General features: G+C 61.4%; 49 protein-coding genes, 4 tRNA genes and 1 rRNA gene (1 of these 54 running past the window's edge). 45 read left to right on the forward strand and 9 right to left on the reverse strand.

Annotated elements, in window-relative coordinates; genetic code table 11:
• Positions 1–16 precede the first annotated feature (16 nt).
• From rrf to PAQ31011_RS24495, 17 genes are all read left to right on the forward strand, one after another.
• A 5S ribosomal RNA gene (rrf, locus tag PAQ31011_RS24415) occupies positions 17–129 on the forward strand.
• A 1365-nt stretch (positions 130–1494) separates the two neighbouring features.
• A complete protein-coding gene (locus PAQ31011_RS24420) occupies positions 1495–2259 on the forward strand; it encodes a glycosyltransferase family 25 protein (RefSeq protein ID WP_150578263.1) in 765 nt (254 codons plus the stop codon).
• A gap of 162 nt (positions 2260–2421) precedes the next feature.
• Positions 2422–2507 (forward strand) — tRNA-Tyr (locus PAQ31011_RS24425).
• Between the two features lie 75 nt (positions 2508–2582).
• Positions 2583–2656 (forward strand) — tRNA-Gly (locus PAQ31011_RS24430).
• 31 nt (positions 2657–2687) lie between these two features.
• Positions 2688–2762 (forward strand) — tRNA-Thr (locus PAQ31011_RS24435).
• Positions 2763–2834: 72 nt separating this feature from the next.
• Positions 2835–4043 (forward strand): elongation factor Tu, encoded by a 1209-nt coding sequence (gene tuf, locus PAQ31011_RS24440; protein WP_150578264.1) that lies wholly within the window; start codon positions 2835–2837, stop codon positions 4041–4043.
• Positions 4044–4108: 65 nt separating this feature from the next.
• Positions 4109–4184 (forward strand) — tRNA-Trp (locus tag PAQ31011_RS24445).
• Positions 4185–4206: 22 nt separating this feature from the next.
• Positions 4207–4587, forward strand: a complete 381-nt coding sequence (gene secE, locus PAQ31011_RS24450) for a preprotein translocase subunit SecE (protein WP_039393786.1) — start codon at positions 4207–4209, stop codon at positions 4585–4587.
• 1 nt (position 4588) lies between these two features.
• Positions 4589–5146 carry a transcription termination/antitermination protein NusG gene (gene nusG / locus PAQ31011_RS24455; protein ID WP_150578265.1) on the forward strand — a complete coding sequence of 186 codons (558 nt, stop codon included), beginning with the start codon at positions 4589–4591 and terminating at the stop codon, positions 5144–5146.
• A 143-nt stretch (positions 5147–5289) separates the two neighbouring features.
• The gene (rplK, locus tag PAQ31011_RS24460; protein ID WP_039393782.1) at positions 5290–5721 is read left to right on the forward strand and encodes a 50S ribosomal protein L11; all 432 of its coding nucleotides are present in this window, start codon (positions 5290–5292) and stop codon (positions 5719–5721) included.
• Positions 5721–6416: a 50S ribosomal protein L1 gene (gene rplA / locus PAQ31011_RS24465; RefSeq protein ID WP_046290063.1), complete on the forward strand. Its 696-nt coding sequence runs from the start codon at positions 5721–5723 to the stop codon at positions 6414–6416. Before rplK ends, rplA begins: the two co-directional genes overlap by 1 nt.
• A gap of 322 nt (positions 6417–6738) precedes the next feature.
• Positions 6739–7236 carry a 50S ribosomal protein L10 gene (gene rplJ, locus PAQ31011_RS24470; RefSeq protein ID WP_039393778.1) on the forward strand — a complete coding sequence of 166 codons (498 nt, stop codon included), beginning with the start codon at positions 6739–6741 and terminating at the stop codon, positions 7234–7236.
• A gap of 60 nt (positions 7237–7296) precedes the next feature.
• Complete coding sequence (gene rplL, locus PAQ31011_RS24475; RefSeq protein ID WP_046290061.1) at positions 7297–7674, forward strand: 50S ribosomal protein L7/L12; 378 nt, start codon at positions 7297–7299, stop codon at positions 7672–7674.
• Between the two features lie 528 nt (positions 7675–8202).
• Positions 8203–12309: a DNA-directed RNA polymerase subunit beta gene (gene rpoB / locus PAQ31011_RS24480; protein ID WP_150578266.1), complete on the forward strand. Its 4107-nt coding sequence runs from the start codon at positions 8203–8205 to the stop codon at positions 12307–12309.
• Positions 12310–12335: 26 nt separating this feature from the next.
• The gene (rpoC, locus tag PAQ31011_RS24485) at positions 12336–16547 is read left to right on the forward strand and encodes a DNA-directed RNA polymerase subunit beta' (protein ID WP_150578267.1); all 4212 of its coding nucleotides are present in this window, start codon (positions 12336–12338) and stop codon (positions 16545–16547) included.
• A gap of 247 nt (positions 16548–16794) precedes the next feature.
• A complete protein-coding gene (locus tag PAQ31011_RS24490) occupies positions 16795–18219 on the forward strand; it encodes a mannose-1-phosphate guanylyltransferase/mannose-6-phosphate isomerase (protein ID WP_150578268.1) in 1425 nt (474 codons plus the stop codon).
• 150 nt (positions 18220–18369) lie between these two features.
• On the forward strand, positions 18370–21462 hold the full coding sequence (locus PAQ31011_RS24495) for a hypothetical protein (protein ID WP_150578269.1): 3093 nt from the start codon (positions 18370–18372) through the stop codon (positions 21460–21462).
• Between the two features lie 57 nt (positions 21463–21519).
• Here the strand turns inward: PAQ31011_RS24495 and PAQ31011_RS24500 are convergent, their stop codons facing one another.
• A complete protein-coding gene (locus PAQ31011_RS24500; RefSeq protein ID WP_150578270.1) occupies positions 21520–23679 on the reverse strand; it encodes a TonB-dependent receptor family protein in 2160 nt (719 codons plus the stop codon).
• Positions 23680–24194: 515 nt separating this feature from the next.
• On the opposite strand from PAQ31011_RS24500, the gene hpaH reads away from it, so the two are divergent.
• From hpaH to PAQ31011_RS24530, 6 genes are read left to right on the forward strand one after another with little or no spacing between them, the layout of a single operon-like run.
• Positions 24195–25004: a 2-oxo-hept-4-ene-1,7-dioate hydratase gene (gene hpaH, locus PAQ31011_RS24505; protein WP_150578271.1), complete on the forward strand. Its 810-nt coding sequence runs from the start codon at positions 24195–24197 to the stop codon at positions 25002–25004.
• Positions 25005–25054: 50 nt separating this feature from the next.
• Entirely contained in the window at positions 25055–25828 is a 774-nt protein-coding gene (gene hpaI / locus PAQ31011_RS24510) for a 4-hydroxy-2-oxoheptanedioate aldolase (protein WP_150578272.1), read from the forward strand.
• Complete coding sequence (locus PAQ31011_RS24515) at positions 25825–27300, forward strand: aldehyde dehydrogenase family protein (protein WP_150578273.1); 1476 nt, start codon at positions 25825–25827, stop codon at positions 27298–27300. The genes hpaI and PAQ31011_RS24515 overlap by 4 nt, the downstream gene beginning before the upstream one ends.
• 59 nt (positions 27301–27359) lie before the next feature.
• Entirely contained in the window at positions 27360–28223 is an 864-nt protein-coding gene (locus PAQ31011_RS24520) for a DODA-type extradiol aromatic ring-opening family dioxygenase (RefSeq protein WP_150578274.1), read from the forward strand.
• Between the two features lie 12 nt (positions 28224–28235).
• On the forward strand, positions 28236–29189 hold the full coding sequence (locus PAQ31011_RS24525; RefSeq protein WP_150578275.1) for a fumarylacetoacetate hydrolase family protein: 954 nt from the start codon (positions 28236–28238) through the stop codon (positions 29187–29189).
• A 4-nt stretch (positions 29190–29193) separates the two neighbouring features.
• Complete coding sequence (locus tag PAQ31011_RS24530) at positions 29194–30201, forward strand: 2-dehydropantoate 2-reductase (RefSeq protein ID WP_150578276.1); 1008 nt, start codon at positions 29194–29196, stop codon at positions 30199–30201.
• A gap of 81 nt (positions 30202–30282) precedes the next feature.
• Here PAQ31011_RS24530 and PAQ31011_RS24535 read toward each other — a convergent pair whose 3' ends face one another.
• Together PAQ31011_RS24535 and PAQ31011_RS24540 are read right to left on the reverse strand one after the other, a co-directional pair.
• A complete protein-coding gene (locus tag PAQ31011_RS24535; protein WP_150578277.1) occupies positions 30283–31569 on the reverse strand; it encodes an MFS transporter in 1287 nt (428 codons plus the stop codon).
• Positions 31570–31651: 82 nt separating this feature from the next.
• Entirely contained in the window at positions 31652–32851 is a 1200-nt protein-coding gene (locus PAQ31011_RS24540; RefSeq protein ID WP_150578278.1) for an amino acid aminotransferase, read from the reverse strand.
• A 128-nt stretch (positions 32852–32979) separates the two neighbouring features.
• Between PAQ31011_RS24540 and PAQ31011_RS24545 the strand changes: the two genes are divergently transcribed.
• Both PAQ31011_RS24545 and PAQ31011_RS24550 read left to right on the forward strand, forming a co-directional pair.
• Positions 32980–33912, forward strand: coding sequence for a LysR family transcriptional regulator (locus tag PAQ31011_RS24545; protein WP_150578279.1), 933 nt, complete (start codon positions 32980–32982; stop codon positions 33910–33912).
• Between the two features lie 272 nt (positions 33913–34184).
• Positions 34185–37646 carry an autotransporter family protein gene (locus tag PAQ31011_RS24550; protein WP_150578280.1) on the forward strand — a complete coding sequence of 1154 codons (3462 nt, stop codon included), beginning with the start codon at positions 34185–34187 and terminating at the stop codon, positions 37644–37646.
• A gap of 56 nt (positions 37647–37702) precedes the next feature.
• Here the strand turns inward: PAQ31011_RS24550 and PAQ31011_RS24555 are convergent, their stop codons facing one another.
• On the reverse strand, positions 37703–38188 hold the full coding sequence (locus PAQ31011_RS24555; RefSeq protein WP_150578281.1) for a hypothetical protein: 486 nt from the start codon (positions 38186–38188) through the stop codon (positions 37703–37705).
• Positions 38189–38473: 285 nt separating this feature from the next.
• Here PAQ31011_RS24555 and PAQ31011_RS24560 point away from each other — a divergent pair, with 285 nt between their 5' ends.
• Together PAQ31011_RS24560 and PAQ31011_RS24565 are read left to right on the forward strand one after the other, a co-directional pair.
• Positions 38474–38926, forward strand: coding sequence for a DUF302 domain-containing protein (locus tag PAQ31011_RS24560; protein ID WP_150578282.1), 453 nt, complete (start codon positions 38474–38476; stop codon positions 38924–38926).
• Between the two features lie 237 nt (positions 38927–39163).
• A complete protein-coding gene (locus tag PAQ31011_RS24565) occupies positions 39164–39919 on the forward strand; it encodes a dienelactone hydrolase family protein (RefSeq protein WP_150578283.1) in 756 nt (251 codons plus the stop codon).
• Positions 39920–40257: 338 nt separating this feature from the next.
• Here the strand turns inward: PAQ31011_RS24565 and PAQ31011_RS24570 are convergent, their stop codons facing one another.
• A complete protein-coding gene (locus PAQ31011_RS24570; RefSeq protein ID WP_150578284.1) occupies positions 40258–40566 on the reverse strand; it encodes a DUF4148 domain-containing protein in 309 nt (102 codons plus the stop codon).
• 151 nt (positions 40567–40717) lie between these two features.
• Between PAQ31011_RS24570 and PAQ31011_RS24575 the strand changes: the two genes are divergently transcribed.
• Positions 40718–41116 (forward strand): CopD family protein, encoded by a 399-nt coding sequence (locus PAQ31011_RS24575; protein ID WP_150578285.1) that lies wholly within the window; start codon positions 40718–40720, stop codon positions 41114–41116.
• A 153-nt stretch (positions 41117–41269) separates the two neighbouring features.
• Positions 41270–42061: an AraC family transcriptional regulator gene (locus PAQ31011_RS24580; protein WP_150578286.1), complete on the forward strand. Its 792-nt coding sequence runs from the start codon at positions 41270–41272 to the stop codon at positions 42059–42061.
• On the opposite strand, the gene PAQ31011_RS24585 is transcribed toward PAQ31011_RS24580, so the two are convergent.
• The 4 genes from PAQ31011_RS24585 to PAQ31011_RS24600 all read right to left on the reverse strand — a co-directional run bounded on the left by PAQ31011_RS24585 (position 42009) and on the right by PAQ31011_RS24600 (position 47049).
• A complete protein-coding gene (locus PAQ31011_RS24585) occupies positions 42009–42731 on the reverse strand; it encodes an HAD family hydrolase (RefSeq protein ID WP_150578287.1) in 723 nt (240 codons plus the stop codon). The genes PAQ31011_RS24580 and PAQ31011_RS24585 overlap by 53 nt on opposite strands.
• A gap of 158 nt (positions 42732–42889) precedes the next feature.
• Entirely contained in the window at positions 42890–44227 is a 1338-nt protein-coding gene (locus PAQ31011_RS24590) for a hypothetical protein (protein ID WP_150578288.1), read from the reverse strand.
• A gap of 109 nt (positions 44228–44336) precedes the next feature.
• Positions 44337–45476, reverse strand: a complete 1140-nt coding sequence (locus tag PAQ31011_RS24595; protein WP_150578289.1) for a hypothetical protein — start codon at positions 45474–45476, stop codon at positions 44337–44339.
• A 178-nt stretch (positions 45477–45654) separates the two neighbouring features.
• Positions 45655–47049: an aminotransferase-like domain-containing protein gene (locus PAQ31011_RS24600; protein ID WP_150578290.1), complete on the reverse strand. Its 1395-nt coding sequence runs from the start codon at positions 47047–47049 to the stop codon at positions 45655–45657.
• A 419-nt stretch (positions 47050–47468) separates the two neighbouring features.
• Between PAQ31011_RS24600 and rpsL the strand changes: the two genes are divergently transcribed.
• From rpsL to rplN, 16 genes are all read left to right on the forward strand, one after another.
• Positions 47469–47843 carry a 30S ribosomal protein S12 gene (gene rpsL, locus PAQ31011_RS24605; protein ID WP_010804142.1) on the forward strand — a complete coding sequence of 125 codons (375 nt, stop codon included), beginning with the start codon at positions 47469–47471 and terminating at the stop codon, positions 47841–47843.
• Between the two features lie 126 nt (positions 47844–47969).
• A complete protein-coding gene (gene rpsG / locus PAQ31011_RS24610) occupies positions 47970–48440 on the forward strand; it encodes a 30S ribosomal protein S7 (protein WP_023593821.1) in 471 nt (156 codons plus the stop codon).
• A 117-nt stretch (positions 48441–48557) separates the two neighbouring features.
• Complete coding sequence (fusA, locus tag PAQ31011_RS24615) at positions 48558–50660, forward strand: elongation factor G (protein ID WP_150578291.1); 2103 nt, start codon at positions 48558–48560, stop codon at positions 50658–50660.
• Positions 50661–50742: 82 nt separating this feature from the next.
• The gene (gene tuf / locus PAQ31011_RS24620; protein WP_150578292.1) at positions 50743–51951 is read left to right on the forward strand and encodes an elongation factor Tu; all 1209 of its coding nucleotides are present in this window, start codon (positions 50743–50745) and stop codon (positions 51949–51951) included.
• Positions 51952–52064: 113 nt separating this feature from the next.
• On the forward strand, positions 52065–52376 hold the full coding sequence (gene rpsJ, locus PAQ31011_RS24625) for a 30S ribosomal protein S10 (RefSeq protein WP_010804138.1): 312 nt from the start codon (positions 52065–52067) through the stop codon (positions 52374–52376).
• 206 nt (positions 52377–52582) lie between these two features.
• A complete protein-coding gene (gene rplC / locus PAQ31011_RS24630) occupies positions 52583–53239 on the forward strand; it encodes a 50S ribosomal protein L3 (protein ID WP_039401616.1) in 657 nt (218 codons plus the stop codon).
• 2 nt (positions 53240–53241) lie between these two features.
• Positions 53242–53862, forward strand: a complete 621-nt coding sequence (gene rplD / locus PAQ31011_RS24635) for a 50S ribosomal protein L4 (RefSeq protein WP_010804136.1) — start codon at positions 53242–53244, stop codon at positions 53860–53862.
• Entirely contained in the window at positions 53859–54173 is a 315-nt protein-coding gene (gene rplW / locus PAQ31011_RS24640; RefSeq protein ID WP_010804135.1) for a 50S ribosomal protein L23, read from the forward strand. Before rplD ends, rplW begins: the two co-directional genes overlap by 4 nt.
• A 2-nt stretch (positions 54174–54175) precedes the next feature.
• Positions 54176–55003: a 50S ribosomal protein L2 gene (rplB, locus tag PAQ31011_RS24645; protein WP_150578293.1), complete on the forward strand. Its 828-nt coding sequence runs from the start codon at positions 54176–54178 to the stop codon at positions 55001–55003.
• A gap of 13 nt (positions 55004–55016) precedes the next feature.
• Positions 55017–55292 (forward strand): 30S ribosomal protein S19, encoded by a 276-nt coding sequence (gene rpsS, locus PAQ31011_RS24650; protein WP_010804133.1) that lies wholly within the window; start codon positions 55017–55019, stop codon positions 55290–55292.
• 10 nt (positions 55293–55302) lie between these two features.
• The gene (gene rplV / locus PAQ31011_RS24655; RefSeq protein WP_039393726.1) at positions 55303–55632 is read left to right on the forward strand and encodes a 50S ribosomal protein L22; all 330 of its coding nucleotides are present in this window, start codon (positions 55303–55305) and stop codon (positions 55630–55632) included.
• Between the two features lie 9 nt (positions 55633–55641).
• The gene (gene rpsC / locus PAQ31011_RS24660; RefSeq protein WP_039393724.1) at positions 55642–56445 is read left to right on the forward strand and encodes a 30S ribosomal protein S3; all 804 of its coding nucleotides are present in this window, start codon (positions 55642–55644) and stop codon (positions 56443–56445) included.
• A gap of 2 nt (positions 56446–56447) precedes the next feature.
• A complete protein-coding gene (gene rplP, locus PAQ31011_RS24665) occupies positions 56448–56864 on the forward strand; it encodes a 50S ribosomal protein L16 (protein ID WP_010804130.1) in 417 nt (138 codons plus the stop codon).
• 14 nt (positions 56865–56878) lie between these two features.
• Positions 56879–57073 carry a 50S ribosomal protein L29 gene (rpmC, locus tag PAQ31011_RS24670; protein ID WP_010804129.1) on the forward strand — a complete coding sequence of 65 codons (195 nt, stop codon included), beginning with the start codon at positions 56879–56881 and terminating at the stop codon, positions 57071–57073.
• Positions 57070–57342, forward strand: a complete 273-nt coding sequence (gene rpsQ, locus PAQ31011_RS24675) for a 30S ribosomal protein S17 (RefSeq protein ID WP_039393722.1) — start codon at positions 57070–57072, stop codon at positions 57340–57342. Before rpmC ends, rpsQ begins: the two co-directional genes overlap by 4 nt.
• A gap of 265 nt (positions 57343–57607) precedes the next feature.
• Positions 57608–57671 carry the 5' end (the start) of a 50S ribosomal protein L14 gene (gene rplN / locus PAQ31011_RS24680; protein WP_010804127.1) on the forward strand. 305 nt of this gene lie beyond the right edge of the window, so only the first 64 of its 369 coding nucleotides appear in the window; the start codon lies at positions 57608–57610; its stop codon lies beyond the right edge, outside the window.

The raw sequence follows: 57671 nt of genomic DNA on the forward strand, positions 1-57671 counted from the left end.
GAACATACAAGTTAAGCCTGATGACCATAGCGAGTTGGAACCACCCCTTCCCATCCCGAACAGGACCGTGAAACGACCCCACGCCGATGATAGTGCGGATACCCGTGTGAAAGTAGGTAATCGTCAGGCTCCCCTTAAAAACCCCTTGCTACAGCGTAGCAAGGGGTTTTTGCTTTGCGTCACACACTTTGATGCCGGCCTCGAAGCTCGATCGATCGTTCGCCTACTGCTTCGTTCGACTTCCTCAGTGCATTTATCCCAGAAGTAATACTTACACCGTGCTATGCCGAGACATGTGCCTAGCAAAGTGACATCGCATTGTCTGCCTGCCAGCTACGCTTTTCATCGGCTCCGTAGAATCCAACGGTATTGCACCGCCGCGTTGTTGTAACGTCCGCATGAAGTGAAATTCCGGGACCTGGCAAAGTGACGTCGCTGTCTGCCTGCTAGCTGCGCTTTTCATCGACTCCGCAGAATCCAACTCGTCGTCCGCATAGACCACGTTTGGATCGTCGCGTACGAGGACGGCTGCTCATTCCTCATGAGATCGGCTAACCACTGCTCTTGGATGTCGCGTACGAGAACAGGGCCGGCTGCCCATTCTCGATAAGATCCGCTAACCGCCTCGGTGGTCTCAATGGACGGTGCGGGTTCGCTAACCCCTTTTGTATGCCGTCTCGCAACGGATGCAGGGCGGACATAGGCGCCGTTTCTCGATCCATCTTCCCCTTATAGCTTCGACGAGGCCGTGCCTCGGCTTGTGCCGCCCCATATCGGCTAGCTCTCCTTTGCGGGTCGCTCAGTCAGTGCGCGCAGTCGCGCCTGGGACCCGATGCGCTTCGATAGTCTTCGAATTCGACATGTGGACACCGATGGGTGCGATTCAATCGGGCAACTTGCTTTCAGCCCACCGCGGCTGCAAACCTGGATCGCAACGAGCGAAAGTTTGTAGCTGAACGTCGGCTGACGAACGATGCTTGCAGACGATTCGGCGTGTGAGCGTGGGCTGGCACCCTTCCATCGATCAATATCCCCCCCGATCAATCGACCGCTCGAGCGCATCGTCGCGAAGTAGCCGACAAGGTCGACGGTGTCTGATGTGCTCTGGATGGGGGCAGTCGGTCAAATGGCTCTGCGAGCGTCAGTTCGACATCGTGCTCCGATGGAGCATGCGGGGTTCAATGAGGTCATTCAAGCAACTCATCCAGTGCTTGATCAAAGCAAGTCTTACGCTCATTTCCATTGAGCTGCGGCCGGCGGGACCTCGCTGGCAGCCTTGCCCGATCGCCTTGCCGTGCCTTTCTCGCGGCAAGTGATTGTTTGCGAAGAACGCTTGAAGGACGGAAAGGAAAACGCTCAGTTCGTATAAGACGACTCTGAAAGCGCATGGCCAAGTGAGCGATTCGACATATTGGCGGTTTATCCTGTCCGTCGTTTCGAACAGCAATATGCGCGCATCGTATGCTCGACGAGGTGCTCACGTAGACCATAAAAATGAACCAGATGTGCTTCCCGGGGTTGCGTCTTCCTCCTGTTATCGTCGTGTCGCTAATCGACAGTCATGAGCGTCGCGCTCATATCACTGCGCAGCTGACCAAGGCAGGCGTCCCATTCAGATTCTTCGATGCGCAGCGTATTAACCAATATCCGTTGGCTTACGATCAGGCGACTCGCCTCAAAATGTATTCCAACCACCTGACGCTCGGAGAGGTGGGTTGCTATGACAGCCACTATCGCATCTGGGAAGGGCTGGCCCGGTCGAACGATGATATCTGGTGTGTCCTGGAAGACGACGTCCAACTGACGCCCGATTTCCCCACGCGTCTTGCTGCAGCGCTGGACGTCTCGATTCATTGGGGCATCATGCGGTTGAAGAGTGGGGGGGATTCCGGGCGTTGGAAGGTTGGTGAGCTCCCGGATGGTGGCGTCCTCCATGACCACCGCAAGCAGCCGGGCGGTACGCAGGGTTACCTTATCCGTCGCGACGCCGCCTTAGCCCTGTTGGACTACGGCAAACGGATGATCCATCCGGTCGACGACATGCTCAACCGTAATTGGGAGCACGGCATCCGTATGATCTCGATGTGGCCAGACATCCTGGTGGACGTGGGCGACGATCTCGGTACCACGATCACCGGTCGCCAAAAGGCGAAACGGAGTCTCGCTCAAAAGCTGCGCCGAGAATTCCACATGGGAAGAGACTGCCTGAACAGCCACATGGACGTTTGGCGTAGGCGATTGTTAGCTGGCGCTCGCTGACTGCCTCCTGTCGATTTTCCGAAATTCAAGATAATCCAATAAATCAAAGAGTTGCCGCGTTCTCTCGATTCTTTCCGAGGCGCAGGCATAAAAACTGCATATTTAATGCGTGGAAGGTGTTGACAAGGCAGGGGGACATCTCCATAATTGCAAATTCTCTGCGGAGGGGTGCCCGAGTGGCTAAAGGGGGCAGACTGTAAATCTGTTGGCTTACGCCTACGTTGGTTCGAATCCAACCTCCTCCACCAGAATGCGGAAGTGATAAGCGCCGGAAACATGAGTTCTCCGGCGCTTGTTACCAAGTGGCGAGAGTCGGAATCCAAGCGGGTGTAGCTCAATGGTAGAGCAGAAGCCTTCCAAGCTTATGACGAGGGTTCGATTCCCTTCACCCGCTCCAGGTGACGCGCAGAAGCAGTAGTACAGGATTCGCCCATGTGGCTCAGTGGTAGAGCACTCCCTTGGTAAGGGAGAGGTCGGCAGTTCGATCCTGCCCATGGGCACCAAAAGATAGTGTGAAGCGCGGCAATCAACATGCCGAGCAACCTCGGCAATAGATAACCCGTTAGGAGTCGGAAATGGCAAAGGAAAAATTCGAGCGGACTAAGCCGCACGTGAACGTCGGTACCATTGGCCACGTTGACCATGGCAAGACCACCCTGACGGCTGCTATCGCAACGGTTCTGTCGGCCAAGTTCGGCGGCGAAGCCAAGAAGTACGACGAAATCGACGCGGCGCCGGAAGAAAAGGCACGTGGTATTACCATCAACACGGCACACATCGAGTACGAAACGGCTACGCGCCACTACGCACACGTTGACTGCCCGGGCCACGCCGACTACGTCAAGAACATGATTACCGGTGCTGCCCAGATGGACGGCGCTATCCTGGTTTGCTCGGCTGCTGACGGCCCGATGCCGCAAACGCGTGAGCACATCCTGCTCGCCCGTCAGGTCGGTGTGCCGTACATCATCGTGTTCCTGAACAAGTGCGACATGGTCGACGACGCCGAGCTGCTCGAGCTGGTCGAAATGGAAGTGCGTGAGCTTCTCTCGAAGTACGACTTCCCGGGCGACGACACCCCGATCATCAAGGGTTCGGCCAAGTTGGCGCTGGAAGGCGACAAGGGCGAACTGGGCGAAGTCGCGATCATGAATCTGGCCGACGCGCTGGATTCGTACATCCCGACGCCGGAGCGCGCTATCGACAAGCCGTTCCTGATGCCGGTTGAAGACGTGTTCTCGATCTCGGGTCGTGGCACGGTGGTGACGGGTCGTATCGAGTCGGGCGTGGTCAAGGTCGGCGAAGAAATCGAAATCGTCGGTATCAAGATGGACGGCGACAAGCCGCACATCGACAAGACGACCTGCACGGGCGTTGAAATGTTCCGCAAGCTGCTCGACCAAGGTCAAGCAGGCGACAACGTTGGTCTGCTGCTGCGCGGCACGAAGCGTGAAGACGTTCAGCGTGGTCAAGTTCTGGCCAAGCCGGGCTCGATCAAGCCGCACATGGCTTTCACGGCCGAAGTGTACGTGCTGTCGAAGGACGAAGGCGGCCGTCACACGCCGTTCTTCAACAACTACCGTCCGCAGTTCTACTTCCGTACGACGGACGTGACCGGTTCGATCAGCCTGCCGGAAGGTAAGGAAATGGTTATGCCGGGCGACAACGTGTCGATCAGCGTCAAGCTGATTGCTCCGATCGCCATGACCGAAGGCCTGCGCTTCGCAATCCGCGAAGGTGGCCGTACGGTGGGTTCGGGCGTCGTTGCAAAGATCGTAGCTTAAGCCGGTACCTTAACGGTCCGCGCTTACAGAGGTCAGCTTTTGGCAGCTGACCTCTCTGCTGTTTTAGGGGTATAGCTCAACTGGCAGAGCGTCGGTCTCCAAAACCGAAGGTTGGGGGTTCGATTCCCTCTGCCCCTGCCAAACAACTGTCTGCAAGCTGGAAATGGCGAATTCTCCCGTAGAAACTGTACGTACGACTGGCGACAAGCTGCTGCTGGCTCTGGCCGGGCTGCTGGTCATTGCTGGCGTCGTGGCGTTCTACGCTTTGGAGCAACAAGCACTGTATGTGCGCGTTGCTGCCATCGTCGTCGTTCTGGCCATCGCAGCAGGTGTTGCATTGGCATCGCAAACTGGCAAAGGCTTCCTGGCTTTTGCCAAGGATGCGTATCGGGAAGTGGGTAAGGTCGTTTGGCCGACCCGTAAAGAGGCCGCCCAAACGACCGCGATTGTCTTCGCGTTCGTCATCATCATGGCGCTGTATCTGTGGATCAGCGACAAGACGATCGAGTGGGCAGTGTTCTCTTTGATTCTTGGCTGGAAGTGATATGTCTGATACCGGGTCCGCACCGAGCAAGAAGCGCTGGTACGTCATTCATGCCTACTCCGGCATGGAAAAAAGCGTAGCCAAGCAACTGCAAGAGCGCATTACGCGTGATGGCATGCAAGACTACTTTGGTCAGATTCTTGTTCCGACCGAAGAAGTTGTTGAAACTACGGCTGGCCATAAGAAGGTCACCGAACGTCGTTTCTTCCCCGGCTATGTGCTGTGCGAGATGGAAATGACGGATGAATCGTGGCACTTGGTGAAGAACACTCCCAAGGTCACGGGCTTTATCGGCGGTACGGGCACGCGTCCGATTCCGATCCGACAAGCTGAAGTCGACAAGATCATGTCGCAAATCAAGGATGGGGTTGAAAAGCCGCGTCCCAAGACGTTGTTCGAAGTGGGCGAGCTGGTTCGAGTCAAGGATGGTCCTTTCACGGACTTCAACGGCTCGGTGGAAGAAGTGAACTACGAAAAGTCCCGCCTCCGTGTCTCCGTCACCATTTTTGGACGGGCAACTCCGGTAGAACTGGAGTTCGGACAAGTCGAAAAGATCTAAGAATAAAATGCGCCGGCGCGACGTCCGGCGCGTTTTTGCGTTGGTGACACCCGTCGCCGAGGAGCGTCAGTAGCCCGTTTTTGGTGAACGCGCGCTATGACTCAACCCCGAATATGCGCCACATATTCGTTCCGGAGTAAACCATGGCAAAGAAAATCATCGGCTTTATCAAGCTGCAGATTCCTGCAGGTAAAGCCAACCCGTCGCCCCCCGTGGGCCCGGCCCTGGGTCAGCGTGGCCTGAACATCATGGAGTTCTGCAAGGCGTTTAACGCGCAAACGCAGAGCCTCGAACCGGGTCTTCCGATTCCGGTGGTGATCACCGCCTTCGCGGACAAGAGCTTCACGTTCGTCCTGAAGACCCCGCCGGCAACGGTGCTGATCAAGAAGGCTGCCAACCTGCAAAAGGGTTCGGCCAAGCCGCACACCGACAAGGTGGGCAAGATCACCCGCGCACAAGCGGAAGAAATCGCGAAGACCAAGATGCCTGACCTTACCGCCTCCGATCTGGACGCCGCGGTTCGCACCATCGCTGGCAGCGCACGTTCGATGGGCATCACGGTGGAGGGTCTGTAATGGCTAAGATCTCGAAGCGTCAACAAGCACTGGCCGCAAAGGTCGACCGCAACAAGCTGTACCCGGTCGGCGACGCTCTGGCCCTGGTCAAGGAATGTGCAAGCGCCAAGTTCGACGAGTCGATCGACGTCGCCGTTCAACTGGGCGTCGATGCGAAGAAGTCGGACCAAGTGGTTCGTGGTTCGGTCGTTCTGCCGGCTGGTACCGGTAAGTCGGTTCGCGTTGCCGTTTTCGCCCAAGGCGAAAAGGCTGAGCAAGCCAAGGCTGCCGGCGCTGAAATCGTCGGTATGGAAGACCTGGCCGAGCAGATCAAGGCCGGCAACATGGACTTCGACATCGTGATCGCTTCGCCGGACACGATGCGTATCGTCGGTACGCTGGGTCAGATCCTCGGCCCGCGCGGCCTGATGCCGAACCCGAAGGTTGGCACGGTCACGCCGGACGTCGCTACGGCAGTGAAGAACGCCAAGGCAGGTCAGGTGCAATACCGCGTCGACAAGGCCGGTATCATCCACGCCACGATCGGTCGCGCTTCGTTCGAAGCCGCTGCTCTGCAGCAGAACCTTTCGGCCCTGCTGGAAGCCCTGACGAAGTCGAAGCCGGCTTCGAGCAAGGGTGTCTACCTGCGCAAGATCGCCCTGTCGAGCACGATGGGCGTTGGCGTGCGTGTGGACCAGGCCAGCCTGTCGGCCTAAGCGATAAGTATCGCAATCGCAGGGTGATGGCGTCCCCTGCGATGGCTGAGATCCTTGAGATCGACAGCCTGTAGCAAAAGACTTTGGGCGGAAGCGGATTCTTCGGAAGTCGCTTCCGGTTATCAAAGACCGTTGGCGGGAATGGGCATTCACTGACGCTCCCTTAATACGCCAGCCAACGCAGATGGCGAACCCGAACAAGTTATGCAGTCACACCGTCGCACGCGGGCAACCGGGCGCGGGGGTTGAAACTCCAGACATGTCGGTAAGCCGTTAGTGGAACGGCATCACCATGAGGTGATGTCAATTTTGGAGGTTAACCGTGGCACTTAATCTTGATGATAAGAAAGCCGTCGTGGCAGAAGTATCGGCGCAAGTCGCCGCCGCTTCGACCATCGTTGTGGCTGAATATCGCGGAATCACGGTTGGCGATCTGACGAAGCTTCGCGCTAATGCGCGTCAGCAAGGCGTCTACCTGCGCGTTCTGAAGAACACGCTGGCACGTCGTGCAGTGGAAAACACTGCGTTTGCTGACCTGGCTGAGCAGATGACCGGTCCTCTGATCTACGGTATCTCGACGGATCCCGTAGCCGCTGCGAAAGTCTTGAACGACTTTTCGAAGGGCAACGACAAGTTGATCTTGAAGGCCGGCTCGTACGACGGCAAGGTGATGGACAAGGCAGGCGTGCAAGCGCTGGCCTCGATCCCGAGCCGCGACGAACTGCTCGCGAAGTTGCTGGGTGTCATGCAAGCGCCGGTTTCCGGCTTTGCTCGCGTCCTGGCTGCCGTGGCAGAGAAGAAGCAAGCGGAAGCTGCTTAATTCTCTCCCCGGTTACACGATCGCTGACTTCGGTCCGAACACAATCTAGGAGTTTTACAAATGGCAATCACGAAAGACGAAATCATCGAAGCCGTAGGCGCGATGTCGGTTATGGAACTGAACGACCTGGTCAAGGCGTTCGAAGAGAAGTTTGGCGTGTCGGCTGCCGCGATGATGGTCGCTGGCGGTGCTGCTGGCGGCGGTGCTGCTGCAGCTGCTGAAGAGCAAACCGAATTCAACGTCATCTTGGCAGAAGTCGGTGCAAACAAGGTCGGCGTCATTAAGGCCGTCCGCGAAATCACCGGCCTGGGCCTGAAGGAAGCCAAGGATCTGGTTGATGGCGCTCCGAAGGCTGTCAAGGAAGGCGTCGACAAGGCTGCTGCTGACGAAGCCAAGAAGAAGCTGGAAGAAGCCGGCGCCAAGGTCGAAGTTAAGTAATTCGGCTCTGCGCGTAGGGAAGGCTGGCGACGAAATGTCGTCAGCCTTTTTGTGCTTTCAGGAGATGCAAATCCCAAAACCGGGATTCCAAATTCGAAAGCAGGCTTGAAGCTAAGCCAAGTGGTTGAAATTGAAGTGATTTCGCTTTGCCTCGTGTGACTCGCAACGTTTCAAACGGGCGTTCGTTCAACGAGACGCGTCTTGGGACAGGCGAAAGCGGCCGATGTGCCGCAGTGGGAAAGTAAGCGAGAGGCCAAAGAAAAAATCGCGACGGGAAGCATATTCGATGCGCCAGGCATCGACCCGTGACGGTTTTCTCTTTGTCTTCTGAAGCGACTGCAGAAGGCAAGTTTGGTCGGGCGACGGGCAACACAGGCATCCGTCGCCGTCAGCCAGCGGTTGGTAGCGGCCAACCACCAAGCTCGTTGCTCCGCGGCAAGCCCGCCGTGGGGGACGTCTGGTCTCAGTCGATGAACACCCGTTGGCGATGCCTGCCGTCGTCGTCAGCGTAGTGATTCGGAGATCGTAATGCACTATTCCTTCACCGAGAAGAAACGCATTCGCAAGAGTTTTGCGAAGCGTCCGACCGTGCACAAGGTGCCGTTTTTGCTGGCCACCCAGCTCGCCTCGTACACATCGTTCTTGCAAGCCGATGCGCTTGCATCGGAGCGGAAGCCGGAGGGTCTGCAAGCAGCCTTCTCCTCCATTTTCCCGATCGTTTCTCACAACGGGTTCGCACGCCTGGAGTTTGTCAGCTATCTGCTTGGCACGCCTGCGTTCGATGTCAAGGAATGTCAACAGCGCGGCCTGACCTTCTGCTCGGCCCTGCGCGCCAAGGTTCGTCTGGTGATTCTCGATAAGGAATCGCCGAACAAGCCGGTAGTCAAGGAAGTGAAGGAACAGGAAGTGTACATGGGCGAAATTCCGCTCATGACCTCGACGGGTTCCTTCGTCATCAATGGCACGGAACGTGTCATCGTCTCGCAGCTGCACCGTTCGCCGGGCGTGTTTTTCGAACACGACAAGGGCAAGACGCACAGCTCGGGCAAACTGCTGTTCTCCGCGCGTATCATCCCCTACCGCGGCTCGTGGCTCGACTTCGAATTCGATCCGAAGGACATTCTGTACTTCCGTGTTGACCGCCGTCGCAAGATGCCGGTCACGATCCTGCTCAAGGCGATTGGCCTGACGCCGGAACAGATCCTCGCGAACTTCTTCGTGTTCGACAACTTCAAGCTGATGCCGGAAGGCGCACAGATGGAGTTCGTGCCGGAGCGTCTGCGCGGTGAAGTGGCTCGCTTCGACATCACGGATCGCGAAGGCAAGGTCATTGTCCAGAAGGACAAGCGTGTCAACGCCAAGCACATCCGCGACCTCGAGAACGCCAACACCAAGTTCATCTCGGTGCCGGAAGACTATCTCCTCGGCCGTGTGCTCGCGAAAAACGTGGTCGATGGCGACACCGGCGAAGTGATCGCCAACGCTAACGACGAAATCACCGAAAGCGTGCTGCTCAAGCTGCGCGAGTCGGGCGTGTCGGACATCCAGACGCTGTACACGAACGATCTGGACCAGGGTTCGTACATCTCGGCCACGCTGCGTATCGACGAGACCGCCGACAAGACGGCCGCGCGTATCGCGATCTATCGCATGATGCGCCCGGGCGAGCCGCCGACCGAAGATGCGGTCGAGGCTTTGTTCAACCGTTTGTTCTACAGCGAAGAAGCGTACGACCTGTCGAAGGTGGGTCGTATGAAGTTCAACCGTCGTGTTGGCCGTGACGAAGTGCTCGGACCGATGACGTTGGACGACGACGATATTCTCGCGACCATCAAGATCCTCGTGGATCTGCGCAACGGCCGCGGCGAAGTCGACGACATCGACCACTTGGGTAACCGTCGTGTGCGTTGCGTCGGCGAACTGGCAGAGAACCAGTTCCGCGCCGGTCTCGTGCGTGTCGAGCGCGCTGTGAAGGAACGTCTGGGTCAGGCCGAGTCGGAAAACCTGATGCCGCACGACCTGATCAACAGCAAGCCGATTTCGTCGGCCATTCGCGAGTTCTTCGGTTCGTCGCAGCTGTCGCAGTTTATGGACCAGACCAACCCGCTGTCGGAAATCACGCACAAGCGTCGTGTTTCCGCACTGGGCCCGGGCGGTCTGACGCGTGAGCGTGCAGGCTTTGAAGTTCGTGACGTGCACCCGACCCACTATGGCCGCGTGTGCCCGATCGAAACGCCGGAAGGTCCGAACATTGGTCTGATCAACTCGCTGGCACTGTACGCCCGCCTGAACGAATACGGCTTCCTCGAGACGCCGTATCGCAAGGTGGAAGACGGCAAGGTCACCGACCAGATCGACTACCTGTCGGCCATTGAAGAAGGTCGTTACGTGATCGCTCAGGCGAACGCGTCGATCGGCACCAGCGGCGAACTCACCGACGAACTCGTGTCGTCGCGTGAAGCCGGTGAAACGCTGATGGTCACGCCGGACCGCATTCAGTACATGGACGTGGCACCGTCGCAGATCGTCTCGGTCGCAGCCTCGCTGATTCCGTTCCTCGAACACGATGACGCGAACCGTGCATTGATGGGTTCGAACATGCAGCGCCAGGCCGTGCCTTGCCTGCGTCCGGAAAAGGCGGTTGTCGGTACGGGTATCGAACGTACGGTGGCCGTTGACTCGGGTACGACCGTGCAGGCGTTCCGTGGCGGTGTGGTCGACTACGTCGATGCAGGCCGTGTGGTGATTCGCGTGAACGACGACGAAGCCGTTGCCGGTGAAGTCGGCGTGGACATCTACAACCTGATCAAGTACACGCGTTCGAACCAGAACACCAACATCAACCAGCGCCCGATCGTGGAAGTGGGCGACAAGGTTGCGCGCGGCGATGTGATCGCCGATGGCGCGTCGACCGACCTGGGTGAGCTGGCGCTGGGTCAGAACATGCTGATCGCGTTCATGCCGTGGAACGGCTACAACTTCGAAGACTCGATCCTGATCTCGGAACGTGTCGTTGCGGAAGACCGTTACACGTCGATCCACATCGAAGAACTGAACGTTGTCGCTCGCGACACGAAGCTCGGACCGGAAGAAATCACGCGCGACATCTCGAACCTGGCGGAAGTGCAACTGAGCCGTCTGGACGAGTCGGGCATCGTGTACATCGGTGCAGAAGTCGAAGCTGGCGACGTGCTGGTGGGCAAGGTCACGCCGAAGGGCGAAACCCAGCTCACGCCGGAAGAAAAGCTGCTGCGCGCGATCTTCGGCGAGAAGGCTTCGGACGTGAAGGACACCTCGCTGCGCGTGCCGTCGGGCATGAGCGGCACCGTCATCGACGTGCAAGTGTTCACGCGTGAAGGCATTCAGCGCGACAAGCGCGCTCAGCAGATCATCGACGATGAACTGAAGGGCTACCGCCTGGACCTGAACGACCAGCTGCGTATCGTGGAAGGCGACGCATTCCAGCGTCTGGAGCGTTTCCTGGTGGGCAAGACGGCCAATGGCGGCCCGAAGAAGCTCGCCAAGGGCACCAAGATCACCAAGGAATACCTGGCCGATCTGGACCGCTACCACTGGTTCGACATTCGTCTGGCAGAAGACGAAGGTGCGCAACAGCTCGAACAGATCAAGGAATCGATCGAGCAGAAGCGTCACTCGTTCGACCTAGCTTTCGAAGAGAAGCGCAAGAAGCTCACCCAAGGCGACGAACTGCCGCCGGGCGTGCTGAAGATGGTCAAGGTGTACCTGGCGGTCAAGCGTCGTCTGCAGCCTGGCGACAAGATGGCCGGCCGTCACGGTAACAAGGGTGTGGTCTCGAAGATCGTGCCGATCGAGGATATGCCGTACATGGCCGATGGCCGTCCGGCAGACATCGTGCTCAACCCGCTCGGCGTGCCGTCGCGGATGAACGTGGGTCAGATTCTCGAATCGCACCTCGGCTGGGCAGCGAAGGGTCTGGGTTGGCGTATCGGCGAAATGCTGCAAGCGCACACCAAGGTCCAGGAGCTTCGCAAGTTCCTGACGAAGATCTACAACGAGAGCGGTCAGCAAGAAGATATCGACAGCCTGTCGGACGACGAAATCATGTCGTTGGCACGCAACCTGCAGAACGGCGTTCCGTTCGCGACGCCGGTGTTCGATGGCGCACATGAAGAGGAAATCCGTCGCATGCTGGATCTGGCGTTCCCGGATCACATTGCGAAGGAACTCGGCATGACCCCGTCGAAGAACCAGGTCACGCTGTTCGACGGTCGCACTGGCGAAGCCTTCGAGCGTACGGTCACTTGCGGCTTCATGCACATGCTCAAGCTGCACCACTTGGTCGACGACAAGATGCACGCCCGTTCGACCGGTCCGTACTCGCTGGTGACGCAACAGCCGTTGGGCGGTAAGGCTCAGTTCGGTGGTCAGCGCTTCGGTGAAATGGAAGTGTGGGCACTGGAAGCTTACGGCGCATCGTATGTGCTGCAGGAAATGCTGACGGTGAAGTCGGATGACGTGACGGGTCGTACGAAGGTGTACGAGAACCTCGTCAAGGGCGATCACGTGATCGATGCCGGCATGCCGGAGTCGTTCAACGTGCTGGTCAAGGAAATCCGTTCGCTCGGTATCGATATCGACCTGGAGCGCGGTTAATCGCGTTCAGGCAACAGGAGAAAGCAATGAAAGCTTTGCTCGATCTATTCAAGCAAGTCCAGCAGGACGAACAGTTCGACGCGATCAAGATCGGTCTGGCTTCGCCGGACAAGATCCGCTCGTGGTCGTTCGGTGAAGTGAAGAAGCCGGAGACGATCAACTACCGGACCTTCAAGCCCGAGCGCGACGGTCTGTTCTGCGCCAAGATCTTCGGTCCGATCAAGGACTACGAGTGCCTTTGCGGCAAGTACAAGCGCCTGAAGCACCGTGGCGTGATCTGCGAGAAGTGCGGCGTTGAAGTGACGCTGGCCAAGGTGCGCCGTGAGCGCATGGGCCACATCGAACTGGCTTCGCCGGTTGCGCACATCTGGTTCCTGAAGTCGCTCCCGTCGCGTCTGGGCATGGTGCTCGACATGACGCTGCGCGACATCGAACGCGTGCTGTACTTCGAAGCATACGTGGTCCTCGAGCCGGGCATGACGCCGCTTAAGCGTTGCCAGATCATGACCGAAGAGGATTACTACAACAAGGTCGAGGAATACGGCGACGAATTCCGTGCCGAGATGGGCGCGGAAGGCGTGCGCGAACTGCTGCGCTCGATCGACATCGACGCACAGGTCGAGCATCTGCGCGCCGAGCTGCAAGCCACGGGCTCGGAAGCCAAGATCAAGAAGTACGCCAAGCGCCTGAAGGTTCTTGAGGCATTCCAGCGCTCGGGCATCAAGCCTGAGTGGATGGTGCTCGAAGTCCTGCCGGTGCTCCCGCCCGAGCTGCGCCCGCTGGTGCCGCTCGACGGTGGCCGCTTCGCGACCTCGGACCTGAACGATCTGTATCGCCGCGTCATCAACCGTAACAACCGTCTGAAGCGTCTGCTCGAGCTCAAGGCCCCGGACATCATCGTGCGCAACGAAAAGCGCATGCTGCAAGAGTCCGTGGACTCGCTGCTCGACAACGGCCGTCGCGGTAAGGCGATGACCGGTGCGAACAAGCGCCCGCTCAAGTCGCTGGCCGACATGATCAAGGGTAAGAGCGGTCGTTTCCGTCAGAACTTGCTGGGTAAGCGCGTTGACTACTCGGGCCGTTCGGTGATTACCGTGGGCCCGACGCTCAAGCTGCATCAGTGCGGTCTGCCGAAGCTGATGGCGCTCGAACTCTTCAAGCCGTTCATCTTCCACAAGCTGGAAGTGATGGGCGTGGCCACGACCATCAAGGCCGCGAAGAAGGAAGTCGAGAACCAGACGGCGGTGGTGTGGGACATCTTGGAAGATGTGATCCGCGAGCATCCGATCATGCTGAACCGCGCACCGACGCTGCACCGCCTGGGTATTCAGGCGTTTGAGCCGGTGCTGATCGAAGGCAAGGCAATTCAGCTTCACCCGCTGGTTTGCGCGGCGTTCAACGCCGACTTCGACGGTGACCAGATGGCTGTTCACGTGCCGCTGTCGCTCGAAGCGCAGATGGAAGCGCGTACCCTGATGCTGGCCTCGAACAACGTGTTGTTCCCGGCTAACGGCGATCCGTCGATCGTGCCGTCGCAGGATATCGTGCTGGGTCTGTACTACGCGACGCGCGACAAGATCAACGGCCGCGGCGAAGGCCTGTCGTTCATCGACGTGTCCGAAGTGCTGCGTGCGTACGACAACAAGGAAGTCGAACTGGCTTCGCGCGTGAACGTGCGTATTACGGAGTACCTGGTCGACGCGGAAACGGGCGAGAAGACGCCGAAGATCACGCTGTACCCGACGACTGTCGGCCGCGCGATCCTGTCGGAAATTCTGCCGCCGGGCCTGCCGTTCTCGGTGCTGAACAAGTCGCTCAAGAAGAAGGAAATCTCGAAGCTGATCAACACGGCATTCCGCCGTTGCGGTCTGCGCGAGACGGTGATCTTCGTCGACAAGCTGATGCAGTCGGGCTTCAAGCTCGCAACGCGTGCCGGTATCTCGATCTGCGTCGACGACATGCTCGTGCCGACGAAGAAGGAAGAGCTGATCGGCGAAGCGTCGAAGAAGGTCAAGGAATACGACCGTCAGTACATGTCGGGTCTGGTCACGTCGCAAGAGCGTTACAACAACGTCGTGGACATTTGGGGTGCTACCGGTGACGCCGTGGGTAAGGCGATGATGGAGCAGCTCTCGAAGGAAAAGACCACCGACCGCGATGGCAACGTCGTGGATCAGGAGTCGTTCAACTCGATTTACATGATGGCCGACTCCGGTGCTCGCGGTTCGAGCGCCCAGATTCGCCAGCTCGCCGGTATGCGTGGCCTGATGGCCAAGCCGGACGGCTCGATTATCGAGACGCCGATTACCGCGAACTTCCGCGAAGGCCTGAACGTGTTGCAGTACTTCATCTCGACCCACGGTGCACGTAAGGGTCTGGCCGATACGGCACTGAAGACGGCAAACTCGGGTTACCTGACGCGTCGTCTGGTCGACGTGACGCAGGATCTGGTCGTGGTCGAAGACGATTGCGGCACGAGCAACGGCGTGGCGATGAAGGCGCTGGTCGAGGGCGGTGAAGTGGTCGAAGCCCTGCGTGACCGTATCCTGGGTCGCGTGGCTGTCGCTGACGTCGTGAATCCGGAAACGCAAGAGACGGTGTACGAAGCCGGTACGCTGCTCGACGAAGACATCGTCGAGAACATCGAAGCGCTGGGTATCGACGAAGTGCGCGTGCGCACGCCGCTGACCTGCGATACGCGTTTCGGTCTGTGCGCACTGTGCTATGGCCGTGACCTGGGTCGCGGTACGCGTGTGAACGTCGGCGAAGCTGTCGGCGTGATCGCAGCACAGTCGATCGGTGAGCCGGGCACGCAGCTGACGATGCGTACGTTCCACATCGGTGGTGCGGCATCGCGTGCGGCAGTGGCCTCGTCGATCGAAGCCAAGTCGAACGGTACGGTTCGCTTCACGGCGACCATGCGTTACGTGACGAATGGCCGCGGCGAGCAGATCGCGATCTCGCGTTCGGGTGAAGTCCTGATCACGGACGATCACGGTCGTGAGCGCGAGCGTCACAAGGTGCCGTACGGCGCGACGCTGCTGCAACTGGACGGCGCACAGGTCAAGGCCGGTGCCCAACTGGGTACGTGGGATCCGCTGACGCGCCCGATCATTACCGAACACGGCGGTTTCGCCAAGTTCGAGAACGTCGAGGAAGGTGTCACGGTTGCCAAGCAGATCGACGATGTGACGGGTCTGTCCACGCTGGTCGTGATCGATCCGAAGCGTCGTGGTCCGGCGTCGAAGAACGTGCGTCCGCAGGTCAAGCTGCTCGACGAGAACGGTGTGGAAGTGAAGATCCCGGGTACGGATCACCCGGTGACGATCGGCTTCCAGGTCGGCGCACTGATCACCATCAAGGATGGTCAGCAAGTGCCGGTGGGTGAAGTGCTCGCACGTATCCCGACCGAAGCGCAAAAGACTCGCGACATTACCGGGGGTCTGCCGCGCGTGGCCGAACTGTTCGAAGCACGTGCACCGAAGGACGCCGGCATTCTGGCCGAAGTCACGGGTACGACGTCGTTCGGTAAGGACACGAAGGGCAAGCAGCGTCTGGTCATTACCGATCTGGACGGCAACCAGCACGAATTCCTGATTCCGAAGGAAAAGCAGGTGCTGGTGCACGACGGTCAGGTGGTGAACAAGGGCGAAATGATCGTGGACGGCCCGGCCGACCCGCACGACATCCTGCGTCTGCAGGGTATCGAAGCGCTGTCGCGCTACATCGTCGATGAAGTGCAGGACGTGTACCGCTTGCAGGGTGTGAAGATTAACGACAAGCACATCGAGGTGATCGTTCGCCAGATGCTGCGTCGTGTGCAGATCACCGACAACGGCGATACGCGCTTCATCATCGGCGAACAGGTCGAGCGTTCGGACATGCTCTACGAGAACGACGCCATGAACGCCGCGGACAAGCGTCCGGCGCAGTACGAGAACGTGCTGCTGGGTATTACGAAGGCGTCGCTGTCGACGGATTCGTTCATCTCGGCGGCATCGTTCCAGGAAACGACGCGCGTGCTGACCGAAGCCGCCATCATGGGCAAGAAGGACGACCTGCGTGGCCTGAAGGAAAACGTCATCGTTGGCCGTCTGATCCCGGCAGGTACCGGTCTGGCGTATCACAAGGCCCGCAAGGCCCGCGAATCGTCGGATCGCGAGCGTCACGACCAGATCGCTCTGGAAGAGGCGTTTGCCCCGATCCCCACTTCGGTGGAAGAGCCGACGGCAGAGTAAGCCGGACGCGGGCGGCGCTGGCGCAAGCCGGCACCGCCGATCTGGCACTACGCTGTATCGCTGTACCGTTGTACGAAAGCGGCACCCTTTGCGGGGTGCCGCTTTTCTTTTGCGCGACGGTAAAACGTGGCCGCGACGCCAGTCCGAGACCAACTTCCGTCATCGCAATGTCGTTTTAAGTGTTTGAAATGACGATATAATTTTCGCTTCCCTATGCGATGTGGCGTAACTTTCTACGAACCGGAATATGGCGATAACTCCTGTAATTCTGTGCGGCGGTAGTGGTACACGTTTGTGGCCTTTGTCGCGAGCCAGCTATCCAAAGCAGTATCTCGCGCTCGCCGGTTCGGACACATTGCTCCAGCAGACGGTCAAGCGCGTCGGCGCGCTCGACAGCGTGGCCGCCCCGCTGATCATCTCCAATAACGAACAACGCTTCCTCGTGGCCGAACAGCTGCGTGCCATCGACACGACGCCGGGCGCGATCGTGCTCGAACCCGTGGCACGCAACACCGCACCGGCGGTCGCGGCGGCGGCGCTGGTGGCGCTGCGTCAGGACGCCGACGCCACGTTGCTCGTGCTGCCCTCCGATCACGCCATCGCGAACGAGACCAAGTTTCTCGAAGCGGTGCGTGCGGCCAAGACGCTCGCCGACGACGGCTATCTCGTCACCTTCGGCATTCCGCCGACGTCTCCCCATACGGGTTACGGCTACATTCGCCGTGGTGCCGCCACGCAGGTGTGCGCGAGCGGTTTCAACATCGACCAGTTCGTCGAGAAGCCGGACGCCGATAAGGCCGCCGCCCTCATCGCCGCCGGCAACTGCTACTGGAACAGTGGCATGTTCATGTTCAAGGCGTCGGCCTATCTCGACGAACTCGAACGTCTTGCCCCGGCGATGCTCAAGCAGGTGAAGGCGGCCGTCGAGCAGGGGGCAGTGGATATCGACTTCTTCCGTCTGGACAAGGCGAGCCTCGAAGCGTGTCCGTCTGACTCCATCGACTATGCCGTCATGGAGAAAGCGAAACGCGCCGCCGTGGTGGATGCCGACGGTCTGGGATGGAACGACATCGGCTCGTGGTCGGCAGTCGCGGAGATTGCCGAGCGTGACGAGAACGGCAATAGCCTGATCGGTGACGTGGTGACGCACGGCGTGAAGAACAGCTATGTGCGTGGCGAGAGCCGGATGGTCGCGGCCATCGGCGTCGAGAACCTCGTGATCGTGGAAACACCGGATGTGGTGCTGGTCACGTCGAAGGATCGCGTGCAGGACGTCAAGCGCGTGGTCGAGACGCTGATCGCCGAAGGCCGTTCTGAGTCGGTGTTCCATCAGCGCGTGTTCCGGCCGTGGGGCGATTACGAAGGCATTTGCGTGGGCGACCGCTTCCAGGTGAAGAAGATCGTCGTGAAGCCGGGCGCTTCGCTGAGCTTGCAGATGCACTTCCACCGCTCGGAGCACTGGATCGTGGTGAAGGGCACGGCGCGTGTGGTGAACGGCGACACGACGACGCTGCTGACCGAGAACCAGTCGACGTACATTCCGCTGGGCACGACGCACCGTCTCGAAAACCCCGGCCGCGTGCCGCTCGAACTGATCGAAGTGCAGTCCGGTGCGTATCTGGGCGAAGACGATATCGTCCGCTTCCAGGACGACTACGGCCGCACGAAGTAAGCACAAAGCAAGCATCGGGCAGTCCCGCTCGCCCCGGCCAAGGGGCGAGCCGCATGACGAAGGCACGCGCAGCACACAAGACGTTGTTCGATAAATCACGAATGACACGGGGCAGCGATGAGCGAGGGGGCGAAGGCACGAAGGCCAGCGGTGAATGTGCGTCAGGCGGGCGTGCCGGTCGTCGGTGATGCCTCCGCCGCGACACCCGCGCTCGTCGATAATCGCCCGATCAGCCGCGCTCACGCGCAAATGCGAACCACCATCGACGCCAGCCCGCGCACCCGCGCGGTAGCGCAGCAGCAGGCGCTGGCGTCACCGTCGCCGCCCCCGTCGTCACCCGCCCCCATCCAGCGCGTCATCGATTTCTCGGCTGACGTCGAGCGGCAGTACACCAAAGACGCCTTTCTGACGAAGCTCATGCACGTCAGTGAGCTGACTTTTGACGAGATTCGGCGGACATGGATCGCCGCCGAAAAATCCGCAGAGCACATCACACTGCCGGACAACATCGAACTGGCCTGGGCCATGCTGGCGCCGTTCCGGCCCAAGCCGCCGAGACGCCGGGGCGCCAAACCCCGTGCGCTGCCCCAATACCCCCAAAACGACGTCCGCCTGCTCGATCAGGCCGCCAGCGCCATTCCGATGACGTCGCGTTTCGACGTGGGCAAACATCAGGCCGCCATCAGCAGCCACTTCCAGACGATTTTTCCGCCCGCGAAAGAGGAGTCGGAGGAAGCGCAGCAGCCCTGGAACCCCGAAGAGCCCGGCGAGTTCGAGGAGCATTTGTCCACGGTCGACTTCACGACGTGGGACAACCTGGCGCCCAAACAGAAGGGCGTGCTGCTGCGTCACCGGAACAATCCGAAGCTGCTGATGCGCGAGCTGAAAAACCTCGTCGCGCACACGTCGGACGACATGAGCGACTACCTCATCGCGCTCTACAGTCATCTCGCCGCGTTACGGGGAGACGCTCGTGCCGTGGGCGCGGAGGCTGGGCTGCACGACGAAGGCGAATACCTTCAGAGGATCGTCGACATCCGAAGCGGGAAGGCGCTGGGTTCCGAACCGTACAAACCGCCGAAATACAGTCAGGTGTCGTCCATCGACTGGACCGATAGGGACGAGCTGGTCGAGGATCATCCGTTCCTGCGTCAGCGAAGCGAGCAGTTGTACAAGCATCTGGACGCGCGGCGCGACAGGAATGCGCTGGATGTTCTCACCAAGTGGGCGTCGCCGGCCACGGGGGTGCAGAAGAACAACGTGGGCATGGATGTCGGCCTCTCGGCCAAGAGCCGCACGCCGGGCCATGCAGGCGACGACATCGCGTTGCTGGATTCGACGCTCGCACGGATTGCACCCATCGAAGGCACGCTTTACGCCGCCTATCCGAGAAACGATTCGCTCCAGCCGGGCCGACTGTTCAGTCAGGGCACACCGCTGAGTGCAAGCGAATCCGCCGGCGGCACGGTCGCGTTTTCGAAGGGCGGCATGAAGAAGAAAGGTGACCTGATGGATCGCTATCGCATCTACGCCAAGGGCATGAACGGCATTCCGATCAGCCCCGTCGCGCCGGATATCGGGCACGGGCAGCGGGAGGTCGTCTTTCGGGCGAGTGCGACGTTCAAGGTGCTCACCGTTGAGGAAGGCAACTTCGGCGCGGGCGTCACACGGCTCGTGACGATGGTCGAGCAAGGCGAGTCGACCTCGCAGATCGATGCCGTCAAGCAAAGTCAGGAAGCGCTGCTCAACCGCAACGACCGGTGGCTGACACAGCTCGACGACGTGGACATCGATCAGCGCACGCAATCGTGGTTCATCTCCAACAGCACGGGCGGCACCGTGGAGGGGCAGCGCGACGCAAGCTTCGCGTTTCCGTACGGGAAGAAGACCGCACAGGCATGGCACGACGTCATTACCGACAATGGCATCGATATCTGGTCGATAGAAGGATTCCGCACGGTCGCCGCACGCCTGGCGGGCGAGACCCGCAGCGAGGTTGAGTTCATCACGCAGGATGACGAGCCGTCATTCTGGGGGGCACCGGCGAAACTGTCGTCTCCGGAGCGCAAGGCGTTGACCGGACACGGCCTCTCGGTGACGAGCGCGAAGGGTAAAGGTAACAAGGGCCTGTTCAATGTGAGTTACCGGCAAGAGGACAAGGCATCGGCACTTGGCGAACTGCTTGCGCAAAGCAAGAAAGCGTTCGATGCCATTCTCGCCCCGAAGCCCAAACCGAAAGGACGTCTGCGGATCGATCCCGAAACGCAAACGGAAAACGACATTGCCCGGCTGGCGGCACGTGTTCAGCAGCAGATCAGCGTGCTGCATCCGCTGCACGATACCAACGGGCGCGTGAGTCGCGCCTACGCGTATCTGATTCTTCGTCGTGCGGGATATGGCGACAAGCCGCTACGGTTGTTCGATCAGGACAAGGACCAGACCACGTCGCGTGCAGACTGGGAAAACCAGTTCGCCAGCTATCAGCCGGAGGAAGAGGACGAAAACGACTGGTCGACGAGTTCCGGTCCGGTGACGGACATGGGCGGCGCTCGCAGCTTCATCGGCACGTTGGCGGGCGGCACGATGCCCTATCGGCTATCGGAAGTCGAGAAAGAGGAAAGGACGCTCAGTGCTCAGCGGGACATCGATGACCGCGACCTGTGGGTCGAGGAGGAGATGCTGGCGTTTGCGTCGCACCGACCGCCCTGGCTACCCCCCGAGTTGGGATTGGAGATGGACGCATTCGTCGCGTCCGACCTGAAGCGCAGGGAAGAGGAGGAAGAAGAGGCGCAGCAGGAGAAGACGGGCAAAAGGAACAAGAAGAAGCGGGTACGCGCGACGCCGTCGACAAAGCCGAAACGCTATGCCGATGCGGTGGCGCTTCAGCATCGGGTGACGATTGCGGTATCGAACAGGATTCAGTCCAGTCTTAACCGGAAGCGAAACTTCGACGAGGTCGAGGAGCAGAGTGCATCGGAGGAAGACGTTTCGGACCGGGACGACAGCGCGTCGGATATCGAGGACGATGAAGAGGTGCACTTCTCGGCCCGTCGCGTGGTTGTTGGCCGGCGTGGTCGACATGGCGGCCGTCATCTTCCGCAAGCATCGGACGACACCGATGACGACGCATACGAAGCGGACCACGACGAGCACGACGAACAGGACGAGGACGACGAGGAGAAGGACCCGGACTACCGGCCCGGCAACCAGAGGACGTACAAGAAGCCGAGGCGCGGTCGATAAAAAAGCCCCGCCGTCGAATCGAGGGCGGGGCTTTTTGCTGAGCGCAGGGAACGTCGATCAGAACCCGAAGTGCCCTTGCACGTAGACCATGCGCGGCGCACCCACCATACGGCCCGCGTTGCCGTCGACGTTACGCGTGTAGAAGCGCTTGTCGAACACGTTGTTCAGGCCCACGGTGACGTCGGCGTTCTTGTAGAACGGGATCTTGTAGCTCGCTTGCAAATTCCACACGCGGAAGCCCGGCACCTTGCCGTTGCTGCCGTCGGCAGATTCGGCTTCGGTGTTGGCCAGATCCGAGTACTGCGAGCTTTGGTGCGTGGTCGAAACGTTGAACGTCCACTGGCCGATCGCGTAGCGCGCGCCGAGCGTGTCGGTGAAGCGGGAGTAGAACGGCACGTCGAGACCCGAGGTCGCGCCGGACTTCTGGATAGCGCGTGTGAACGTGAAGTTGGCGTAGAGGTTCAGGCCGCGCAGCACGCTATCGCGATCGAACGTGTAGTCGATCGCGGTTTCGACGCCATCGTGGTCCGTCGCCCCGATGTTCTGGAAGACGGCCGGGTTCGAGCCGGGCACTTGCAGAATCTGGTTGTCGAACTTCATCTTGAACACCGTCAGCTCCGCCTTCCAGCGGTTGTCCGTCCAGCGCGTACCGATTTCATACGTGCGGGCCAGTTCCGGCTCCAACGGGTTCGTGGCCGACATCGAGTTCAACTGCGTGTTCTGCACCGGGCCGAACGACGTGCTGTAGTCCGCAAACACCGTCCACGCGCTGTTCACGAGATACGACAGGTTCACCGACGGCAACGCCTTGTTGTTGTCCGAGCGGAAGGTGGCCCCCGAGGCGTTGTCGACACGTTGCGAGTTGATGAATTCGTAACGCAGGCCTGGCGTGAAGCGCCAGTTACCCCACGCCATGCGGTCGTCGATGTAGAACGCGTTCGCGCTGGTGTAGTTGTTGAACGTCTGGGTGGCCGAGTTCTTGCCGGTGGCGAGCGTGGTCGTCCAGTTGTTGTCGTCGCCACGCTCATGGATGTAGCGATAGCCCACGGTCACGTCGTGCGCGGTCGGCCCAAAGAACAGACGCTGCGTGAAGCGCGGCTCGATGCCGAACGTCTCGTAGTTACGCGGCTGATGCGTGGTCGACGTGCCTGCTGCGTTGATGAGCGTGCTCTGACGGTAGCTCGAATTGTAGAACGTGCGGATCTCGAATTCTTGCGTCTCCGAGATCGTGTTCAGGTAACCGAAGTCGAGGCCCGTGCGATTGCCGCTCCAGTAGTCGTTCGGACGCGTGTTCTGGAACGGATCGGCGTTGAACTGTGCGACGGTAAGGCCGCCGGGCGTCATCGACTTCACGTCATAGTAGGAGAGCTTGCCGTACACCTGCTGGCTCGGCGAGATGTCGTAACGCCACTTCAGTGCAACGTCGTTCACATGCTCGTCGCTGCCCTTGCGCCAGTCGCGTCCGACCATACCCGAGTAAAGCAGCGCCAGACCGAGACCGTTGTCCATCTGCGTGCCGAGGAACGCGCCGTACTGAGTATTTGCGCCGCCACCCGTCGTGTAGATGTTCTCGCGCACGGTCGCGTCGGCGGTCAGCCCCGACGTGTTCGGGATCGAGCGTGTCTTGAAGTTGATGACGCCGCCCACGTTCTGCGGACCATAACGAACGGCACCGCCACTGCGCACAACGTCGATGCTCTCGATGTTGAACAAGCTGACCGGGGCGAACGACAACTGCGGCTGGCCGTAAGGCGCGACAGCCATCGGAATGCCGTCGAGCAGCACCGTCGAGCGCGGGGAGTAACGGCCGGTGAGGCCGCGCACACCGATGTTCAGCGAGATGGCGCTGCCGGCCGTGCCGGAGTTGTCCGTCGCCTGCACGCCGGGAATGCGGCGCATGACGTCGCCGATGCTCGTTGCGCCGGATTCTTCGATCTGCTCCTTCTTCACGACCGTACGCGCGCCCGGGAAGGTCTTCGCGCTGTTGTCGAGGCCCGTGCCCAGCCAGTCGCCGGAGACGTTCACCGCACCGAGTTCGACGTCGGCCTTGGCCTCGGCCGCCGACGTGGCTTGTTGCGCGTGTGCGGTACCGAGCGTGACCATCAGCAATGCGGCGGCGCAGGCGGTCGCGCGGGGCAAGCGGTGCAGACGATGGGCAGGAATAACAGCGGTGACAGCGGCAGGAGCAGCGGCGCGGCGACTTGCAGACATCTTCATCTTGGCAGACCTTCGTAACTTCGGGCGGTGGCGAGCGAGGCCGCTGAGGGATGTGCGTATCGGCTGTGGGCCGTGCCTGACGGCGAAGCACATCTGCGGCGTGCGGATTGTTATCGGTAAGACGTTGTAATAAAGCGACGCGGATTATAAATGCAAATCACTCTCATTTTTAATGGGTGTCGTCGAACGTCGGTCGGTATTTGAGCGAAGGGGTTGCGCCCGGGCGTAGTCGATCGGGGGTGCCGGGAAGAATGCGCGACATTACGCAGAGATGTCGTGCAATGCCTGAGGGAAACGGGAAGAAGCGATGGCAAACGTCAATTCCGCGTTTGCTTCAACGGTCGGTTGAGACTGTGGCTCCAACGCTACAACCGCACGGCGGATGGGGGTTTCGGGCGGTGTTGGATTATCCAGTTTTGCTTATCAATCGCCCAAAATCGATTGATTGTTCACGGCGCGTCGGGCCGCAAGAATAGGGGACTATTCAAGACAATGCCGACAACGGAGACCCCACGATGCCGAAGCTCGACGCCTCGACCCATCAGGCCCTTGCCCGCGAACTGCACGACGCCGAGCGTAGCCGCACGCCCGTGATGCAGTTCTCCCGCCGCTACCCCGAGATGACGATTGCCGACAGCTACGCGATTTCGCAGGCGTGGCTCGCGCTGAAGTTCGCCGAAGGCCGTCGTGTGATCGGGCACAAGATCGGGCTGACGTCGCGCGCCATGCAAGTCGCCGCGCAGATCACCGAACCCGATCACGGCACGCTGCTCGACGACATGCTCGTTGCCGACGGCGCAACGCTGGAGGCGTCGCGCTTCATCGTGCCGCGTCTCGAAGTGGAACTGGCGTTCATTCTCGCCAAGCCACTCAAGGGGCCGGGCGTGACGCTGTTCGACGTGCTGGACGCCACCGCCTGGGTGACGCCCGCATTGGAACTGATCGACGGTCGTATCGAGCTGTTCGATCGCGACACCAAAGCGCCCCGCAAAGTTTTCGACACGATTGCCGACAACGCGGCGAATGCCGCTGTGATTCTCGGCGGCCGTCCCGTCAAACCGGAGGCCATCGACCTGCGGTGGGCAGGCGCGCTGCTGTATCGCAACGGCGTGATCGAAGAGTCAGGCTTGAGTGCAGCGGTGCTCAACCACCCGGGCAACGGCATTGCGTGGCTCGCCAACAAGCTGGGCGCGTTCGACGAAGGGTTGCAGGCAGGCGAGATCGTGCTGGCCGGCTCGTTCACCCGGCCGGTGGCTTGTGCTGCGGGCGACGTCTTCCACGCGGACTACGGTCCGCTCGGCGCCATTGGCGTGCGCTTTGTCTGACGCTTCAGCTGACGCTTCGTCTGCGTCCTTCACATCAGGAAGCCCTTGTCATGAAAACACCCCCGAATGTCTTCCGTCAGGCGCTGGCACGAGGCGAGCGTCAGATCGGCCTGTGGATGGGACTTGCCACGCCGTACGCCGCCGAGCTGTGCGCGGGCAGCGGATTCGACTGGCTCGTGATCGACGGCGAGCATGCCCCCAACGATCTGCGCACGATGTTGGCGACGTTGCAGGCCGTTGCGCCCTATCCGGTGCACCCGGTCGTGCGTCTGCCACACGGCGACGCCGCGCTCATCAAGCAAGTGCTCGAAATCGGCGCGACGACCGTGCTTGTGCCGATGGTCGAGTCGGCCGCGATGGCGCGCGATCTCGCGAGCGCCACGCGTTACCCGCCGCAGGGCACGCGCGGTGTCGGCAGCGGACTGGCGCGCTCGTCGCGCTGGAATCGCTATGAGGACTATCTGCACGCCGCGAACGATACGACGTGTCTGCTCGTGCAGGTGGAGACGGCCGACGCACTCGCACAGGTCGATGAGATTGCCGCCGTCGATGGCGTGCATGGCGTGTTCATCGGCCCGGCCGATCTTGCGGCATCGATGGGCTACCTCGGGCAGGCCACACACCCCGAAGTGCGCAAGGCAATCGAAGACGGCATCGCGCGCATTCGTCGCGCGGGCAAGGCGGCGGGCATTCTGTGTGTCGACGAGACGTTGGCGAAACATTACCTCGACCTCGGGGTGACGTTCATCGCGGTCGGTATCGACACCACGTTGCTGGCCAGCGCGAGCCGAGCGCTGGCCGCGAAGTTTGGAGAGAAGGCATGAGTGATACCCGTTTTGACGTCGCCGGCGTGTCAGTGTCGCCGGACCATTACATCGATGGCCGCCGCGTGGCGTCCTCCGAGACGTTCGAGTGCGTCTCGCCCATCGACCAGACGCATCTGGGCGACATCGCCAGCGGCAATCTTGGACACGTCGATGCTGCGGTGACGTCGGCCTCGCTGGCGTTTCCCGCATGGGCGGCGCTGAGCGCGGCGCAACGTCAGCCGTATCTCCAGCGCTTCGCCGATGCCATCGGCCGACGCGCCGACGTGTTCGCCACGCTGGAGAGCGCAGACGCCGGCGTGCTTCGCTCACGCATGGCGCACGGCGTCGTGCCGCGCGCCATGCAGAACATCACGTGGTTTGCCGAGCACGCGCTGACGTTGCAGGACCGCGTGATCGAGACACCGCAGGCCCGCCACCTCGTGCGTCACGATCCGGCCGGTGTCGTGGCCATCATCACGCCGTGGAATTCGCCGCTGATGCTGGCGACGTGGAAGATCGGCCCGGCGCTGGCATCCGGTAACACGGTGGTGCTCAAAGCGCCCGAGTGGGCACCGCTGACGTCGTCGCTGCTGGCGGATTGCGCGCACGAGGCGGGATTGCCACCTGGCGTCTTCAACCTGTTGCAGGGCTCGGGCCCACAGACCGGGGCGGCGCTGGTCAGCGATGCGAGGCTCGCACGTATCTCGTTCACCGGCTCGGTCGCCACGGCCAAATGGATCGCGAAGACGGCCGCCGACAACCTCGTGCCGTGCAGCCTGGAACTCGGCGGCAAGTCGGCGTTCATCGTGTTGGCCGACGCCGATCTCGACGCCGCTGCTGCCACCGCCGCACTGATGTACCGCAACGCCGGGCAGGTGTGCCTTGCGGGGACGCGTCTGCTCGTGCATGCGGATGTCGCGCCCGTGTTCATCGAAAAGCTGCGCGAGGTGGTCGGGCGTCTCGTCGTGGGCGATCCGCGCGACGCCGCGACCGAAGTCGGTCCGATCATCCACATGCGTCAGCTCGAACGGGTGCAGGGGTTCGTCGAAAGAGCGGTCGCGGGCGGCGCTCGCCTGCTGTGGGGCGGTACGCGACATGACTTCGGCGCGCAGTATTTCGCACCGACGCTGCTCACCGATCTGCGTCAGCACGACGAGATCGTGCAGCAGGAAGTGTTCGGCCCGGTGCTCACGCTGCAAACGTTCGCGAGCGACGACGAAGTCGTCGGCATGGCCAACGGTACCGACTACGGGCTGGGCGGCGTTTGCTATGGCGACGAGGCGCATGCCATCGCGATTGCCGAGCGCGTGCGTACGGGGTTCATCTGGATCAACAGCTTCGGCATTCGCGATCTGGCCGCGCCGTTCGGCGGCATCAAACGCTCGGGCGTCGGACGCGAAGGCGGCGACTGGAGCTTCGAATTCTTCTGCGACGTGAAGGATGTCGTCGTGCCGAAGCAACCGTTCAAAGCGAGCTTCAGCCATCGCTGATGGTGCGACGTCGCATCGTCAAAACAATCAGCAAGACAACAGGACAAGAGGAGAGCAGCATGGGACAGATCGTTGGCGCGGCGCTGGTGTCGCATCACCCCGGCCTGATGCAGTGTGAGGAGTTTCGCGTGTTGCAGGGCGCGGGCGCGGATTCGGACTTGATTCCCGGTTACGCGCGGTTGCGCGAGCGCATCGACGCGGTGCGTCCGGACGTCGTCATGATTTTCGATTCGCACTGGTTCACCACGGGCTATCACCTGGTCGACGGCGGCGCGCGTTACTCGGGCATGTACACGTCGGACGAGATGCCGTGGTATCTGCACGGCGTGCCGTACGACTATCGCGGACACCCGGAACTGGCGCTCGCCATCGATGGCGTGGCACGCGAGCGCGGCGTGCGTGCACGAGCGGTCCAGCATCCGGATCTCGCGCGGCATTACCCGACGATCAACGTCATCAAACAGTTGCGCCTCGAAGCAACGCCGATCGTCACCGTGAGTTCGTGTCAGAACTGCGAGCCGCAGCACTTCCTGCAATCGGGCGAGGTGATTGGCGAGGCGATTCGCCGCAGCGACTTGCGGGTGGTGATGCTCGCGTCCGGCGCGCTGAGTCACAAGTTCAACGGCATCGACTGGAAGCCGAATCATCCGCGCATCTTTCACGAGAGCAATGTGTCGCGTCCGGAGAACATCGAGAGCGACAAGCGCGCCATCGAAGCGTTTCGCGAGGGGCGTCACGACCGGATTCTGGCGGACTGGGATACGGACTACCGGAAGCGTCCGTGGGAAGCGCACGGCGCGCACTATTTGCAGATGGTCGGTGCGCTCGGCGGGGCCGAATGCCGCAGTGCGGGCACGGTGCTGTCCGACTACGAGAACGCGCGTGGCACGGGTAACGTGCACATCTGGTTCGACACGATCTGACGAGGCGACATCATGGATTTCGAATTTCCGCTGCGTGAATTGCCTGCGGTGATGCGTGGCCCGCGTGTCGAGCGTCGCCATATTCTGCTGGGCGGCAGTGCGTACTGGGGCACGATTGTCGAAGAGGGCGGTGCGTCACAGGGCATGCTGCGGCTCGACGACGGACGTCTCGTCGATCCGCAAACGGTGACGCATCTGCCGCCGGTGAATCCGTCGAAGATCATCGCCGTGCACATCTCCTATCGCTCGCGTAGCATGGAGACGCGCAATAAGCCCAAGCCCACCGACACGCCGACGTACTTCATGAAGCCGACGACGTCGCTGAACGGACATGACGGTCAGATTCTGAAGCCGAGCGATTGCCGGTATCTGAACTACGAAAGCGAATATGCCGTGGTGATCGGGCGCACGTGTCGCAACGTGCTGCCCGACGAAGCATGGGATTACATCGAGGGCTTTTGTCCGGCGCTGGACATGGGCTTGCAGGACTTTCGCGACACCGATCAGGGATCGATGCTGCGGGTGAAGGGCGCGGACACGCTGCTGCCCATCGGACCGGGTATTGTGCGAGGCGTGAATCTGTTCGAGCAGACGTTGCGCACCTATCGCAACGGACGCGTCGTGCAGGAAGCGCACATCGGCGACGAGACGATCTGGGGTCCGCATTACGTGATCGCGGACATTGCGCGTCACATCACGCTGTTGCCGGGCGACGTCATTCTGATGGGCACGCCCTGTCATTCGCGTTCGGTGGATGCGGGCGATCTGGTGGAATGCGAGATTACGGGATTGGGGCGGTTGTCCGGGCGGGTCGTGCAGATCGATGCGCCGCGCGCGGCGGCGCTCGGTGTGGGCCATCCGCCGGGCGATAGTCCGGAAGTGCGCCGTGTGGCGCTGGGTTTTGACGAACGTGTGCCGGAGCGATTCAAAGAGAACTATCGTCTCGCGGCACATCAACCGGAGTGAACGGATGAAGGTGACGATCATTGGCGCGGGTGCCATCGGTGGACTGATCGGGCAACGACTCGCGGCAACGGGCGAGGCGCAGGTCAGCGCGCTGGCGCGCGGCGCGACGCTGGCCGCACTGCGTGAGCGGGGCTGGCGAGTCAGGCAGGGCGAGACGCTGGCGACCGGCCCGGTGGCGGCGGCGCATCCGTTGGAAGACGCGGCGAAGCTTGGCGAGCAGGATCTGGTGGTGATCGCGGTGAAGGGGCCGGCGCTGGCGCAGGTCGCGGCGTCGGTGGTGCCGTTGCTCGGTCCGCAAACACTCGTGTTACCGGCGATGAATGGCGTGCCGTGGTGGTTCTGCCAGGGCGTCCCAGGGTTTGCGGATGGAGCGAGCGGTGGCGATGCGACGCTGACGAGCATCGATCCGGAGGGTGCCATCGGTGCGGCGATTCCGCTGGCGAACGTGATCGGTTGCGTGGTGCACGCAAGCGCTTCGACGCCGGAGCCGGGGCTGGTCGATCACAAGATGGGCCGTGGACTGATTATCGGTGAGCCGGGCGGCGGTGCGAGCGAGCGCGTGCAGCGTCTGGCGGCGCTGCTTGAGCGTGCGGGCTTCGAGGCGAAGGCGTCGGAGAACGTGCGTCTGGACATCTGGTACAAGCTCTGGGGCAATCTGACGATGAACCCGGTGTCGGCGATCACGGGCGCGACCATCGACCGGTTGCTCGACGATCCGCTGGTGCGCGACTTCTGCTCGGCGGCCATGCGCGAGGCGGCGGCCATCGGTGCGAAGATCGGCTGCGCCATCGACCAGTCGCCGGAAGACCGTCATCAGGTGACGGCAAAGCTGGGGGCGTTCAAGACGTCGATGTTGCAAGACGTGGAAGCGAATCGTCCCATCGAACTCGACGCATTGGTCAGCGTGGTGCGCGAGATCGGTCAGCGTGTCGGCGTAGCGACCCCGAACATCGACGCGCTGCTGGGCCTGACCCGACTGTTCGGTCGGGTGCATGGGTTGTACCCGCAGTAAGTCGTCGTTCGTCGTTGTCGACGCAATAGAGAAGGGGCACTGCGGTGCCCCTTTCTTGTGGGTTCGGATGACGCGCGCTGATCAACGCACGCCCGTGTGGCGGTACACCTGACTGAGCGCCATCAGTCCCACGGCGGCGGCGGCCATCATGTAGAAGCTCGGCGCGAGTTTGCTGCCCGTCGCGGTGATCAGCCAGGTCAGAATGAACGGGGCGAAGCCGCCGAAGAACGTCACCGACAGGTTGTACGACAGCGACAGGCCCGTCGTGCGCGTCTTCACCGGGAAGATCTCCGAGGCCAGCGCCGGGAGCGGCGCAAAGTACATCGTCATCAACACGCCCAACACCGTTTGCAATGCCAGCATCACGCCGAAGCTCGGGTGCGTCGACAGCAGCCAGAACATCGGCCAGATCGTCACGAGCAGCAGCGCGGCGGCGATCATCATCGGTTTCGCACGTCCCACACGATCCGACCACGCGCCGACGACCGGCGACAGGAACATCTGCACGATCCCCGTTGCGACCGTCGCCGCGAACGCGACCGACGCGGGCAAGCCCAGCTGCTTGATCGCATACGTCGGCATGTACAGCACCAGATACGTCGATACCGTCGCGACGACCACCGCGCCGACCGCCAGCAACAGGCGCATCTTCTGATGGCTCAACGTGTCGCGTAGCGGCGTTTGCGTCGGTTCAGATTCCAGAAACTCCGGCGTCTCGCTCACGTGACGGCGGATGTAATACGCCACCGGGCCGATCAGCAGCCCGAACAGGAACGGCACGCGCCAGCCCCAGCTCATCATCTGATCCGGGGTCAACGTGCTCGTCAGCACTGCGCCGAAGCCCGCCGCGAGTAGTGTCGTCAGCCCCTGACTCGCGACCTGAAAGCTCGCGAAGAAGCCACGTCGTTGCGGGGCGTGTTCGGCGAGGAACGCCGTGGCGCTGCCGAACTCGCCGCCCGCCGAAAAGCCCTGAATCATGCGCGCCAGCACAATGCCTGCCGGTGCGAGCAAGCCGATGGTCTCGTACGTCGGCATGAACGCGATGATCGCCGTGCCTGCCATCATCAGCAAAATCGTGAGCGTCAGCGCTTCACGACGTCCCCGTCGATCCGCATAGACGCCGATCACAATCGCACCCAGCGGCCGCATGAAGAACGACACGCCGAATGTGCCGAGCGTGAGCAGCAGCGAGGTCGTGTCGTCGTGCGTGGGGAAGAACAGCTTCGAGATCGTGACAGCGAAAAAGCCGTACACGACGAGATCGAACCATTCGAGCGCGTTACCGATGGACGCCGATATCACCGCGCGCCAGGTGTGGGAAGTCGAGTGCCCGCGAATGTGGGCACCGTCAGCCGTTGCAGTGTTCATGAAGTCTCCAGTCGTTGTTTTATGTGTTGAGCATGCTTCTTGAGCGTTGTGCGGCGAGCATGCGCGCCGTGTGGATGCCCGGTCAGCGCTGTGTGAGCACCTGGGCGATGGCATCCGCTACGGTGTCGACGTTGCGCGTATTCAGGCCCGCGACGCACATGCGTCCAGAGCGAAGCAGATAGACGCCGTGTGTCTCGCGCAGCGTGTCCGCCTGCGCGGCCGACAGACCCGTGTACGTGAACATGCCGCGCTGCGCGATGTAGCGCGAAAGCTTCTCGCCCGCCACGTGCGGTGCCAGACGCGCATGAATCTGCTCGCGCATCGCCGCAATGCGGGTGCGCATGCCGTCGAGTTCGGCTTGCCACGCGCTGCGCAGCGACGGTGTCGTCAGCACTTGCGCGACGAGGCGCGCACCGTGCGTCGGCGGATTGCTGTAGTTCGCGCGCACGGTACCCATCAGCTGGCCGAACACGCGCGACGCTTCGTCCGCCGTGGCGCAAACCACCGACAACGCGCCGCAGCGCTCGCCATACAGCGAGAAGTTCTTCGAGAAGGAGTTGGCAACGACCGTCGGCACGCCCGCGTCGGTCAGTGCGCGAACCGCGAAGGCGTCGGCATCGAGCCCGTCGCCGAATCCCTGATACGCCATGTCGACGAACGCAATCAGTCCGCGCTCGCGCAGCACCGGCACGAGCGCTTCCCACTGTGCCTTCGAGAGATCGACGCCGGTCGGGTTGTGACAGCACGCGTGCAGCAGCACGATGCTCTGCGGCGGCAGCGAGGACAGCTTGTCCATCATGGCGTCGAAGCGCAGGCCACCGGTGGCATCGTCGTAATAGGGATAGGACTGCACCGGGAATCCGGCGCTCTCGAACACCACGCGATGGTTGTCCCAGCTCGGGTCGCTGATCCAGACGGTGCTTTCGGGGAAGTAACGCTTCAGGAAGTCGGCCCCGACGCGCAACGCGCCGCCGCCGCCCAGCGTCTGCAAGGTGGCAATGCGGTGTTCGTGCCGCGCGGCGTTCTGCTCGCCAAAGACGAGGGCTTGCACAGCGTCGCGGTAGGCGGGCGTGCCGGCCATCGGCAGATACGGACGCGGACCGATGTCGGCGAGCACGGCAGACTCGGCTTCGCGCACGGCCTGCATGACCGGCAGACGGCCGGCGTCGTCGAAATAGATGCCGATGGACAGGTTGACCTTGTGCTGGCGGGGATCCTGACCGAAGGCTTCGTTCAGGCTGAGGATAGGGTCGCCGGGGTAGGCGTCGACATGGGAAAACATGAGGCTCGCTCCGTCTCGATCTTCGGTTCACGGGGGAATTTTGAAAATCGATTGTGGGCGACGCCCCTTTGCGGAACAATCAATCGATTCTGGTCCATTCGTAAGTGAAACTTGATAATCGAAACGCCATGCCCCTGACCCGTGTCACGCTGCGCCAGTTCGAAGCACTGGTGGCCATCGCCGAATTGCATAGCTTCGCCGAGGCAGGCAATCGCCTGGGACTCACGTCGTCCGCCATCAGTCAGTTGGTCGCCGAGCTGGAGTCGGTGCTCGGCTTTCGCATCTTCGATCGCACCACGCGGCGCGTTGCGCTCTCGAGCGCCGGGCGCGATTTTCTGTCGTCTGCCGAGTCGGTGCTGCGTTACGTGCAGGCGGCCGAGAAAACGGCCGACGACTTGCGCAACCGTGCCGCAGGCATCGTGCGTGTGGGTGCACCGCTGGTGCTGGCCAGCATGGCGCTGCCCGCAGCGATTCGCGAATACGCCGCGTCGCGGCCGAAGGTCGTGGTGCGTGTGGTCGATACGCCTGTCGATGCGCTCATCGATCATGTCGCCAACGGCGATCTCGACATTGCCATCGGCCCGAATCGCGCGACGGGGGCGCATGTGGCCGGTACGCCTGCGTTCGATAGTCCGTGGGTGTTGTGGTGCGCGCCAGAGCATCCGCTTGCGCGTCGCAAGCGCGTGCGATGGACCGACCTGCGCGACACGCCGCTCGTCGCCGCCGGACGCGATCACGAGCGCAGCGTCGCGCAGATGCGTCAGTCCGCACCGCCCGATGCGCGTATCACTTCCATCGATGTCGTCGACAACGTGACGACGGCACTCGGCGTCGCCTCGCAAGGGCTGGCCGCGACGCTCACGCCCGGCTATGTGGCGGCGCTCGCCCATCCGTTCGGCTTGCTGATGCGTCGTGTGGTCTCGCCCGAGACGATCCGGCAGGTTTGTGTTTACCGGTCGCTGTCGCGCGCACCGTCGCCAGCGGCGGAAGGATTCGCGCAGTTCTTGCTGGAGTGGCTGCCGCAGTGGAACGAACGGATCATGGAGACCGCGAAGACGTGATTCACGACATGCGCATGACGATGCCGCGCGTCCCTCATGCGCGTGAAAGCAACATTCCGGTAATTAAAATTACGATAAGAAAACCGGATTCGATGATTTAAATAGTTAGTTCTCGATACGCGCTGAAATATCGGCGTATCGACGCGTGCGCGCGCTGTAGTTTTCGAAGCGATTGGTTTAGTGTTTACCCAAGCATCCTCTGAGATGCTTTGTTTCCAATGCTTCGTATTGCTACTGATGTGTCTGCTTGACTCCATCCCCCAGGAGGTAGAGTGACTCACGCCAAGCACGAACGCTTGCCCCGTCGCCATCCCGTCGCGACGGCGGCTTCTCTGGTCTTCCTGCTCGCAGGGGCCGTGCACGCACAAACCTATCCGCTACCCGAAATCGTCTCCGGCACCACGCTAACGTACGAACAGTATTACGACGGCAATGTCGTGCCGGTCGGCGTCATTCAGGGGGGCGTGACGATTCACCCTGTGCCGCCGTATCCGGCACAACTCGGAGGTGCCGGGATCTCGGTGTTTCGCGGCGCGAGCGTGACGATAAATCCGAATTTGGGTGTTCCCGGGGTGGTGTCGGTGACCTCCGATTACTACGCGGGAGCACCGAACGATGCGCTTTACATCGCGAACGGCACCGTCAATATCGTGGCGAGTCAGGCGGGTGTGTTGCTGACGGGCGTCGGCGAGATGGTTCACGGCGTCTACATGCCTGAATCGTCGCAAGGCAACTCGGTACTGACCGGTGCCAACGTGACCATTGTGACCACAGGCCTGAAGGCCGACGGCATGCGGCCCTACGGCGCAACGTCGACCATCAATCTGAGCGACACATCGATCACCGTGAACGGTCAGGACAGCTGGGGCGTGCGTTCCTGGGGCGGCAGCAACATCACGCTCACGAACTCGACGGTGACGTCGAAAGGTGCGGTCGGCACGGGCACAGGTGCAGGTGCGGGCGGTGTGCAGGTGTACAACGGCTCCATCGCCACAATTAATGGCAACTCGACTATCACGACAGCGGTGGCTGGCAATCTCGGCCTGAACGCCGAGTCGGGCGGCACGCTGAACACGAACGCGGATCCCAACACGCCCGGCACCGTGACGGTCAGCACGACCGGGGCGGGTAGCCACGCCGTGCGTATCGGTACGGCGAACGGCAACCTGAACCGGTTGAGTCTCTCGACCACGCAGAACTCGACCTACGGCTTGCTCGTGAACGGCACGTCGACCGTCACCGGATCGCAGGTCGCGGTGAACACGCAAGGCACCTCCGCCTACGGCATGTGGATCTCCGGCAGCACGACAGCCACGCTGAACGGCGGCTCGATCACCACGCAGGGGCAGACGGCCTACGGTTTGCTTGCCGGCAGTGGCGCGGCGACGGTGAATCTCTCCGACTTCGCCATCGCCACGCACGGCACGCAGGCCTACGGCATTTATGGGTGGACGGGCAGCACGACCAACTTCGCCGGTGGCTCCATCACGACCGATCAGGCGAGCACCTACGGCATCTTCGCCAACGCGGGCACGGTCAACCTGTTGCGCAGCAGCGCGACCGGCGCGGGGACGTCGATTACCACCGCGGGGACCAATGCGTACGCCGTACGTATTCAGAACGGCGGCATGTTCAACGCGACCGGCGCGACGATACGCGCCACGGGCGCAGGCACGGCCGCCATTGTGTTCGACGCGCCGCAGACGTTAAGCGGTGTTCTGACGTCGGCCCCGACGCCTGGCCTGCCGACCTTGCCTGCGACGACCCCGCTGCTTCTCTCGACCGATCCGGCGCCGCCGTTCGCTATCGACACACCGGTGCCCACTGCACCGACGGATCTCGGTAGCGACGTGCCGTCGCCCACACTGGCCGCCGTGTCGCGCGCCGGTATCGCCGCCCCACCGCGCGCGGGTGGCTACAACATGACGTTGCAGGACACATCGGTGACGTCGGACAACGGCGTCGCGTTGTGGATCTACGGCGGCATCGCCAACGTCAATCTGACGAACTCGACGCTGAGCGGCGGGGGTGGGGCAATCAATGCGTCCACCCGATCCGGGCTCGGCGCGACGCTCAATCTCGACGCCAGCAACTCGACCATCACCGGCCGAATTTACACGGACACCAGCAGCACGTCGCTCGTCAACCTGAGCAACAACAGCGTGTGGCATGTGACGGCGTCATCCAATGTCACAGAGCTGAACAACACCAACAGCCTGATCGATTTTCCGGTGACGGCGCTGCTCACCTCCGCGCCGACCAGTCAGGGGTCGTATCGCAATGTGACGATCGGCAACGGCTACGTCGGCGGCAGCGGCAACGTCGCACTCAACACGTATCTGAACGCAGGCGGTGCGCTGTCGAATCAGTACACCGACCGTCTGCTGATTCAGGGCAGCGCGAGCGGCACGACAACGCTGCGCATCAAACCGACGACGGGCAGCCCGGGCGCGCTGACGTCGCCCAGTGGGGTAATCAATAACAGCGAAGGGATTTCGCTGGTGCAGGTGGCCGGGACATCGACGTTCAACGCGTTCAATCTGCCGGGCGGGTATGTGGTGGCCCCGAATTCGCCCTACGAGTACCGGATCTATGCCTACGGCCCCGGTTCCGCACACGGGACGGCTGACCCGACGCAGAATCTCGTGGGCACTGGCGCGGGCTATTGGGACTACCGGTTGCAGAGCGCCTACGTGTCGCCCGGCGGCGGGGTGGACCCCGAGGAGCCGGGCAACCCGGGGGGCGGTGTCGACGTGCCGGTGCCGCCGGATGCGCGGCGTGAGGTCGCGCCGCAGGTGGCGTCTTATCTGAGCGCACCGGCGGCCTTCCTGCAAGCGGGGATGACGGATATCGATTCGCTGCACCGGCGCTTGGGCGAAGTGCGCGACGACCGGATTCTTGGCCGCGATCGCGGGCCGGGCGAGATGTTCATGCGCGGTTACGGCGGTAGCTTCAAGTACCGTTCCAACCAGAGCTTTCAGGCGTTCGGCTACGACATGAATGCCGACTACGGTGCGATTCAGATTGGCGGCAATCTCTTCAAACACTTCACGGACAACGGCACGTGGCGCTTCGGCGCAGCCGGTTCAATGGGGTGGCTGCATTACGAGCCCAACGCTATCGACGGGCCGAGCACCACGCGCGCCAGCGTCTATCGTCTGTATGGCTACGGAACGTATCAGAGCCAGCAGGGCTGGTACGTGGACGGCATCGCGTCGGTCGGCTGGTTCAACGGGCGCACGACGACTGAGGCGCGCGGCGACGTCGCGCCGATGCGGGGCAATAGCTACGCGGCGTCCATCGAAGCCGGGTATCCGCTCGCACTCGCGTATGGCATGAATCTCGAACCGCAATTGCAGTTCGTCGGTCAGCACCTCGGCTTCGACAATGTGACCGATGCCGATGGACTCTCCGTCAACATCGGCTCACAGAACCAGTTCACCGGACGGCTTGGCGTGCGGCTCACGCGTCCCTTCGACGTCAGCACCGGACGCATCACGCCGTACTTCGGGTTCGACGTCATCCACGCGTTCGTGGGCGGCACCAGCGTTCAGGTCAGCGACGCGATGTTCCAGACCGGGAAGTACGGCGATTCGATGATGTTCTCGCTGGGGGTGAACAGCGTGCAGGGGGCGAGCTTCTCGCTGTACGGTCGCGTGTCGTATCAGAAGAGCTTCGGCACGGCCGGCATGCGTGGCGTGCTGGTGAACGTTGGGGCGAAGTACACGTTCTGACGCGCGAGCAGCGCACCCGTTGACGCAGCGTCGCGAGGTGCGGCGAATGTCGCAACTTAGCGACGCTTGGCGTCGGGCGAGGGGAGTGCGGCGAGGTCTTCGCTCAGTTGTGCGCGCAACGTGGCGATGGCCGCCGTGGTGTCTGAAGGCTTCAATTCCTCACGCGCAATGGCCTCGCGCAAGTGGTGGCGCAGCATCGGATCGCGCGTTTGCGTCAGCGTTTCGCGGTAGAACGGCAGGACGTTCTCCGGGTGGCCGCCGATGCGATAGAGATGCGCGATCTCTTCGATGGTGCGAGCCGCAGCGAAGCCCGGACCGCCGTGACCCGCGGGACCCATCGGGCCACGCGGACCGGCGCCACCGAAGTGCGGGCCCATACCCGGCGCAGGCGGCGGCATCTCGCCCGGCGTGGTGGCTTGCGCGCGCGCCGGGGGCGGTGCATCGGTGGTTGCCGCAGCAGCGGGCAGGCTGATGCCGGTGGCCGTCAGCGCGAGCATCAGCGCAAGCCTGCTCACGGTCTGGCGCATGGAAATCTTAATCATATGGACTCCGTATCAAATGCGTTCACTGAATTGTCGAACGACGGGGCCAAGCGTAACGCGCCCCGAACGGCAGACAGCGGGGCGGTAACGGCATGTAAGGCGGGCAGGGTGTGATGGCCGTTGAGATCGACCGGTGACGGCGGCAGACGAGCGGCGTCAGCGTTGCCTTGAGGGGATGATGCGCACCGCAAGGCGGCGGTACACTGGCGCGGCTGCCCGGCAAACTTTGCGCGGGCGTTGTTGTCTCGCAGTTGTCCATTCTGCCTCAGTGTCCGAGGAGCCTGTATGACCACCGAAGCCACCCAAGCCAACGAATCTGCCCCAACCACCGGGCATGCGCATCCGGCGAGCGTTACGTCGCTGCGCAGCCCGGTCGACTTCTACGCCACGCTCACCCGCGTGATCGACACACTCAAGCAGCACGGCATGACCATCTTCGCCGACATCGACCAGAGCGCGGCGGCAGCCTCGGCGGGTACATCGCTGCGCCCGACCCGTCTGGTGCTGTTCGGCAATCCGAAGGGCGGTACGCCCGTGATGGCCGCAAACCCTCATGCAGGGCTGGAACTGCCATTGAAAGTGATGGTGTGGGCGGCGAGCGCGGACGACGTGCGTGTGGATTTCCTGAATCCCGGACCGTCGCTTAGCGCGCTGTACGGTATCGATTCCGCGCAGGTGGCGGGGTTCGGCGGCGTGGTGAAACTGCTGGAAGCGGCGCTCGCGAAGGCGTCTGACTGACCGCTTGCGGGTTCGGACGTCGAAACGATGGGCGGCGCGTGACGGGCGACGAGGCGTGATTTCTGCGTCAGAAGGTCCCGGGGTGTGTCGCGTGAAGTGGCGTCGCGCCTTATCCGGCGGGCTTTTCGGCGCGCTGTGAAGCGTCTCAAAAGTCCCTATACTGATCCGGCCTAACTGCGTCTGGCCGGTTCGAACGTATCGAGTGGCCGCGCCCGATCCCCCCACGGGCGTTCTTCGATGTCAGGGCGCAGGCATTTCCCCCTTTTTGATGGAGCAACTTCCGTGTCGAACAGTCAATGGATTCGTGTTGAAACCGTGGATGGCGCCTTCGATGCCTATCTGGCATTGCCGCCGAATGGTAAGACGGCGAACGCGCAGGGCGTCGTGCTGGTGCAGGAAATCTTCGGCGTGAACGAGCACATTCGTGGCGTGGCCGATCAGTACGCAATGGACGGTTATGTCGTGCTCGCGCCGGACATCTTCTGGCGCTCGGCACCGCGCGTCGAACTCGGTTACTCGGGCGACGACTGGGGCCGTGCGATGGAGCTGCGCAAGGCGGTCGACGTCGAGAAAGCGGTTAAAGACGTCGAAGCGACGGTGAAGGCCCTGCGCGGCAAGCTGGACGCGGGTGCCAAGGTCGCCGCCATCGGCTACTGCTTCGGCGGTCTGCTGTCGTACCTGAGCGCCGCGCGCGGTCTGGTCGACGCTGCTGTGCCGTACTACGGTGGCGGCATTCACAACTATCTGAGCGAAGCGGCCAACCTCAACGTGCCGACGCAGTTCCACTATGGCGCGCTCGACAGCCACATCACGCCGGACATCGTCACGCAGGTGAGCGATGCCGTGAAGTCGCGTCCGAACACCGAAGTGTTCGTGTACCCGAATGCAGATCACGGCTTCAACTGCTGGTCGCGCGAGTCGTACCACCAGCCGTCGGCCGCACTGGCCCACGGTCGTGCGCTCGAATTCCTGGCGAAGTCGTTCGCGAAGTAAGGCATTGTTGCCCCCGATGGCCGCGTCGGCTATCGGGAAGGTAAACGCAAAGAAGCCCGCCAATGCGGGCTTCTTCGTTTTCGTACGTCCTGCTTGATCGATCACCGCCGACCTGTCGTCGGCTTCTTAGCGGGTAGCGTCCCGGCTAAAAAAGCCCGTCGCCGAAGCGACGGGCAAAGTCCTGTGCGTCGAACCGCTACGCACAGCGACAGGAGTCTTAGGCCATTGAAGACCGGAGATCACACTGAGCACCGGCAACCGGTGCGTCGTTATGCGCAGAACGCGCGCCGCGCTGCGGCCTCTCGTCAGGCAAGAGGTCCGCAGCGCGGCGAGTTACATTACGAACCGAAGTAGGTCGTGCCGGCACGTTGCTGGCCGCCGACCGAACCCATCGTGATCGGGGCGCTGGCCACAGCGGGTTGTGCGCTCGGGGCTGCCTTCGGGTAGACGGCGTCGTGTTGCACCACGAGACCGGCTTGTTGCGCCTGAACAAGTTCTTCACGGACCTGGGCGCGGCTCAGGGCGCTGGTTTGCGGAACCCACGAGAATTCCGAGGGACCGTCGAATGCGTCGCTGGCGAAAGCCGAACCGGCCGAAACAGCCAGCATTGCGGAAATAAGGGCAGAGGTAATAAGGGTGCGCTTCATGGTAATTCTCCTGTCTTTTGAAAGAGGCGATGTTCGTTTCATCGTCGACAGTTGAAGTGTAATAATGCGACCCTCCGCGATAAAGGCGACTTATTACAAGCAACTGTTGCTTAGATAGAAATAATCGTTCGGACCTTATAGGAGACATCCGATGCTCTATCTCTGGATCAAGGCGGTGCACCTGATCGCGGTCATCACGTTCATTGCGGGACTTGTGACGATGGCGCTGGGCGGGCGTCTGACGCAGCCCGAGTGGCGTCGTGTGGCGCGACGGGCGGACTACGCGCTGGCGTCACCCGCATTGATCGTGGTGTGGATCACGGGGCCGACACTCGCCATCATGGCTAATTGGTGGCACGCACCGTGGCTCATGGCAAAGCTGGTATTCGTGATCGTTGTGTCCGCACTGCACGGCCGGCTGTCGGCCACGTTGCGACGTCTGGAGCGCGACGCAAGCACGCAGCCGCCTGCCGTGTTCGGACGCGCACTGCCCGTCACGCTCATTTCGATGGCCATCATCGTCGCGCTCGTGATCGTCAAACCGTTCTGAGCGGTGCGCGCGATGCAACGGTGCGGTAAGGGATTCGGTCCGCGTTCGGCCGGGTTGGGGCTTGGTAGGGGCGTGTGGGCGGTGTTACGCTGACGACGTCGCCAAATACGTCCCAAATTTCGCCTTTTCTGAGATTTCTGAGGCTTGGTCCCAATGCCGATCACCAGTGCGATACCCCTGGAGTTTCAGGCTCATGACCGCCCCGTCGGCGCGCTGGCGAAAGATTACCCTGATGGTCATGTAGTGCGTCCTCACAGTCATCGACGCGCGCAATTGATGTATGCGAGCGCCGGTATTCTGGAAGTCCGCACCGATACGTCGTTTTGGGTGATTCCGCCGCAGCGCGCGCTGTGGATTCCGGCCAACGTCACGCATGAAGTGCGCATGCGCGGCAAGGTGGAGATGCGCACGATCTATGTCGATGTCGAACGACTCGGCATGGCAGCCTCCGATGTGCCCGTCGTCATCCGTGTCTCGGCGTTGCTGCGCGAGCTGATTCTGCGCGCGATGACGCTACCGCCCGATTGGTCGCCGCAGGGCAAAGATGCGCTCGTCATTGCGCTGCTGCTCGAAGAAGTCGAGTGGAAGAGCGATTCGCCGCTTCATCTGCAAGTGCCGCGCGACGCGCGTCTGCGCAAGATCTTCGACACCTATCTGACAACGCCCGCCGACCCCCGCAGTCTTCAGGACTGGGCGGTGGAGGTGGGGGCGTCGAGCCGTACGCTGGAGCGTCGCTTCATGACGGAGTTCGGCTTGCCGTTCCGGGAGTGGCGTCAGCAGATGCGGCTGCTGGGCGCGTTGCCGTTGCTGGGGGCCGGGCGGCCCATCACGCAGGTAGCGCTCGAAGTCGGTTACGACACGCCGAGCGCTTTTTCCACGATGTTTCGTCGCTTTATGGGCGTGACGCCAAGCGAGTACCTGACGCGCGCCCGCGGCCCGGAGTGAGCCAGTGCATGGCGTCCCACATGTCGTCGTAGACCGGGACGCCTTCGTCGAGCAGCGGCGAGCGCTGACGTTTCGAGCCGATGCCGACGAAATCGATGCCGAGCTTGCGCGCGACCTTCAGATCCCACATCCCGTCGCCGATTGAGACGACCGCACGCGGGCGCGTGATGCCGTAGCCGGCTTGTGCCCGTTTGATCGCTTCGGCGACGAGCTGGTCGCGCGAGCTGTATTCGGAGGCGGTGATGAGCATCGCGTCCGTGTAATCGATGGCGACGGAGCGCAGCTTGCGATGGCTGACCTGACGGATGCCACCGGTGGCGAACACCACACCCCAGCGCGAGCGGTGCGCGGCCTCGACGAAGGCGCGCGCACCGGGGATCTCGGCCAGCCCGTGCGCGTTGAGCAGGGCGGTGAAGCGTTCGTCGATCTCGTGCTCGAAGCGGGCCAGATCGTGCGGCTGCGGCAAGGCGCGGCCGTTCTCGGCGTGGGCGTGAATCAGGATGCCGGTGTCGGTGTGATGCGGATAACTTCCCCAGTCGGTGTTCAATTCGTCGAACGCCAGCGATTCCATCGCGCCGAGCAAGGCCCGTTGATGGATGCGCACCGAGTCGGTCAGCGTACCGTCGACATCGAGGACCAAAATGCTGTCTTTCTCGAAACTTGCCTGCATGGCGGGTAGTGGACTCGTGTCAGGGCGGAGTGGGGGAGCTGCCGCCGAAATGAGGGAGTGTACGAATTCGCCAGAGTAAGTAAAACGTGCCGAGTGACAGCGGCTACGCCTGATGCGACAGATCGAGCTACGGGAAATGATAGCTTGACGTCGCGGCGTCATTTTCCGAAGCGGGGGCGGGCAAGCCGACTGTACTCCCGATCCAGTCGCTCAAGCATCGCGACTGCTTCGGCCATTTCATCGAGTGACATGGAATTGCTGCGCGACGCGCGACGCTTCGGGGACGGTGCGGGAGCCTCGATAGCTTGCGCTTCTTCCGTTGCTTGTGCTGCTTGCGCCGGTGTCCGGGAGGTCGCGGGTGCTAGTTCGGCGGGGCGGCGCAAGTGCAATGCCGCCGACGATGGCGACTCGCCCTGTGGCGCATCTCGTTGCGCAGCGTCTGCCGGCACCTCCGACCCGCGCGGTGAGCAGAGCGGTTGCCTGACGTCGGCGTGCGATATCGGTGCGAGCGACTCGCGGGTCGCGCCGTAGGCGAAATCGTGATAACGCCGGTGTCCGTCATGAAGATGCTTCGCGAGGGTTCGGACGAGATTCGGGCGTCGAATCTCAGCATGCATCGGCAACGGCGTCGCATCGAAATTCTCGGGAACATCGCCGAACAACTCCCGCTGGTGCTGGCGCGCGTGGGTTTTGACGTCCTGATCGACCCATTCGACCGTATCCGGCGTGGCCAGCGAGACGAACAGGAGCAACTGCCGGTCACGGTCGGGAATGCGGATGTACGCGCCTAGCGTGGCGCGTTGGATCTCCGGCGCACCCAGAGGGAGACGCAGATCGGCGTGTTGAAACGGGATGTCGATGCCATGCCGCCGGGCTTCCGGCACGCTCGTGACTAACCGCGTCACAGACAACTGCGGGATCTCGATATAGGCTCCGGTGTTTTTCAACAGGCGTTCCATGCCGGGCAACAACTGGTTCAGCCGCTTGGTCAGCCGGTGTTCGATGGAGCGAACGGAATATTGGCCCTGAGACTCTGCGGTGCGGGCCTTGGAGAATTCCCGTTCCAATGTTGCGCTGTTACGCCGCTCACGCGACAGCGTTCTACGCATCTCCTTGTCCAGAGACGCCTCGCATCCCGCGAGCAGCAGACGGCTGGCGTCGACGTCGATTTGCGTGTTGGCGGGCAGGTCGAGAAGACAGTTCTGTGCATCGTCGTGCGCGCCGACAACGCACACGGGCCGCACGTCGGCCAGCCGTTGCGCGAAGACGCGAGCCCGTGTGACCGGCGGGTGCGACCAATTGGAGGACGCCGCCGCTCGGGCGGGCTGCCAGTCCCGAAGGACCGGCGCAATCATGGTGGATGTGATCGGCGCGGAAGTGGCGCGTGTCAGGTCGGTCGCGACGCGTAACGTGTGGGCTTGTACGTGCATTGCGGGGAGCGCCTTGGCTGCGCTCGCGGCCGACGTCAGCCAATCGGACATTGAGTTGAGGATCATCGTTACTCCGGTTGAGGTCACGGGGATTTCCGTGAACCGGAGTATTCCTGCTGAGGCAAATCGGATTGTCGGGTTGAGGCCGGGATGTTTGCAGATGGGGATCGGCGCTTCAGACCTGTGCGCGCTGCCGGGGGCTGAGGCCGTCGAACGTGCCCGCGTCGCACAGCGCCTGACGGGCGTTGCGATGACTGTCTCGGGCGACGCGCTCGCGTGGCCCGGCCGCAGCGAATCTGTAGTAGCGCTTCACGCCGTTGTGCAGATATCTGGCCAGCGTCTGTTCGACGCTGCCCTTGCGGGGAATGGCGTGAAAGGTCGTGGCGTCGGGGTCTTGAGCCAGATAGTTGGGGCGATGGCCAAACGTATGCCCGGAGTGGCGAACGAAGTGCTCGTGCAGTGCCCGGAATTCGATCTGGGAGTCCGGGGGCGGCGCTGAATCCGCTTGCCCTCCCTCGTATCCATTGCCTGCGGGTGGCCCCGGCTGCCGAATGTCGTCGATGAGATAGAACCCTGCGAGCGAAACGACGAACGGTTGCACGGGGTGATCCTTCGGTGGCACCACATACGCGCCCAGCATGGCGTCGCGAAAGAAGCTAAATCCGTCCATCACGAGCGAGGTGGCGTCGGGAGGGCTTGGTTTCACCCCATTGCGACGAGCCTCGTTCGCGCCAGAGTAGAAACGAGTGAAGCTGTGGCGCGGCACCACGATCCTTGTGTCGCTATGGCGAAATGCCTGCTGAACGTCGTCCGGCACGGCGCGAAGCGCTTCTCCGATGCGTGTCTCCAGCGACGCTATCGAATATTTTCCCCTTAAGTCGCGGCTGTATTGCTTTCGATACTGTCGCGCGAGCTGCCAGGCTTCGCGCTCCGTGCTGGCGAGCTCGCACGCAATCGCCGGTGGTAGCGACCGACTGCACCCCGATTCGACCATGCGGCTGACCGGCACCATGACCGGCTCGCCTGGCGGTAAATCGAGCAGACAGTTCTTCCGGTCGTCGTGATGGCCCACGATGCACACGTCGACTAAGTCCGCTAATCGAGTTTGCAGGAAATGGCGATAGGTCTGTGGTTCGATGCCAATGAGCGGCGAAACGGGTTTGGGTACCTCGCGCTTGACGTAGGGGCATCGCGAATCCGACGTGATATTTCGGGCGCTCTCAAAGGTCTGGCCAGGGCGATCCCTGTAGTTCGCGAACCATGGGATGGCGCTTGCCGTGGCCAGCACCTGCGTCGCAATGTGGCTGATGTTCATGCGCTTGCTCCGGTAGATGGCGCGCGCAACACGGCGCGCCCGACCGGACTTTGCGTGAACCCGTTGGCATGGGCTTCTGCCGTGCGCGCTGGGCTTGTCGGTATCGGGAAGGGAGCGAGACGGAAGCGAGACGGAAGCGAGACGCGATGCGCCGCGCCCCCGCTCCCGACGGCAAGCCTCAGACGATCGCGGCGCGCAGACTCGGCGGCGCTTCGCGCAACAGCGACCGAAGACGCTTGAGCGCGCTCGACAGACGCTCAGGATCGCGTACGCCGCCCAGTGAGATGCGGATGGCGTTGGGGGCATCCGGCGACAGGCAGAAGGCGTCCGCCGGCGTGACGGCGAGTCCCTCGGCGCGGGCGGCCATAGTCAGTTCGCGGGCCGTCCACGGGGTCGGCAACTCATGCCAGAGGTGAATGCCCTGAATCGTCGCGGTGCTTCCGTCCCCCAGAATGTCGGCGGCGATGGCCTGACGCTGCGCGGCGGCTTCCTTTACACCATCCATGAGACGGTCTGCCGTGCCGTCGTGAATCCACTGTGTCGCCAATCCCGCCATCAACGGCGGTGCCATCAGCGCGAACGAATGCAGCGTACTCAGGAAGACCTCGCGCTTGCGACCGTCTGCCAGACGGACGTATGCAGTGCGAAGGCCTGGCGTCAGACATTTCGACAGCGTGGACACGTAGTGCACGCGATGCGGCGAGAGGCGGGCGAGCGGCGGCGGGGCGTCGGGCATGAGACGCCAGTAGGGGTCGTCTTCGATGAGCGTCAGGTCGAGCTTGTCCGCCACGGCGAGCAGTTCTTTGCGACGGCGCTCGGGCATGGTGCGCGTGGTCGGGTTCTGGAGCGTGGGGTTCAGATAGACGAGACGCGCGCGGTGCTGGCGGGCGGCCGCGGCCAGCGCATCGGGCAGCATGCCGTCGGCGTCGGCGGCCACGCCCTCCAGACGGCGGCCGAGCGAGCGCGCCGCGCTGCGCACACCCGGGTACACGATCGGCTCGCACAACACCGTTTCGTCGCGCTCGGTCTCGGTGAGCAGCAATGCCGCCAGGGTGGCCTGTGCGCCGGGACAGACGAGCACGTCGGCCGGATCGAGTGCACCGAGCATAGGGGCGAGCCAGAGCGTGCCGGCCTGACGGTCGGCAACGCCCCCGTCGCCCAGTTGGTACGCCATGAGCATCGAGGCGTCGGTATGCCGTAGAACTTCGTCGATGCCCTTTTGCAACAACTCGCCAAGGAACAGCCCGGCCGGTGCGGGCGGAATGTTCATGCCCAGATCCAGCACCTGATCGAGCGCCACGCGCGGCTTGCTGACGAAGGTGCCGAGCGGGCCACGCCCCTCGATGGCGCTCCGGTCGCGTGCCCGGTTGTAGGCGCGCGTGACCGTAGTGAAGTCGATGCCCAGCCACGACGCGAGTTCGCGCTGCGCCGGCAGGCGGTCGCCGGGGCGCAGGCGGCCGTCTGCGACCGACTGCTCGATGAAGCTCGCCAGCCTCAGATAACGGGGGCCTTTGCCCGCCGTAAGCGCAGGCTTCCAGAAGGTGGCGCGAAGCGTGTCGTGAGAAGTGTCCATAGCGATGTCGGTGTTATGTATGGAAATTCGTACGTAAATCGGCTGTGTATGCAGTGTAGTTTGCATACATGTGTGTCGCAAGTCTTGAATTTGGGAGGGGGAGACGCACCTTGAGGCGGTGCCTATGGCGGTATGCGCGTGGCGATCAAGACCATGACCCGGCCATGACCCGACGATGACCGTTAACAATCAACGACTTACAGCACAAATTTGCGCGAGAGTGCGTTGACACTTGCCAATAGCGGGGGTATAGTCGCAGGCTCCGGTTTTTCCGGCGGCATGCCCGTGCCTAATGCAAAGTGCTTATGCATCAAGCGTTTAGATGCGGACTATCCGCAGGAGCAGCCGGGGAGTACGCAGTAAAGTCGCATGACAGCCCGCCTTGGCTTTCATGCTTTTGACACGTTTAGGAAATCACAATGCCAACGATTAACCAATTGGTCCGCAAGCCGCGCACCTCTGCTCAAATCAAGAGCAAGAGCCCGGCCCTGCAGGACTGCCCGCAGCGTCGCGGCGTGTGCACCCGTGTGTACACCACGACGCCGAAGAAGCCGAACTCCGCACTGCGTAAGGTTGCCAAGGTGCGCCTGACGAACGGTTTCGAAGTCATTTCGTACATCGGCGGTGAAGGCCACAACCTGCAGGAACACTCGGTCGTGCTGATTCGCGGCGGTCGTGTGAAGGACTTGCCGGGTGTGCGTTACCACATGGTGCGCGGTAGCCTCGACACGCAAGGCGTCAAGGACCGTAAGCAAGCCCGTTCGAAGTACGGCGCGAAGCGTCCGAAGGCCTAAGCGGCTTAGCGGATATACGTTCGGTGATGGTGGTACATCGTCACTGAGTAAGTGGTCACTCGGCCAAAGAATGGCTAGTAGGTGGCCTGGAGCGCTGCTCCAACTGAATTGATTAAGGAAGAAATCATGCCGCGTCGTCGCGAAGTCCCCAAGCGCGAAGTGTTGCCCGATCCGAAGTTCGGCAACGTTGAAGTCGCTAAATTCATGAACGTGCTCATGCTTGCCGGCAAGAAGTCGGTTGCAGAGCGCATCGTTTATGGTGCTTTCGAGCAGATCCAAACCAAGGCGGGCAAGGATCCGCTGGAAGTCTTCAACACGGCTCTCGGTAACGTGAAGCCCGTGGTTGAAGTCAAGAGCCGCCGTGTTGGCGGTGCAAACTATCAAGTTCCGGTCGAAGTGCGTCCGTCGCGTCGTATGGCATTGGCGATGCGTTGGTTGCGTGAGGCCGCGAAGAAGCGTAGCGAGAAGTCGATGGCCCTGCGCCTGGCTGGTGAGCTGATTGAAGCCTCGGAAGGTCGTGGCGGCGCCATGAAGAAGCGTGACGAAGTTCACCGCATGGCTGAAGCCAACAAGGCCTTCTCGCACTTCCGCTTCTGACGCTGGCAAGCAGTACCTAGAGCAGAAACCGGGGCGGGTGCGCATGAGAAATTGCGCCTCGCCCGTTTGTGTTAGTAGCCCCCTCAAAAATGGCGGCTACATTGAAAGAGGCTTAAAGTGGCTCGTACAACCCCTATCGAGCGCTACCGCAACATCGGTATTAGCGCTCACATCGACGCAGGTAAAACCACGACGACCGAGCGCATTTTGTTCTACACCGGTGTGAACCACAAAATCGGTGAAGTGCACGATGGCGCGGCGACGATGGACTGGATGGAGCAGGAACAAGAGCGTGGCATTACGATTACGTCGGCTGCCACGACCTGCTTCTGGTCCGGCATGGCCAACAACTATCAAAAGCACCGCATCAACATCATCGACACCCCGGGTCACGTCGACTTCACGATTGAAGTCGAGCGCTCGATGCGTGTTCTCGATGGCGCGTGCATGGTGTATTGCGCCGTGGGTGGCGTGCAGCCCCAGTCGGAAACCGTGTGGCGTCAGGCCAACAAGTACGGCGTGCCGCGTCTGGCGTTCGTCAACAAGATGGACCGTACCGGCGCGAACTTCTTCAAGGTCTACGACCAACTGAAGAACCGCCTGAAGGCCAACCCGGTGCCGGTGGTGGTGCCGATCGGCGCTGAAGAAAACTTCAAGGGCGTGGTCGACCTCATCAAGATGAAGGCGATCATTTGGGACGAAGCGTCGCAAGGCATGAAGTTCGACTACGTCGACATTCCGGCCGAGCTGCAAGCGGAAGCCCAAAAGTGGCGCGAAGGCATGGTCGAGGCCGCTGCCGAGTCGAGCGAAGAGATGATGAACAAGTACCTCGAAGAGGGCGACCTCTCCGAAGCTGACATCATCGAAGGCATTCGTCTGCGTACCATCGCTTGCGAAATCCAGCCGATGCTGTGCGGTACCGCGTTCAAGAACAAGGGTGTGCAGCGTATGCTGGACGCCGTGATCGACTTCCTGCCGTCGCCGGTCGACATTCCGCCGGTCAAGGGCACGGATGAAAAGGAACAGCCGACGGAGCGTCGCGCTTCGGACGACGAGAAGTTCTCGTCGCTGGCGTTCAAGATCATGACGGACCCGTTCGTTGGCCAGCTGATCTTCTTCCGCGTCTACTCGGGCGTTGTGAACAAGGGCGACACGCTGCTGAACTCGGTCAAGGGCAAGAAGGAACGCCTGGGCCGTATCGTGCAGATGCACGCGAACCAGCGTGAAGAAATCGACGAAGTGCGCGCTGGCGACATCGCCGCTGCTGTCGGCCTGAAGGATGCAACGACGGGTGACACGCTGTGCGATCCGTCGGCACCGATCGTGCTCGAGCGCATGGTGTTCCCGGAGCCGGTGATTTCGCAGGCTGTCGAGCCGAAGACCAAGGTCGACCAGGAAAAGATGGGCCTCGCCCTGAACCGCCTGGCGCAGGAAGACCCGTCGTTCCGCGTGCAGACCGATGAAGAATCGGGTCAGACCATCATTTCGGGTATGGGCGAGCTCCACCTCGAAATTCTGGTCGATCGCATGAAGCGCGAATTCGGCGTGGAAGCCAACATCGGCGCTCCGCAGGTTGCCTACCGCGAAACCATTCGCGCGACGGCTGCCGACGTGGAAGGCAAGTTCGTCAAGCAGTCGGGCGGTCGTGGTCAGTTCGGTCACGCTGTCATTACGCTTGAGCCGAGCGAGCAAGGCGCTGGTTACAAGTTCTTCGACGAAATCAAGGGTGGTGTGATTCCGCGTGAATACATTCCGGCCGTTGATAAGGGTATCCAGGACACGCTCAAGAGCGGTGTGTTGGCTGGCTTCCCGGTCGTCGACGTGACGGTCCACCTGACGTTCGGTTCGTACCACGATGTGGACTCGAACGAAAACGCGTTCCGTATGGCTGGTTCGATGGCTTTCAAGGAAGCTATGCGCCGTGCCAAGCCGGTCATCCTCGAGCCGATGATGGCCGTGGAAGTGGAAACGCCGGAAGACTACATGGGTAACGTGATGGGCGACTTGTCGAGCCGTCGCGGCATTATCCAGGGCATGGACGACATGGTCGGCGGCGGCAAGATCGTGCGCGCTGAAGTTCCGCTGTCGGAAATGTTCGGCTACTCGACGTCGCTGCGTTCGGCTACGCAAGGCCGCGCCACGTACACGATGGAGTTCAAGCACTACGCTGAAGCTCCGAAGAACGTGAGCGAAGCCATCATCAGCAACAAGAGCAAGTAATTCATTTGTAGGGTGACCGCATCATCCGGTGCGGCACCCGACACACTGTTTAATCGTCTATTCAGTATCTGAGGATTCGGAAATGGCAAAGGAAAAATTCGAGCGGACTAAGCCGCACGTGAACGTCGGTACCATTGGCCACGTTGACCACGGCAAGACCACCCTGACGGCTGCTATCGCAACGGTTCTGTCGGCCAAGTTCGGCGGCGAAGCGAAGAAGTACGACGAAATCGACGCGGCGCCGGAAGAAAAGGCACGTGGTATCACGATCAACACGGCTCACATCGAGTACGAAACGGCTGCGCGTCACTACGCACACGTTGACTGCCCGGGCCACGCCGACTACGTCAAGAACATGATTACCGGTGCTGCCCAGATGGACGGCGCTATCCTGGTTTGCTCGGCTGCTGACGGCCCGATGCCGCAAACGCGTGAGCACATCCTGCTCGCCCGTCAGGTCGGTGTGCCGTACATCATCGTGTTCCTGAACAAGTGCGACATGGTCGACGACGCCGAGCTGCTCGAGCTGGTCGAAATGGAAGTGCGCGAGCTTCTCTCGAAGTACGACTTCCCGGGCGACGACACCCCGATCATCAAGGGTTCGGCCAAGCTGGCGCTGGAAGGCGACAAGGGCGAACTGGGCGAAGTGGCCATCATGAACCTGGCCGACGCTCTGGACACGTACATCCCGACGCCGGAGCGCGCTGTTGACAAGCCGTTCCTGATGCCGGTGGAAGACGTGTTCTCGATCTCGGGTCGTGGCACGGTGGTGACGGGTCGTATCGAGTCGGGCCTGGTCAAGGTCGGCGAAGAAATCGAAATCGTCGGTATCAAGACGGACGGCGGCAAGCCGGTCATCGACAAGACGACCTGCACGGGCGTTGAAATGTTCCGCAAGCTGCTCGACCAAGGTCAAGCAGGCGACAACGTTGGTCTGCTGCTGCGCGGCACGAAGCGTGAAGACGTCCAGCGTGGTCAAGTTCTGGCCAAGCCGGGCTCGATCAAGCCGCACACGGACTTCACGGCTGAAGTGTACGTGCTGTCGAAGGACGAAGGCGGCCGTCACACGCCGTTCTTCAACAACTACCGTCCGCAGTTCTACTTCCGTACGACGGACGTGACGGGCTCGATCAGCCTGCCGGCCGACAAGGAAATGGTTATGCCGGGCGACAACGTGTCGATCACCGTCAAGCTGATCGCTCCGATCGCCATGACCGAAGGTCTGCGCTTCGCAATTCGCGAAGGTGGCCGTACGGTTGGCTCGGGCGTCGTTGCCAAGATCGTCGCCTAATAGCGGATTGAACGACGGTGCGGGGTTTCGGCCCCCATCGTCGTGATTCTGTTTGCTCTTTGTGATTTACCCGGCGCCCGAACGAGGGTTGCCATGCTCTTTGGAGAAATTCCATGCAGAACCAAAAGATCCGTATCCGCCTGAAGGCTTTCGACTACCGCCTGATCGACCAGTCGGCTGCCGAAATCGTTGAAACCGCCAAGCGCACTGGCGCAATCGTCAAGGGCCCGGTGCCCCTGCCGACGCGTATCGAGCGTTTCGACATCCTGCGTTCGCCGCACGTCAACAAGACGTCGCGCGACCAGCTCGAAATCCGCACGCACCAACGCCTGATGGACATCGTCGATCCGACGGACAAGACGGTTGACGCGCTGATGAAGCTCGATCTGCCGGCTGGCGTCGACGTCGAAATCAAGCTGCAGTAAGGCTTGAGAGCGATTTCGCTCTTGAAAGCCCCGCAAATGCTGGACCCGGCGGGGCTTTTGTTATGTGATTTAGCAACACTTGTCAAGCGATAAAAGTCCGCATATAATGGCGGGCTCAAGTGTAGTTTTGAAAAGATGGCCCACATCCGTGGACCATCCTTTTGTCATTTAGCCCCGGCCAATCGCAGTCGGGAATGGAGAAAATCATGAGCCTTGGCCTTGTCGGTCGCAAGGTTGGCATGACGCGTATTTTCACGGACGACGGCGATTCGATTCCCGTCACCGTGCTCGACGTGTCTAACAACCGTGTGACGCAAATCAAGACGGATGAAACGGACGGCTATACCGCCGTTCAAGTCACTTTCGGCAATCGTCGCGCTTCGCGCGTGACCAAAGCCGCCGCCGGTCACTATGCGAAAGCTGGTGTCGAAGCCGGTGAAATCCTCAAGGAATTCCGCATCGATGCTGCCAAAGCTGCTGAACTGCAGCCGGGCGCAGCCGTTGGTGTCGATCTGTTCCAGGTAGGCCAGAAGGTCGACGTGCAAGGCGTGTCGATCGGTAAGGGCTACGCAGGTACCATCAAGCGTTACAACTTCGCTTCGGGCCGCGCATCGCACGGTAACTCGCGTTCGCACAACGTGCCGGGTTCGATCGGTATGGCGCAGGATCCGGGCCGTGTGTTCCCGGGTAAGCGCATGACGGGTCACCTGGGTGACGTCACGACGACGGTACAGAATCTCGAAATCGCGCGCATTGACGCTGAACGTGGCCTGATCTTCGTGAAGGGTGCCGTTCCGGGCGCCAACGAAGGCAAGGTTTTCGTGACCTCGGCAGTCAAGGCCAAACTCGCGAAGGGAGCGTAACAATGGAACTGAAGCTCCTGAATGAGCAAGGTCAGGAAGGCGCTGCTGTCAACGCGTCGGACGTCGTGTTCGGCCGTGACTACAACGAAGCGCTGATCCATCAGGTTGTGGTGGCTTATCAAGCCAACGCCCGCAGCGGCAATCGTGCGCAGAAGGACCGTGAACAGGTCAAGCACACGACGAAGAAGCCGTGGCGTCAGAAGGGTACGGGCCGCGCTCGTGCCGGTATGTCGTCGAGCCCGCTGTGGCGCGGCGGTGGCCGTATCTTCCCGAATTCGCCGGAAGAGAACTTCACCCACAAGGTCAACAAGAAGATGTACCGCGCCGGTGTGTGCTCGATTCTGTCGCAGCTCGCCCGTGAAGGTCGTCTGTCGGTGGTCGAGGACATCAAGCTGGATGCGCCGAAGACCAAACTGCTCGCTGAAAAGATCAAGGCCATGGGTCTTGAGTCGGTGCTGCTGATCACGGATAGCGTGGACGAGAACCTGTTCCTGGCCTCGCGCAATCTGGCTCACGTTGCCGTCACCGAGCCGCGTTTCGCCGACCCGCTGTCGCTCATCTACTTCAAGAAGGTGCTGCTGACGAAGGGCGCGATCGCCAAGATTGAGGAGATGCTGTCATGAGCGACGTGCGTAAAAACGACCATCGTCTGTACCAGGTCTTGCTCGCGCCGGTGATCTCCGAAAAGGCGACGCTGGTGGCTGACAAGAATGAACAAGTGGTGTTCCAAGTTGCACGCGACGCGAACAAGCAAGAAGTGAAGGCTGCTGTTGAGCTTCTCTTCAAGGTTGAAGTCGAGTCGGTGCAAATCCTGAACCGTAAGGGCAAGCAAAAGCGCTTTGGCCGCTTCATGGGTCGTCGCGACCACGAGAAGAAGGCTTACGTGAGCTTGAAGCCGGGCCAGGAAATCAATTTTGAAGCGGAGGCCAAGTAATCATGGCACTCGTCAAAACGAAACCGACGTCGCCGGGCCGCCGTTCGCTGGTCAAGGTCGTCAACAAGGATCTGCATAAGGGCAAGCCGTTCGCCCCGTTGCTCGATACCAAGAGCAAGACCGCTGGCCGTAACAACAACGGTCACATCACCACCCGTCACATGGGTGGCGGTCACAAGCAGCACTACCGTATCGTCGATTTCCGTCGCAACAAGGACGGCATCACGGCGAAGGTTGAGCGTCTTGAGTACGATCCGAACCGCAGCGCGAACATCGCACTGCTTTGCTACGCCGACGGCGAGCGTCGTTACATTCTTGCTCCGAAGGGTCTGACCGTCGGCCAGCAAGTGGTGAGCGGCTCCGAAGCCCCGATCAAGGCTGGCAATGCACTGCCGATCCGCAACATTCCGGTCGGTACCACGATTCACGGCATCGAACTGCTGCCGGGTAAGGGCGCACAAATCGCCCGTGCCGCTGGTACGTCGGCAATGCTGCTGGCTCGTGAAGGCACGTACGCTCAAGTGCGTCTGCGTTCGGGCGAAGTCCGTCGCGTGCACATCGAGTGCCGCGCCACCATCGGTGAAGTCGGCAACGAAGAGCACAGCCTGCGCCAATTGGGCAAGGCCGGTGCCAAGCGTTGGCGCGGTATTCGCCCGACCGTTCGCGGTGTGGCGATGAACCCGGTGGATCACCCGCACGGTGGTGGTGAAGGTCGTACGGCAGCTGGTCGTCATCCGGTCAGCCCGTGGGGTCAGCATACCAAGGGTAAGCGTACCCGTTCGACCAAGCGCACCGACAGCATGATCGTTCAGCGTCGCAAGAAGCGCTAATTGGAGCTAGCAAATGACTCGTTCTGTTAAAAAAGGTCCGTTTTGCGACGCTCATCTGCTGAAGAAAGTGGAAGCGGCAGCTGCATCGCGTGACAAGAAGCCGATCAAGACCTGGTCGCGTCGTTCGACCGTCCTGCCCGATTTCATCGGCCTGACGATCGCTGTACACAATGGCCGTCAACACGTGCCGGTGTACGTGACGGAAAACATGGTCGGCCACAAGCTGGGTGAGTTCGCACTTACCCGTACCTTCAAGGGCCATGCGGCCGACAAGAAGGCGAAGAAATAAGGGGCCGATCATGGAAGTGAAAGCAATTCACCGCGGTGCCCGTATCTCGGCGCAGAAGACGCGTCTGGTCGCTGACCAGATTCGCGGCCTGCCGCTGGAGCGTGCGCTGAATGTACTGACCTTCTCGCCGAAGAAGGCCGCGGTCATCATCAAGAAGGTGCTGGAGTCGGCTATCGCCAACGCCGAGCACAATGAAGGTGCTGACATCGACGAACTGCGCGTTAAGGGCATCTTCGTTGACAAGGCGACCTCGCTCAAGCGTTTCACCGCGCGCGCTAAGGGCCGTGGTAACCGCATCGAGAAGCAAACCTGTCACATCACTGTGACGCTGGGCAACTAAGGGGTCACGATGGGACAGAAAATTCATCCGACTGGCTTCCGTCTGGCTGTCAGCCGTAACTGGGCGTCGCGTTGGTACGCGAACAACCAGGATTTCGCGAAAATGCTGCAGGAAGATATCGGCGTTCGTGATTACCTGAAGAAGAAGCTGAAGAACGCTTCGGTTGGCCGCGTGGTCATCGAGCGTCCGGCCAAGAATGCTCGCATCACGATTTTCAGCTCGCGTCCGGGCGTTGTGATCGGCAAGAAGGGCGAGGACATCGAAATCCTCAAGGCTGAACTGCAAAAGCGCATGGGCGTGCCCGTGCACGTGAACATCGAAGAAATCCGCAAGCCGGAAACCGATGCGCAGCTGATCGCCGATTCGATCGCTCAGCAGCTTGAGCGCCGTATCATGTTCCGTCGCGCAATGAAGCGCGCGATGCAGAACGCGATGCGTCTGGGTGCCCAAGGCATCAAGATCATGAGCGCTGGCCGTCTGAACGGTATCGAAATCGCCCGTACCGAGTGGTACCGCGAAGGCCGTGTGCCCCTGCACACCCTGCGCGCTGACATCGACTACGCAACCTCGGAAGCGAAGACGACGTACGGCATCATCGGTATCAAGGTGTGGGTCTACAAGGGTGACACGCTGGGCCGCAACGACGCTCCGGTGGCTGAAGAGCCGGCCGAAGAAAAGCGTCCGCGCCGCAATGCGCGTCCGGGCGACCGTCGCCCCCGTCGTGACGATGCTGGCGACAAGGCCGGTGCGAAGCGCGGTGGTGCACGCCGTCCGGCTGGCAAGCCTGAAGGCGACGCCAAGACTGGAGAATAATCATGCTGCAACCGAAACGCAGAAAGTATCGCAAAGAGCAGAAAGGCCGTAACACTGGCGTCGCCACCCGTGGCAACGAAGTGTCGTTCGGCGAATTCGGCCTGAAGGCGGTCGGTCGTGGTCGTCTGACGGCTCGTCAAATCGAAGCTGCTCGTCGTGCTATGACCCGCCACATCAAGCGTGGTGGCCGTATCTGGATCCGTATCTTCCCGGACAAGCCGATCTCGCAAAAGCCGGCAGAAGTGCGTATGGGTAACGGTAAGGGTAACCCTGAGTACTACGTCGCTGAGATTCAGCCGGGCAAGATGCTGTACGAAATGGACGGTGTGGATGAAGCGCTGGCGCGCGAGGCGTTCCGCCTGGCTGCTGCCAAGCTGCCGATTCAGACGACGTTCTTCGTCCGTCGCCTTGGCGCCTGAAGGGAGAATTTGAAATGAAAGCATCCGAACTTCGTGCCAAGGATGTCGACGGCCTGAACAAGGAACTGTCGGATCTGTTGAAGGCCCAATTCGGTCTTCGCATGCAAGCGGGCACCCAACAGCTGAGCAACACCAGCCAGCTGAAGAAGGTGCGCAAGGACATCGCGCGTGTGCGTACCGTGTTGACTGAGAAGGCGAGCCAGAAATGAACGATACCGCTAAGACTTCGCTGAAGCGCACCCTCGTTGGTCGCGTTGTCAGCGATAAGATGGACAAGACGGTTACCGTGCTGATCGAGCGTCAAATGAAGCACCCGCTCTACGGCAAGTACATCGTGCGCTCGAAGAAGTACCACGCGCACGACGAAACCAACCAGTACAAGGAAGGCGACCTGGTCGAGATTCAAGAATCCCGTCCGCTGTCGAAGACCAAGGCCTGGACGGTTGCCCGTCTCGTGGAAGCTGCCCGTATCATCTAAGGCAGTCTGAAGCGAAGGCTTGACTTGCAAGTCCGGAATTATCGATGTATAATTCCGGACTTTCCGCTTCTTTCGCCAAAACCGGTCTTTGGTTTCGCAAGGGAGTGGATGGCTTCCGAAGCCGACTCGTATCCTCTACGGGTCTGGACGAGGTAGCAAGGTTGTCCACTTTTGAACGACTCAACCCAAACGGCACCCTTTGGTGCTGACGGGGACCAAGACTGACCGACGCCTAGGTGTCGGATTAAGTTGGGAAGATAACACCATGATTCAAACTGAAACCCGGCTCGAAGTAGCCGACAACACCGGTGCGCGCGAAGTGATGTGCA

The sequence above is a fragment of the Pandoraea aquatica genome (assembly GCF_902459565.1).
GTDB lineage: Bacteria > Pseudomonadota > Gammaproteobacteria > Burkholderiales > Burkholderiaceae > Pandoraea > Pandoraea aquatica.

Bases quoted from the DNA above. Each gene is read 5' to 3' on its own strand.
- PAQ31011_RS24555 (WP_150578281.1), bottom strand. From the start codon at position 38,188: ATGATTAAGATTTCCATGCGCCAGACCGTGAGCAGGCTTGCGCTGATG.
- rplL (WP_046290061.1), top strand. From the start codon at position 7,297: ATGGCAATCACGAAAGACGAAATCATCGAAGCCGTAGGCGCGATGTCG.
- rpsQ (WP_039393722.1), top strand. From the start codon at position 57,070: ATGAACGATACCGCTAAGACTTCGCTGAAGCGCACCCTCGTTGGTCGC.
- PAQ31011_RS24570 (WP_150578284.1), bottom strand. From the start codon at position 40,566: ATGAAGCGCACCCTTATTACCTCTGCCCTTATTTCCGCAATGCTGGCT.
- rpsJ (WP_010804138.1), top strand. From the start codon at position 52,065: ATGCAGAACCAAAAGATCCGTATCCGCCTGAAGGCTTTCGACTACCGC.
- rplP (WP_010804130.1), top strand. From the start codon at position 56,448: ATGCTGCAACCGAAACGCAGAAAGTATCGCAAAGAGCAGAAAGGCCGT.
- PAQ31011_RS24600 (WP_150578290.1), bottom strand. From the start codon at position 47,049: ATGGACACTTCTCACGACACGCTTCGCGCCACCTTCTGGAAGCCTGCG.
- PAQ31011_RS24575 (WP_150578285.1), top strand. From the start codon at position 40,718: ATGCTCTATCTCTGGATCAAGGCGGTGCACCTGATCGCGGTCATCACG.
- secE (WP_039393786.1), top strand. From the start codon at position 4,207: ATGGCGAATTCTCCCGTAGAAACTGTACGTACGACTGGCGACAAGCTG.
- PAQ31011_RS24590 (WP_150578288.1), bottom strand. From the start codon at position 44,227: ATGATCCTCAACTCAATGTCCGATTGGCTGACGTCGGCCGCGAGCGCA.
- rplV (WP_039393726.1), top strand. From the start codon at position 55,303: ATGGAAGTGAAAGCAATTCACCGCGGTGCCCGTATCTCGGCGCAGAAG.
- rplW (WP_010804135.1), top strand. From the start codon at position 53,859: ATGAGCGACGTGCGTAAAAACGACCATCGTCTGTACCAGGTCTTGCTC.
- PAQ31011_RS24580 (WP_150578286.1), top strand. From the start codon at position 41,270: ATGCCGATCACCAGTGCGATACCCCTGGAGTTTCAGGCTCATGACCGC.
- rplB (WP_150578293.1), top strand. From the start codon at position 54,176: ATGGCACTCGTCAAAACGAAACCGACGTCGCCGGGCCGCCGTTCGCTG.
- rpoB (WP_150578266.1), top strand. From the start codon at position 8,203: ATGCACTATTCCTTCACCGAGAAGAAACGCATTCGCAAGAGTTTTGCG.
- PAQ31011_RS24525 (WP_150578275.1), top strand. From the start codon at position 28,236: ATGGATTTCGAATTTCCGCTGCGTGAATTGCCTGCGGTGATGCGTGGC.
- PAQ31011_RS24595 (WP_150578289.1), bottom strand. From the start codon at position 45,476: ATGAACATCAGCCACATTGCGACGCAGGTGCTGGCCACGGCAAGCGCC.
- PAQ31011_RS24530 (WP_150578276.1), top strand. From the start codon at position 29,194: ATGAAGGTGACGATCATTGGCGCGGGTGCCATCGGTGGACTGATCGGG.
- rpsS (WP_010804133.1), top strand. From the start codon at position 55,017: ATGACTCGTTCTGTTAAAAAAGGTCCGTTTTGCGACGCTCATCTGCTG.
- rplA (WP_046290063.1), top strand. From the start codon at position 5,721: ATGGCTAAGATCTCGAAGCGTCAACAAGCACTGGCCGCAAAGGTCGAC.
- rplK (WP_039393782.1), top strand. From the start codon at position 5,290: ATGGCAAAGAAAATCATCGGCTTTATCAAGCTGCAGATTCCTGCAGGT.
- rplD (WP_010804136.1), top strand. From the start codon at position 53,242: ATGGAACTGAAGCTCCTGAATGAGCAAGGTCAGGAAGGCGCTGCTGTC.
- rpmC (WP_010804129.1), top strand. From the start codon at position 56,879: ATGAAAGCATCCGAACTTCGTGCCAAGGATGTCGACGGCCTGAACAAG.
- PAQ31011_RS24540 (WP_150578278.1), bottom strand. From the start codon at position 32,851: ATGTTTTCCCATGTCGACGCCTACCCCGGCGACCCTATCCTCAGCCTG.
- PAQ31011_RS24565 (WP_150578283.1), top strand. From the start codon at position 39,164: ATGTCAGGGCGCAGGCATTTCCCCCTTTTTGATGGAGCAACTTCCGTG.
- PAQ31011_RS24585 (WP_150578287.1), bottom strand. From the start codon at position 42,731: ATGCAGGCAAGTTTCGAGAAAGACAGCATTTTGGTCCTCGATGTCGAC.
- rpsG (WP_023593821.1), top strand. From the start codon at position 47,970: ATGCCGCGTCGTCGCGAAGTCCCCAAGCGCGAAGTGTTGCCCGATCCG.
- hpaI (WP_150578272.1), top strand. From the start codon at position 25,055: ATGAAAACACCCCCGAATGTCTTCCGTCAGGCGCTGGCACGAGGCGAG.
- PAQ31011_RS24560 (WP_150578282.1), top strand. From the start codon at position 38,474: ATGACCACCGAAGCCACCCAAGCCAACGAATCTGCCCCAACCACCGGG.
- PAQ31011_RS24420 (WP_150578263.1), top strand. From the start codon at position 1,495: ATGAACCAGATGTGCTTCCCGGGGTTGCGTCTTCCTCCTGTTATCGTC.
- rpsC (WP_039393724.1), top strand. From the start codon at position 55,642: ATGGGACAGAAAATTCATCCGACTGGCTTCCGTCTGGCTGTCAGCCGT.
- rplC (WP_039401616.1), top strand. From the start codon at position 52,583: ATGAGCCTTGGCCTTGTCGGTCGCAAGGTTGGCATGACGCGTATTTTC.
- PAQ31011_RS24500 (WP_150578270.1), bottom strand. From the start codon at position 23,679: ATGAAGATGTCTGCAAGTCGCCGCGCCGCTGCTCCTGCCGCTGTCACC.
- PAQ31011_RS24545 (WP_150578279.1), top strand. From the start codon at position 32,980: ATGCCCCTGACCCGTGTCACGCTGCGCCAGTTCGAAGCACTGGTGGCC.
- tuf (WP_150578264.1), top strand. From the start codon at position 2,835: ATGGCAAAGGAAAAATTCGAGCGGACTAAGCCGCACGTGAACGTCGGT.
- PAQ31011_RS24490 (WP_150578268.1), top strand. From the start codon at position 16,795: ATGGCGATAACTCCTGTAATTCTGTGCGGCGGTAGTGGTACACGTTTG.
- rpsL (WP_010804142.1), top strand. From the start codon at position 47,469: ATGCCAACGATTAACCAATTGGTCCGCAAGCCGCGCACCTCTGCTCAA.
- rpoC (WP_150578267.1), top strand. From the start codon at position 12,336: ATGAAAGCTTTGCTCGATCTATTCAAGCAAGTCCAGCAGGACGAACAG.
- PAQ31011_RS24515 (WP_150578273.1), top strand. From the start codon at position 25,825: ATGAGTGATACCCGTTTTGACGTCGCCGGCGTGTCAGTGTCGCCGGAC.
- hpaH (WP_150578271.1), top strand. From the start codon at position 24,195: ATGCCGAAGCTCGACGCCTCGACCCATCAGGCCCTTGCCCGCGAACTG.
- PAQ31011_RS24520 (WP_150578274.1), top strand. From the start codon at position 27,360: ATGGGACAGATCGTTGGCGCGGCGCTGGTGTCGCATCACCCCGGCCTG.
- PAQ31011_RS24535 (WP_150578277.1), bottom strand. From the start codon at position 31,569: ATGAACACTGCAACGGCTGACGGTGCCCACATTCGCGGGCACTCGACT.
- tuf (WP_150578292.1), top strand. From the start codon at position 50,743: ATGGCAAAGGAAAAATTCGAGCGGACTAAGCCGCACGTGAACGTCGGT.
- nusG (WP_150578265.1), top strand. From the start codon at position 4,589: ATGTCTGATACCGGGTCCGCACCGAGCAAGAAGCGCTGGTACGTCATT.